We start from the raw sequence: 49,959 nt of genomic DNA on the forward strand, positions 1-49,959 counted from the left end.
CCTCGGGCGGGGTCGACGGGTTCTTCCCCGAGTTGCCGTTGATCAGGTACGGGACGCCCTCGACGTGCGAGGCGTGGAAGGTGCCGACGTGGCCGCCGACGAAGGCGACGCCCTTTCCGCTGTCGCGGCGGAAGTCGGCGAGCCAGGTCTCCAGCAGGGCCGCCTCCTTGCGGTCGCCGAGCCGGCTGCCCTCCTGCGGGGTGGGGTCGCGCGGCGGTACGTGCTCGACGACCACGACGGAGTCGACCGAGCGGTCCCGCGCGGCCTCGTCGAGTTCGCCGCGCAGGCGGGTGAGCTGCGGGAAGTCGCTCGCGCGGATGCCGAGGCGGGAGGTGTCCAGGGTGAGGAAGCGGGTGCCCTTGTGGTCGAAGACCTGCTGGGCGGGGCCGAACTCGGCGGTGAAGTTCGCGACCGAGCCGCCCATCACCTCGTGGTTGCCCGGCACGTAGTACCAGGGCAGGGCCTCGCCCAGTTCCTCGTTCAGGACGCGGTGGGCGAAGGCGAGGTCCTCGGGTGAGCCCTCGTCCACGAGGTCGCCGTTGACGATGAGGAAGTCGGGCCGGGCGGCCTTGATCTCGCGCAGGGTGCGCCGGGCCTGGCGGACGATGTCGCTGTCCGGTTCGCGGGCCACGAACTGCGCGTCGGACAGGACGGCGAAGCGCCAGTCCTTCCCGGCGACGTCCCGCCCGCTCGTGATGAGCGGGTCGGCGTACGGCGCGGTGTGCGGCAGTTCGACGTCCGGCGGGACCTGGGCGACGAGGTCGTCGAGGACGATCTCCCCGGTGTACTGGGCGCTCGCCTCGGTCTCGGCGAGGTAGAAGCGGGAGACGGTCACGGGGTGGGCGACCGACTGGGGCACGGGGAAGGTGACCTGTTTCCACCCGGTCCAGTCGATGTGGGGGCCGCGCAGGAGCTGGTCGGTGCCGGTGGCGTCCTTCAGGTGGAGGGTGGCCCAGGCGCCGTGTCCGTCGCCCTTGATCCACAGGGTGAAGGCCTGCGGCTGCCCGGGGACGGCGAGCGGCCGGGGCGGGGTGGCGTAGGCGGCGCGGGTCGCGGTCGACCGGGTGAAGTCGTAGGTCAGGCCGAGCGCGGTACCGGTGTGCCCCTCGGTGACGGGCTGGAGGGAGCCGGCGGCGCGGGCCTGGCTGAAGGTCCAGTCGGCGGCGTCCTCGAAGCCGGCGAGGGCGCGGTCGCTGAGCCCGACGGAGACGGCGAGGGCGGTGGAGTGCCCGGCGACGGTCGCGGTCACGGTCCCGGCGGCGCCGTCGCGGCGGGCGCCGACGGTGAAGCCCTCAGCGGTCGGCCTGACGGTGAACAGGTCGTGGTCGTACGTGAGACGGACGTCGTCCGGCTCGACCGGCGCGCTGTCTCCCCGGGCGTCGAGGCCGGTGAGGGCGAAGTCGGCGGTGGCGTCGCTGCCGGGCAGGGAGAGGCGCCGGGTGCCGGCCTGGAGGCGGTCGAGCGGGCCGAGGACGGTGAGCGCGGTACTGCCGGTGGCGTGGCCGCGCCGGGCGGTCACCTCGCTGCGGCCGGGTCTCGCCGGTGCGTGGAAGACACCGTCGCGCCCGACGCGGCCGGGGCCGCGCACGCTCCAGGCCGGCGCGCCGGCGGCGGGCCCGTACGTCTCGTCGTACCCCTCGGCGGTGAGCCTGCGGGTCAGCCCGGGGAAGACCCTGTCGGGGTGGCCGCCCGCGACGGGGTCGGCGGTGGCGGCGGTGCGGGCGTCCATGGCGGTGCCCACCCAGTAGCCGCTCAGTCTGCCGCTGCCGTCCGGGGCGGTGAGCACGAGGCCGTTGGGCACCTCGCGTTCGCTGCCGTCGGAGGGCTGGTTCTCGACCTGGAGGCGGTCGCTGCCGGGGGTGCGGGCGAGCAGCGTGGAGGAGCCGCCGCCGTCGAGGTTGACGGCGTTGTAGGCGCCCGACTTACGGAGCATCAGGCCGAGTTCGGTGAGCGTGACGCCGCCGCTGTCGGCCTGCCGCCCGTCGACGGTGACGAGGCGCATCTCGCGTCCGTCGCGCGAGAAGCCGACGGCGGTGCGCGGCGCGGTCGCGTCGTTGCCCTCGCCGGTGTGGTCGACGGGCTTGCCGTCGGTGACGAGGTACTCGTTGGCGCCGATGGCCTCCCGGGGCAGGTCGCCGCTGCCCGTGCGCGGGTGGTAGGCCCAGCTGACGGGCGCGCCGGCGGGCAGGGCGGTCAGGGCGTCGGCCCCGCTGCCCGCACCGACCAGCGCGGTCGCGTCCTCGGGCAGGCGGCCCTTGCCGGGGGCGTGGGCCGGGCCGGTGGTGCGGCCGTCCACGACGGTGACCTCGGCGGACCGGGCGGAGCTGTTGACGGTGAGGGCGCGGTCGGCCTCGCCCCACTGGGCGGTGTAGGCGCCGACGCCGTTCGCGGGCACGTTGGCGGCGTTGAGCGCGGCGAGCGGGCGACTGCCGCCCGGCAGGGTCAGGGTGCCCTCGAAGTAGAGGTCGAGGACGCGGCCCGCCTCACCGGGCCCGAACCCGACGGCCCGTGTGTGGCCCGGATCGGGGGAGTTGACGACCTGTCCGCCGTCGAGACCGGAACCCTGGGGCGCGCCCGTCTCGTTGATGTCGAAGAAGTCCCCGTTGACCGCGGCGACGGTACGGCGTCCCGGCCCCGCCTCGTGCCCCGCGGCCAGCTCGGAGACGGTGGCCCGCCGGGAGACGCCGCCTTTGGGGTGCAGGTACTCGGCTCGGACGCCCTTGCCGAGGTCGACGGACAGCTCGTCGACCCGCAGCCACTTGTCGCTCTCCAGCCGGTCGTACGAGGTGAGTTCGGCGCCCGGTGCGACCGGCCGCGAGGTGTGCGCCGTCTCCAGCCCGTCGCCCTGCGGGTACGACAGGACGGAGGGCGTCCCCCGGCTGTCGACGGCGCCACTGGCAGGGGGCGGCGCGACGGGACGGGCCTGTACGGCATCGGGACCGCCCACCGGTTCGGCGGCACCCCCGACCCCCGCGCCACCGGCGAGCAGGGCCGCCGACAGGGCCAGGGCGGTCAGCGGTCTGGACAGGGCAGGACGACGTGGCACGGGGGCTCCCCTTCACCTGACGGGACGACAGCTACCGCTCCAGAGTGGCCCGCCCGCCCCCACGGCACCAGAGACCACAACGGCGGGAGGGGAAACGGTGCGTGAAGGCCGGCCGGGGTGCGGGGCCGGTGCGGGAGCGGGAGGGGTCCGGGCTTATCGTGTCCGCCTGCCGACCCTCCAGAGGAGAACGAGCCACGTGACCGCAGAGCCGACCGGGACGAGCGCCCCAACCCCCGCCGCCTTCCTGGTGCTGCACGGCTGGCAGAACCACCGTCCGCCCGGCCACTGGCAGCACTGGCTGGCGGAGCGGCTGGGCGCGCGGGGGCACACGGTGGACTACCCGCAACTCCCCGACGCGGACCGTCCGGACCTCGGCAGCTGGCTCGACGCGCTGCGCACGCACCGCGCGGCGCTGCCGGCCGAGGGCGTGACGGTCGTCTGCCACAGCCTCGCCTGCGCCCTGTGGCTGACGGCGGCGGCGCGCGGCACGACGGGAAGCCCGGTGGACCGGGTCCTTCTGGTGTCCCCGCCCTCCCCGTCCTTCCTGGCCGGCGAGCCGGAGGTGGCCGCCTTCGTACCGCCCCCGGTGACCCGGGCCCGACTCGACCGCGCGGCCCGCTCCACCCGCCTGGTCACGGGCGCCGAGGACCCGTACTGCCCGGAGGGTGCGAAAGCGCTGTACGGCGACCCGCTGGGGGTGCCCACGGACGTCCTGCCGGGCGCTGGGCACATCAGCCAGGGCGAGGGCTACGGGGCGTGGGACGCGGTGCTGGAGTGGTGTGTGGGGGGTAGGGCGGCTCTCGTCCCGAGGTGAGAGGGCCGGTGACCGGCGCGGGACCACTCAAGTACCCCACCGGCACCGCCCGCGACCACAGCTCCTCCGCGCGCTCCGCGCACCGGTCGGACTTACCGCCGTCCGCCGCCCGGTGCCGGTGAGGAGGGAGGCGTAGGCGTGGCCGACAAGACGGGCCAGGGTGCGGGGTGACGAGGGCGTCGTGCCCGAAGCGGAACGGGGACGAAGGGGGGCGGGCCGGAGGAGCGGCGATGACGGACACCCCGCCCGGGAGGGCCCCGCTCACGCTCCGCGTGTCGACCGACCATGGGCGGACCTAGTCGCCCGTCAGGGCGGTCCGGGCCGGGGACCGGGGGCCCGGCACTCCTCCCCCGCTCACCACGGCGTGGCCGCCCTGCCGGTGCCCGAGGTGCCGGTGGGGCGGGCCGTACGGCGGGCGGACACGCGCACGGCCCCGGACCGGGAGGTCCGGGGCCGTCGGCAGGCCGGGGCCGGCCGGGGCCTGGTGGCGGTCAGCCGAGCTTCGCCGTCAGGGTGATCTGCGTGCCGGTGAGGGCCTGGCTGACGGGGCAGTTGGCCTTCGCGTCCTCGGCGGCGGCGGTGAAGGCGGCCTCGTCGATGCCGGGGACGGTGCCCTCGACGACGAGCTGGATGCCGGTGATACCGGTGCCCGGCTGGAAGGTCACCTCCGCGCTGGTGAGCAGGCGGGTGGGCGGGGTGCCCGCCTTGGCGAGGCCGTTGGAGAGGGCCATCGAGAAGCAGCTGGAGTGAGCGGCGGCGATCAGCTCCTCCGGGCTGGTCCTGCCGTTCGACTCCTCGGCGCGGGAGGCCCAGGTGACGGCCTGGTCGCCGATGCCGGAGGAGTCGAAGCTGACGGTGCCCTTGCCCTTGAGCAGGTCGCCTTCCCAGACGGTGTGCGCGGAACGGGTCGTTGCCACGGTGCGAGTCCTTTCGCGATGACGGGACCGGCCCCGGAGTGGGACGGGCCCGGGGCCTATCCGATCACATACGGGGACTCACGCGCTCTCGGCGTCGGCCTCCGGGAGCCGCGCGCCTTCCCGCGGGGGGCCCGGCCTCCTCTCCCGTACGGCGGAGGCCACGCGCAGCGCGACCGGGACCTGGGGCCCCTCGCCCTCGCGCAGCCAGCGCCGCAGCACTTGGTGGACCTGTTCGGCGCCGACGAGTTCGCCGCCCTTCGGTACCGGTTCCGACAGGACCACCGGGGACAGGAGGAAGGGCCGTGACTGGTCACCGCCGAGGCCGCCGTGCGAGCCGATCTGCTCCTCGAAGGCCAGTACCTCGCCCTCCGCCGGGTCGTACCAGGAGTTGACCATGATGTCGGCGCAGTGCGGGAAGGTGTCGGTGCGCGCGACGGCGGCGGCCGCGCCCGGTCCGAAGTCGGCGAGCGGGCCGAGGCTCGCCGGGTCCTCCGTACCGTCGAGCTCCCCCAGCCGCACCTGCGCCCCGTTCGCGCCGAGGACGACGCCGCCGTGCTCGGCGTCGCGGACGAGCAGGAAGCCCACGCCCGGGTGGTTGGCGAGGGTGGAGAGCAGGGCGGGGTGGCGGCGGTCGATCTCCTGGCGCGTCATGCGGTGCGGGACGTCGGGGAAGGACACGAGGCCCAGGTTGCCCGAGGCGAGGACGACCGGGTCGGAGCGGCGCGGGGAGGAGCGGTGGCCCTCGGCGCGTTCCTCGACGGGGCGGTGCAGCGCGGCCCGCACCGCCGAACGGGCCTCGGCTCCGCTGTGGGTGCGCCCCGCCTTGCGCGGCACCGGCAGTCCGCAGCCGGCCCGGACGAGTTCGGCGAGGGTCAGCCCGTAGCGGCCCCGGAAGGTCTCGCCGGGGCTCTGGCCGTGGTCGGAGAGGACCACGACGCGGTAGCGGCGCGGGGCGTGTTCGGCGACCTTGAGGATGAGGGCGAGGGACCGGTCGAGCCGGGCGAGCACCTTCTCCGCGTCCCGGCTGCGCGGACCGGAGTGGTGCGCGACCTCGTCGTACGCCACGAGGTCGGCGTAGACGGCGGTGCGGCCCGCGAGCATGTCGCCCATGACGGCCGCGACCACGACATCGCGTTCGACGACGGTGGCGAAGGCCCGGATGAAGGGGTAGAGGCCGCCGCGGCCCATCCGGGGCCGTTCCTTACGCAGTCGGGCGCGGGTGGACTGCGTCATCTCGCGCAGCACCTCGGCGGCGAAGGACAGCGCGGTGCGTACGGCGTTCGCGGGATCGCTGAAGTACGCGAAGTAACCGGCTCTGGACCGGTTGTGGCGGCCCCGGCGCACGGCGACGGACAGGACGAGGGCGAGCTGGTCGGCGCCGCCGCTGAACAGGTTGCCCCGGCTGGCCCCGTCCAGGCTGAGCAGCCCCGCGTCACCCGTGCGCTCGATGGCGCGGCGCTGGAGTTCGCCGGCGCTCGCGGGGCGGTTGGAGACCACGACCTCGCGGGTCTCCTTCTCGTACCAGCGGAACGCGGGCGCGTCAAAGTTGCTGCCGTGCAGGATGCCGAGCTGGCTCGCGCCGGTCTGGCTGGACCAGTCGGTGCGCCAGGGGGTGAGGCGGTGGCTGGGCATTCCGCCGAGCATCTGCGCGACGGCCGGCATGAGCCCCTTGCCGACCGCGTCGAGCAGTACGTCGTGGCCGACGCCGTCGAGCTGGAGGAAGACCGTGCCGGGGGTGGCCGGCCCGGAGTGCGGTTCGCGGCGGGCGCGGCGGTCGGCGAGGCGGTAGAGGCGTCTGCGGTAGGCCGCGTCGTCGCGTACGGCGAGCGCTCCCCCGGTCGCGGAGGCGACCGCGGACATGACGGCGGCGACGACCACCGCGGTCTCCGGGTTCACCTCGCCGCGGCCGTGCGGCACGAGCCGCAGCGCGAGCAGCAGCAGAGAGCCGTTGAGGAAGAAGACGAGGACCGCGAGGACGAAGGCCGGGACGAGCAGCAGGGCCCGCACCAGCAGGGGCCACACGAGCGCGCCGAGCAGACCGAAGGCCCCCGCCCCGAGGGCCGCCGTCATCGCGATGCGGGTGCCGCTGTCGCCGTCCGGGGACTGGAGCTGGAAGTCCGGGAGGATTCCGGCGAGCACCATCATCGTGAGCGTGCTCACGCCCCACACCGCGACCATCCGCCACAGAGCGCTGCCGGCCCTCCGCCATCGCTCCTCGTTCACAACCGCTGCTCACCTTTTCGCTCCACGGTCCGCGCACCGTGCCCTCGGACCGCCTCCACCCTCGCACACCGTTTCGCCACGCGAACGGAGCATCCCGGATTGTGACCCGGGCGGCCGCCGCGTCGTGACCTGCGGGGCCGGGAGGGGCGCCGGTCGCGGTCCGGCCTGGTTCAGCAGCCGTCGTAGCCGGCCGTCGGCATGGAGAGCCTGCGGTGGATGCGGGCCTTGTGCCCGGAGTCGTAGCGCGGCTCGGGCCGGTCGGCGAAGGCGAGGGTCACCGAGCGCCGGGCGCACCGCGCGCGGAACTCCTCGGCCGGGTGCACGGCCTCGGCGAGCGCGGCGGGACTCGCCACGACGAAGAGGTCCACCTCGCCCGCGTCGACATCGCTCCACAGCAGCGCGTGGAGCGGGTCGAGCCGGTGCCCGAGGATCTCCTGGGTGACACGGTGGCCGGCCTCGGCGGCCCAGTCCGCGCAGTGCGCGAACTGGCTGCGGATGTCGACGAGGTACGGCTCGGCGTCCAGCCGCTCCAGGGGGACGAGCGCCGCGAGGGCGGCCACCCGCAACCCCCGGGCCGCCGGGGCCGGACGGCTTCCCCTCGTCCTCCCCGCCTCGGTCGGGCCGGCCTCGGCGCCGCCGGCCCGGATGGAATGCGTCACGGCTCTCCCCGCTGTCGCAGCCGGGCCCCGCCCCCCGTCGCCCCGGCCTGTGGGCCGCCGACATTACTAGAGCCCGTACGCTCGGGGCACGGGCCCGGACCGCGGGCGACGGAGGGAAGGGGAAGGGGACCGGTGGAGATCACTTGGTGGGGACACGCCACCTGCACCGTCGAGGACTCGGGGACGCGTCTGCTGACCGATCCGGTGCTCGTGCGGCGCCTGGCCCACCTGCGACGCCGCAAGGGAGCGCTGCCGCCGGCGACGGCGCTGCGCGTGGACGGGGTCCTCGTGTCGCACCTGCACTCCGACCACCTGCACGTCCCCTCCCTCGCGCGCCTGGCTCCCGGCACCCCGCTGCTGCTGCCGAGAGGCGCGCGGCGCTCCGTGCCCGGTCTCGGCCGGCGGCTGCGGCACCTGGAGATCACCGAGGTCGCCGCGGGCGACGAGGTGCGGCTCGGGAAGCTGACGGTGCGGGCGGTCCCGGCCCGGCACGACGGCCGGCGGCTGCCGGTGGGCCCGCAGCGCTCCCCCGCCCTCGGCTACGTCGTCTCAGGGCAGGCGCGTACCTACTTCGCCGGGGACACCGGCCTGTTCGAGGACATGGCCAAGGAGGCCGGGCCGGTGGACGTCGCGCTGCTCCCGGTGGGCGGCTGGGGGCCGGGGCTCGGCCACGAGCACCTGAACGCGGAGCGGGCCGCGCGGGCGCTGAGCGAGATCGGCCCGCGCTGCGCGGTCCCGGTCCACTACGGCACGTACTGGCCCATCGGCATGGCGGGGGTGCGGCCGCACGAGTTCCACACGCCGGGCGAGGAGTTCGTGCGCCAGGCCGCCCGGATCGCCCCCGAGGTGTCGGTGCATCTGCTCGGGCACGGCGAGAGCGTGCGCCCCGAGGTCGCCCGGTGATCCCGCCGCTGCACCACGGACCGCTGCTGCTCGCGGCCGCCGCCGACAAGGTGCCGGGCGTCACGCAGCAGGCGGTGGGCTATCCGACGCTGTTCGTGCTCGTGATGCTGGGCGCGCTCGTCCCCGTGATACCCACCGGTGTCCTCGTCAGCTCCTCCGCCGTGGTCGCCTTCCACCAGAGCTTCCCGTTCCCGCTGCTCATGGTCTTCGCCTCGGCCGCGCTGGCCGCGTTCCTCGGCGATGTCGCGCTGTACTGGCTGGGGCGGCGCGGGATGCGCTCGGAGCACGGTTCGCGCTGGCTGAACGCGCTGCGCGACCGGGCGCCCGCCGACCGGCTGGAGCAGGCGCGCCACAAGCTGGACGACAACAACGTCATGGTGCTGGTGCTGTCGCGGCTCGTTCCCGGCGGGCGGATCCCGGTCATGCTGGCCTGTCTGCTCGCGCAGATGCCGATGCGCACGTTCGTCCGGGGCAACCTTCCGGCGTGTGTGGCCTGGGCGGTGACCTACCAGCTCATCGGCATCCTGGGCGGTTCGCTGTTCCCCGAGCCCTGGCAGGGCGTGGTGGCGGCGATCGCCCTGACTCTGCTGATCAGCGGCGGTCCCTCGCTGTGGCGCCGGCTGCGACGGCGCGGCTCGGAGACGGGCGAGGCGCGGGCCTGAGGGGGCGTCCGGGCCCACACGCCCCGGGCTACAGCGTGCGGGAGCCGCCCACGGGGAGGTCCCACAGGTCGGCGCGGTCGCGGCCGGCCTCGCGCCAGGCCGCCCGCGCGCGCAGCAGCGGTTCGAGCACGGGTTCCGAGGACAGCAGGAAGGTGCCCCAGTGCATGGGCGCCATCCGGCGCGCCCCGAGGTCCCCGACGGCGCGGACGGCCTCCTCCGGATCGCAGTGGACGTCGCGCAGCCACCAGCGCGGGTCGTACGCGCCGATCGGCATGAGCGCGAGGTCGATCCCGGGGTGTCTGCGGCCGATCTCCGCGAAGGCCGGACCGTACCCGGTGTCGCCCGCGAAGTAGACGCGTCCGCCGCCGGGCGCCGTCATGACCCAGCCTCCCCACAGGGTCCGGCAGGTGTCGCGGACCCCGCGTTTGGACCAGTGGTGAGCCGGTACGAAGTCGAAGCGGACGCCGCCGACCTCGGCCGCCTCCCACCAGTCGAGGTCGGTGACACAGGTGAACCCGCGCCGTCGGAACCAGCCTCCGAGCCCGGCGGGCACGAGGACGGGGGTCGAGCGGGGCAGGCGTTTGACGGTGGGCGCGTCGAGGTGGTCGTAGTGGTTGTGGCTGAGCACGACGGCGTCCACCCGGCCGAGGGCGCTCCACGGGACACCGACGGGGGTGACGCGGGCGGGTGTGCCGAGGATGCGGCGGGACCACACGGGGTCGGTGAGGACGGTGAGCCCGCCGATGCGCACGACCCAGCTCGCGTGGCCGACCCAGGACACGGCGACCGTGCCGGGGGCGGCCTCGGGCAGCGGCTGCGGGGCGAAGGGCAGCCGGGGGATGTCCGCGAGGCCCTCCGCCCGGGGGCGTACGGCGCCTTCGCGCAGCAGCCGGGCGTAGGCGCGCAGTCCGGGCAGCGGGGCGCCGAGCCGGTCGGCGAAGGTCTGCGGCCAGCGGCGGACCTCGCCGAGCGGACGGAGCGCCGTGGCCACGCCGGAGAGCGTGCGCAGCCCGGCCGGCGGGGCGGCGGGGGCGCCCGGCGGCGGCGCGGGTCGCGGGCCCCCGGCCGGGGTGCGGCCCTCGTCGGGGTCCCGCGTCGCTTCCGGCTGAGGGCCGGTCGGCGGCTGCGCGTTCATCGGTGCGGCTCCCTTCGGTGCGCCCGGCCGCCGCGCGCGTCGCTGTCGGCTTCGCGCGCCGCGGCCCCGGCCCTGGTGACGGCCCCTTCGCCCGGATCGGCGTCCTCGCCGGCCGCCAGAGCGTCGAAGACCGCTGCGAACATGCTCAAGGCTCGGTGGGCACCGGGCAATTCGAGAGGCTCCGACGCGGTGAGGGACGCGAGCCGGCTCTCACCCGTTGAGCGCAGCAGCGATGTGGTCGACACGCGGACGCGCAGGGCGGTCAGTGCGTCCCCGAACCGGTGTCCGCCGGGCACCGGCATGCCGAGCCGTTCGCCGAGGTGGACCTCCAGATCCCGGGCGTCGGCCACGCCCCGGGCGGCGAGCGCCGCGCGGGACGGTTCCAGATCGACGTACAGGCAGCGGCCGGCGCGCGGCGGCAGGGCCAGGGCCCCCGCGGCGCGGACGGCGCGGTGGGCGGCGCGGGCGAGCGCCCCGTGGGCCCGGTTCACGGCGCGCAGCCGGGCGGTGGCCTCCGGGGGCTCGGTGAGCGCGTGGGCCGCGGCTGCGGCGAGTGGGCCGGCGAGAGCGGCGCCCTGCGCGCTGAGCGCGTCCAGGGTGTGTTCGCGCAGTGCGGCGCCGGCGGCGGTGTCCGGGAAGCGGGCGAGGGCGGCGGGCCAGTCGGACGGCAGGAACGCGCCCGCCAGGTCGGTGAGGACGACGACGCCCTCCGGGTGGATCGCGGCCGGGCTCAGCAGGACGGGCGCGGCGCCGTCGTGGACGGTGTCGCGCCAGGTCTCGTCGCTCACAACGGTGAGCCCGGTGTCGGCGGCGGCCCGCACCACCTCGTCCAGCGCCTCGGCTCCGGGCAGCGTCCCGGTCGGGTCGTCGGCGACGGACACGAGCAGCAGCCGGGGGTCCCCGCCCTCCGCGCGGACGCGGCGGACCGTCTCCAGGAGCGCGGAGGGGTCGGGGACGCCGCCGGACTCGGCGGGCGTCGGCACGGGGTACGCGGTGCGGCCCAGGAGCCGGAGGCCGGGGGTCCACCAGGCGGCGCAGGGCCTCGGCACGAGGACGTCCCCGCCGGTCGCGGCGGCCAGGGCGAGCAGGAGGGCGGGGCCGCCGGGGGCGGCGACGGTCCGCGCGGGCGTGGTGGGCAGGCCGCGGCGCGCCCAGTAGCCGCAGGCGGCGGTGGCCAGAGCCGCGGCGGCACGGGGCGGGGCGGCGGCCAGGGCCGCGGTGAGTTCCGGGAGCGCGGGCAGGCCGGGATCGGGCGACGGCGCGCCGGGCCGGCCGTACGAAGGGTCCGCCATGCCGCCTCTGCTTCCGCGGGTCGAACGGTTCGGGTACCACCTTGCCGTATGGCCGCGGGCCCCGCCCCTCCAGTCTCGCGGCCTGCGGCCGGCCTGTGTCCTCAATCGCCGGACGGGCTGAGGGATTCTCCCGCGGCCGCGGGTGTCCTCAAACGCCGGACGGGCTGGAGAACGTGCCGGACGGGCTGAAAAGTGCCGGACAGGCGGGGAATCCCAGCCCGTCCGGCGCTTGAGGACGACGTGGCGGGCCGCACGGCGCCACCCCCGCCCCCCACCTCAGTGCCTGGCGCGAGCGACCCTCCGCTCGTCCCACACCGGTTCCGGCGTCTCCCGGACCCGGCCGTCCTGGCCGAAGACGAGGAAGCGGTCGAAGGAGCGGGCGAACCAGCGGTCGTGGGTGACGGCGAGCACGGTGCCCTCGAACGCCTCCAGCCCCTCCTGGAGGGCCTCCGCGCTCTCCAGGTCGAGGTTGTCGGTCGGCTCGTCGAGCAGGAGCGCCGTGCAGCCGGCCAGTTCCAGCAGGAGGATCTGGAAACGGGCCTGCTGGCCGCCGGACAGCCGTTCGAAGCGCTGCTCGGCCTGCTGGGTCAGCTCGTAGCGGCGCAGCAGGGACATCGCCGCGCCCTTGTCCTTCGCGTGTTCGCTCCACAGGATGTCGAGCAGGGTGCGGCCCCGCAGCTCGGGGTGGGCGTGGGTCTGCGCGAAGTGCCCCGGCACGACGCGCGCGCCGAGTTTCCACAGCCCTTCGTGGGCGACCTCGCCGCCCGCGAGCAGCCGCAGGAAGTGCGACTTCCCCGAGCCGTTCGAGCCGAGGACCGCGACCCGTTCGCCGTAGAAGACCTCCAGGTCGAAGGGTTTCATCAGGCCCGACAGCTCCAGGCCCTGGCAGGTCACGGCGCGCAGTCCGGTGCGGCCGCCGCGCAGCCGCATCCGGATGTCCTGCTCGCGCGGCGGCTCCGGCGGCGGTCCGGCCTCCTCGAACTTGCGCAACCGCGTCTGGGCGGCGCTGTAGCGCGAGGCCATGGCGGGGCTGTTCTCGGCCGCCTGGCGCAGGTTCAGCACGAGCGTCCTGAGCTGCGCGTGCTTCTCGTCCCAGCGCCGGCGCAGCTCCTCGAAGCGGGCGAAGCGTTCCTTGCGGGCCTCGTGGTAGGTGGAGAACCCGCCGCCGTGCACCCAGGCGTCGGCGCCCGCCGGGCCGGGTTCGACGCTCACGATGCGCTGGGCGGCGCTGGAGAGCAGTTCGCGGTCGTGGCTGACGAAGAGGACGGTCTTGCGCGTCTCGCGCAGTCGCTCCTCCAGCCAGCGCTTGCCGGGGACGTCGAGGTAGTTGTCGGGTTCGTCGAGCAGCAGGACCTGATCGGTGCCGCGCAGCAGCGCCTCCAGGACGAGCCGCTTCTGCTCGCCACCCGACAGGGTGCGCACCTCGCGCCACTGGGCCGTGTCGTAGGGGATGCCGAGCGCGGCGACGGTGCACACGTCCCACAGGGTCTCCGCCTCGTAGCCGCGCACCTCGGCCCAGTCGGAGAGCGCCTGCGCGTAGGCGAGCTGGGCGGACTCGTCGTCCACGGTCATGATCGCGTGCTCGGCGCGGTCGACGGCCCGAGCGGCCTCGCGGATGCGCGGGCCGGAGACCGAGACCAGCAGGTCGCGGACGGTGCTCTCGTCGCGTACGGAGCCGATGAACTGCGGCATGACACCGAGGCCGCCGCTGACGGTGACCGAGCCGCCGTGCGGTTTCAGCTCCCCGGACAGGAGTTTGAGCAGCGTGGTCTTTCCCGCGCCGTTGGGGCCCACGAGGGCGGCGGCCACTCCTTCGCCGACCCGGAACGAGACGTCCCCCAGCAGCGCCCGCCCGTCGGGCAGGTAGTACTCCACGTGTGCTGCTTCGAGATGTCCCATGGGGCGCATTGTCGTCGGCCGGACGAGTGGCGGGCAAACGCATTTCCGGCGCGCTCCCGCCGGTCAGCAGGGGTGATCGGGGCCGGGCGGGGTACGTGTGCGCCATGTCTCCCGACGTCGACCTCACTCCGTCCCCGGCCGCCAGGATCGCCGAGTCGCTGCGGGGCCCGCGCCCGGGGCCCGTGCTGCGGGACCGGCTGACCGCGCTCGACATGACCGTGTTCAAGGCCGCGGCGGCGCACCGCTGGCCGGGGGCCGAGCAGGTGCTGCCCCGGCTCAGCCGCGCCGCGAACCACGGGATGCTGTGGTGCGCGGTGGGCGCGGCGCTGGCCGCGACCGGTTCCCCGCGGGCCCGGCGGGCGGCCGTGCGCGGGCTCGCCTCGCTCGCGCTGGCCTCCGCGACGGTCAACACCGTGGGCAAGCGTTCGGTGCGCCGGGCCCGCCCGATACTCGACACGGTGCCGCTCGTGCGGCAGCTCAAGCGGCAGCCGGTCACCACCTCGTTCCCCTCGGGACACGCGGCCTCCGCCGCGGCCTTCGCCACCGGGGTGGCCCTGGAGTCGCGCGGCTGGGGCGCGGTCGTCGCGCCGCTCGCCGCGTCGGTGGCCGCCTCCCGGGTCTACACCGGGGTCCACTATCCGAGCGACGTCCTGGCGGGCGCGGCGCTGGGCGCGGGTGCGGCGCTCGCCGTACGGGGCCTCGTACCGACGCGCAGCCAGCTCCCCGCTCCGGGCCAGCCCATGGTCGGCGCGCCCGAACTGCCGCGCGGGGCCGGGCTGATCGTCGTCGTGAACACCGGGGCCGGCTCCCCCGACCGGGTCCGCTCCCTCAAGGACGCGCTCCCGGAGGCGGAGGTCGTCGAGTGCGAGGGCGAGGCGCTGCCCGGGGAGCTGGAGAAGGCGGCCTCCCGGGCGCGGGCGCTCGGTGTCAGCGGGGGTGACGGTTCCCTCTCCACCGCGGCCACGGTGGCGCTGCGGCACGGTCTGCCGCTCGCGGTCCTGCCGGGCGGGACGCTCAACCACTTCGCGTACGACCTCGGGATAGAGGATCCGCGCGACACCTACCGCGCCGTGGAGCGCGGCGAGGCCGTGTCGGTGGACGTGGGGCGCTTTCGCACCGACTGCCGGGGCGAGGGCGAGGGCATGACCGAGGGGATCTTCCTCAACACCTTCAGCCTCGGGGTGTACCCGGAGCTGGTGCGGGAGCGGGAGCGCTGGTCGGGGAAGGTCGGCGGGCGGCTCGCCGACGTCGTGGCCGCGCTGCACGTGCTGCGCCGCGACCATCCGCTGCACGCGGACATCGGCGGGCACCGCGAGCCGATGTGGCTGCTGTTCGCGGGCAACGGCATCTACAGCAGGCCCGGACTGACGGCGGGCCGGCGCATCGACATGGCCGACGGGCTGCTCGACGTGCGCACCGTCCACGGAGGACGCCTGCCGGGGGTGCGGCTGCTGGGCGCGGCGCTCGCGGGCCCGCTGTCCCGCTCCCCGTTCCACGCGGCCGAGCGTCTGAAGCGGCTGCGGGTCGAGGGCATCGAGCCGGGTACCCCGCTCGCCCACGACGGGGAGATCAGTGAGGCGGGCTCCACCGTCGAACTCGACGTGCTGCACGAGGCGCTGACGGTGTACCGGCCGCTCGTGATCTGACCGGCACCCGGGTGGAGGGTGCCGCGCGTGATCGGACCGGCACCTTCCACTCGTCTCATATATCAATACAGGCGTCTCAGCCCTCGACATCGCGGCGTACGGTGAGCGCACGAGCCCGACAGGCGGCCGTGCGGTCGCCGTGGGCCGTTTTCCGTGTGTCCGTCCAAGCGAGGGAGCCGCCGTCATGGCCCGTGACGCCGAAGCACCGCACCACGAGACCGCCGTCTACACCCACGGACACCACGAGTCGGTGCTCCGCTCCCACACCTGGCGCACGGCGCGCAACTCCGCCGCATACCTGCTCGACCACCTGAAACCGCACATGCGCGTGCTGGACATCGGCTGTGGACCGGGGACGATCACCGCCGACCTGGCGGCGCTCGTCCCCCAGGGCCATGTCACCGGCGTGGACGCCTCCGCCGAGGTCCTGGAGAAGGCGGCGGCCGAGGCGGCGGGGCGGGGGCTGGAGAACACCGACTTCGCGGTCGCCGACGTCCACGCCCTGGACTACCCGGACGACACCTTCTGCGTGGTCCACGCCCACCAAGTGCTCCAGCACGTCGGGGACCCGGTCCGCGCGCTGGCCGAGATGCGGCGGGTCACGAAGCCCGGCGGTCTGGTGGCGGTGCGCGACGCGGACTACGCCGCGATGGCCTGGTACCCGTCCTCCCCCGGTATGGACGACTGGCGGGACCTGTACGAGCGGGTGGCCCGCGCCAACGGCGGGGAGCCGGACGCGGGCCGGCGGCTGAAGTCCTGGGCGCTGGCGGCCGGCTTCACCGGCATCACCTCGACGTCGAGCACTTGGTGCTACGCCACCGACGAGGAGCGGGACTGGTGGAGCGGCCTGTGGGCCGACCGTACGCTGGCCTCCGCCTACGCCGAGCGCGCGACGGGTGGGGGCCAGGCGACGCGCGCGGAGCTGACCGCCGTCTCTCAGGCGTGGCGGGAGTGGGGCCGGCAGCCGGACGCGTGGTTCAGCGCGCTGCACGGTGAGATCCTCTGCCGGGTCTGAGCCGGTGCCGGCCGCGGGGCCGTCCGCCCGGGACCGGGACCGCACCGCCCGCGAGCCCCGCCCGGTGGCCGCCCCGGCCGTGCGTCAGCCCCCGGCGGTGCGGTCGCGCAGTACGTCCGCGCGGTCCTGGACGTGGTCGGCGAGGCCCTCGATGGTGCGGGTGAGCAGCCCGTGGGCCGCGTCCCCGGCGCGGTCGCGCATCTGGTCGAGGAGTTCGGCGTACTGCGGGTTGGCCCCCAGGTAGTCGCGCACCGGCTCCCGCAGGTGGTCGGCGACGACGCCACTGACGCCCTGGAAGGTGAGCGGGCGGCGCTGTCCCGCGACGGCCGTGCCGATGGCGAAGGCGAGTTTGGCCTTCTTCGTGCGGCCCAGCAGGTAGCCGACGCCGAGTGCGATGCCCAGTGCGAGCCGATTCATGGTGCTGTCCGATTCATGGTGTGCCGTCCTGTCCCGATTCCCGTACGGCCGGGCCACTCTCGCGTGGTGCCTGCCTGGCGGGACGTCCCCTCGGGGGCCCCGCAGGGGCCGTGTACCCCCGTGGGGGCCGCCCACGGCGGGCGGCCCCCACGATTTTTCCGGCTTCTTCCGGCGGGTGGCGGGCGAAGGACGGCGGCCCGCCCGGCTCAGTCGACGACGGCCTCACCGACGAGCAGCCGTACGGAGGCGGCCACCGAGTCCGCGTCGATCCCGGCGGCGGCGAGCGACTCCTCGGGGGTCGCGGAACCCGGCATCGTGCGCACCGCGAGGCGGACCAGGCGCGGCGCGGGCCGGCCGTCGTCGAAGGCGCTCGCGACGGCGTCGCCGATGCCGCCCTCCGGGTGGTGGTCCTCGACGCTGACCAGGCAGCCGGTCTCCTCGGCGGCGGTGCGCAGCGTCTCCTTGTCGACCGGCTTGACCGAGTAGAGGTCGATCACGCGCACCTCGATGCCCTCGGCGGCGAGCGTCTCGGCCGCGGCGAGCGCCTCGTGCACGGTCTGTCCGGCCGCGACGATCGTGAGCCGGTCCGCCGTGCCGGAGCGCAGCACCTTGGAGCCGCCGACGGGGAAGGTCTCCTCGGGGCCGTAGAGCACGGCGTTCTTGCCGCGCGAGGTGCGCAGGTAGGAGACGCCGGGCAGGTCCGCCATGGCGGCGGTGAGCCGCGCCGTCTGGTTGGCGTCGCACGGGTAGAGCACGGTCGAGCCGTGCACGGCCCGCAGCATCGCGAGGTCTTCGAGGCCCATCTGCGAGGGGCCGTCCTCCCCGATGGCCACGCCCGCGTGCGAGCCGGCCAGACACAGCCGGACGTCGCTGACGGCCGCCATCCGGATGAAGTCGTGGGCGCGGGTGAGGAAGGCGGCGAAGGTGGCCGCGTACGGGGTCCAGCCACGGGCCGACATCCCGGCCGCGGCGGCGATCAGCTGCTGTTCGGCGATGTACAACTCGAAGTAGCGCTCGGGGTGTTCCTTGGCGAAGAACTCGGCGCGCGTCGAGTCGCCGACCTCCCCGTCGAGCACCACGACGTCCTTGCGGGCCCCGCCGAGGGCGGCCAGCGCCTCTCCGAAGGCGTTACGGGTCGCGACCTCGTCACCGCCCTTGGGGTAGCGGGGCAGATCGGGCTTGCCGTTCTCGCGCTCGGGGGCCTGCTTCGTGTCCTCGGGGGACGCGACCTGGATGCGCAGATCGCGGACGCCGCCCAGCTCCTCGATGGCCTCCTCGGGGTCCGCGAGCGGCTTCCCGTGCAGGCCCTCACGGTCGGCGGCGGCCTCGACGCCCTTGCCCTTGAGGGTGCGCGCCAGGATCACCGTGGGCTTCCCGGCCGTGGACGCGGCCTCGTGGTACGCCGCGTCGATCTGCTCGATGTCGTGACCGTCGATCTCGACCGTGTGCCAGCCGAAGGCGTGGAAACGGCGGGCGTAGGCGTCGAGGTCGTGGCCGTGCCGGGTGGGCCCGCGCTGGCCCAGCCGGTTGACGTCCACGATCGCGGTGAGGTGGTCGAGGTGGGCGGCGCCCGCCGCCTCGGCGGCCTCCCACACCGAGCCCTCGGCGATCTCGCTGTCCCCGCACAGCACCCAGACCCGGTTGTCGACCCGGTCGAGGTCCTTGGCGGCCAGCGCCATGCCGACGCCGACCGGCAGTCCCTGGCCGAGGGAGCCGGTAGCCACGTCGACCCACGGGATGCGGGGGGTGGGGTGGCCGTCGAGCCTGCTGTCCTTCTTGCGGAAGGTGAGCAGTTCCTCGTCGCTGACCACCCCGGCGGCCTTGAACGCGGAGTACAGCACCGGGGAGGCGTGCCCCTTGGACAGGATGAAACGGTCGTTGGCGGGCAGGTCCGGCTGGTCGAAGTCGTAACGCAGATGGCGCGCGAACAGGACCGCCACGAGGTCGGCGGCGGACATCGAGGACGTCGCGTGCCCCGAACCGGCCGCGTCGGTCGCACGGATCGAGTCGACCCGCAACTGCTGGCCCAGTTCGGCCAGCTCGGTCAGGTCGTCCGGGTTCATGGTGACGCTCCGCATGGTCACTTCTTTCGTTCGATTGCGCGTTCGATTAGGTTCCACTCGGCGGCAGCGCCGGTACCTCGCACCGACGGGCCTGCCGCGCGGAAGGCCCGTCGAGGCGACCACCGGCACGAGACGGGGCGGGGACTGTTCGAGTCCCCGCCCCCTTGGTGCCCAAACATCCCGGAACCGTCCGCTCCTCCCAGTATGGGCAGCTACGGCCTGGGCGGCACGGCGGGCGCCTCCCGCGGCGGCGGCGGAACGGCCACCGGGCCGGGCGCCGTCTCGGGGCGGCGCCCTGGTCGCGGTCGGCGCCGTCCTTCTCCCTTTCGGGCCGCGACGGGAGGTGCGGCGGGTTTCCCCCGCGCCCCCGAGCGGACGCCGGCTTCAGTGCCCGCCTGCCGCCCCGCGCTGCGGGCGGCGTCTGGGACGGGTTCGGTGGCGGTCATGCCCTGCGGGTACCCGCAGGGCGGCGGGCGACGCCCGGCAGGCGTTGGCGCGAAACGATCACGGCCGGCGGCCGGGCCAACTAGGCTCGTGGGCATGGAGATTCTCGGCACCACGCTGCGCGTCTGCGTGGACAACCTGGAGGTCATGGTCCCGTTCTACGAACGCCTCGCGGGCCGGCCCGCGCAGCGTTTCGAGCGCGGGGGCGTGTCGGTCGCGGCGGTGGGATGTTTCCTGCTGATGAGCGGGCCCGAGGCGGAGCTGGAAGTGCTGCGCCGGGTCGCGGCGACGATCGCGGTGCGGGACGTGGAGGAGGCCGCCCAGGTCCTCACCGCCTCGGGCGCACGGGTCATCGCCGGCCCGGTCGGCACCCCGGCGGGCCGCAACCTGATCGCGATGCACCCGGACGGCACCGTGTTCGAGTACGCCGACCAGGGCGGGAGCGCCACCGGCTGACCGGGGAGGGGTCCGGGGCCGGGACGGGTGCCGCCGCCGCGACGCTCGTGCGCCGGCCCGAAATCCCGAGGCGCGGCAGGCGGCCCGTCTTCTACGGTGGGTCCCGACCCCGCACCGGCCCTCAGCCCAGAACGGCACCCCATGAGCGAGCGTTCCCCTCTCGGCCCCGGCACCCCGGCGACCGGCCCCGCCGACCAGGAGCAGCACACGTACCGCGTCATCGTCCGGGGCGTCTGGGACGGGCTGACCGAGGCCGCGCGCGCCGAACTGCTCGCCGGGGCGGAACAGGCGCGGGATCTGGCCGCGATGCGGTTCACGCCGGAGGGCTCACTCAGCTACGACCGGACGCTCAAGCCGTTCTCCTACCGGTTCGAGCTGCGTTCGGCGGCCGGGGACGGCGAGGAGATGGCGGCGGCGCTCGCCGAGGACCGGGTGGAGACGGAGCTGCGGCGACGCGGTTTCGGCTTCCGCGATCTGCGCTCCACCGTCACCGACCTCGACACCATGAAGATCAACCGGAAGCACGGCCGCTGACCTCCCCCGCACGGGCGGTCAAGCCCGCGGCTCTGTCTCTCCCTACGCCCCTTCCGCCCCCTCACGCCCCTCGCGTCACGCCCTGAGGTCCGTCATCTCCGCCGTGAGCGCGAACCGTTCGTGGTCGCGCCACGCGCCGTCGATGAACAGGAAGTCGGGAGAGAAGCCCTCGTGCCGGAAGCCGAGCCGGCGCGCGAGGGCGATCGAGGCCGTGTTTCCGGGCTGCGCGTTGATCTCCAGCCGGTGCAGTCCGAGCGCGGTGAAGGCGTGCCGCACGACGAGGCCGAGGCCCTCCGTCATGAGCCCGCGACCGGCGGAGTGCGCGAAGGCGCCGTAGCCGAGCGCCCCGCAGCGGAACGCTCCGTGCACGATGTTGTTGACGGCCACGTATCCGGCGAGGGCGTCGTCCTCGCGCGTGCACACGAGGAAACCGGCCCGGCCGGGCTCCTCGACGAGGCGTCCGGCCCAGGCCGCGAAAGCGGCCGCGTCCCGGGGCGGCTGGAGCCAGGGGTGGTGGAGGGACACGCTCTCGCGCGCCCGCGCGGTGAACTCGTCCGCGTCGTCCAGGGTGAGGGGGCGCACGGCGACGCGCCCGCCCACCGCGAGGTAGGTGGCAGGTTCAGGCATCGGCCCAGGGTAATGCGCCGTCACCGGCCGCCGCTCAGCGCCCGGACGTCGTGGGCAGCCGCAGCACCCCTTCCCTGACGCGCACCGTGTACGTGGTCCTGTTGCCGTAGTGCGCGTCGTCGCTGCCCGCCACCACGAGCCGCAGCCGGTGACCGGGGGCGAAGCGGTGCACGATGCCGGGCAGTCGCACCGTGAAAGGGCGGTCCACGTCCGGCACCCGGACCGGGGCGACGAGCCGGCGGACCGGCCGCGCGGTGCCGTCCGGGGCGACGTCGAGCACCTTGACGAACAGGACGAGCCGGCGCGCGAGGTCCGCCGCCTTCTGGGCGCGGGCCGCCCGGGGCGCTTCGACGCGGAAGGTGGCCCCGGGGCTGCCGACGACGTCGAGTGGCGCGGTCAACGGCGCGGTGCTCCAGCCGAGATGGCCGCCGGGCAGGTCGTACGGCGGCGGGTCGGGGACGTGTTCGGAGAGCTGGGCGAAGGGGTTCTCGGTGTGGCTCGTGGGGAGGGGACCGCCCCGGTAGGTCCGGGTGTCCGGGCGGACCGCGTCGGCGTCCGCGACCAGACTGCCGTTCCCCGTCCCGTCGGGGGCGCCCGACACGTACAGGACGCGGCTGGGGGCGGGCGGGGCCGGGGCCGTGGCGTAACCGGGCGCCCAGTCGCGGAAGTAGGCGAAGGCGGGCCCCGGCGCGGCGGACCGCGGGCCCCGGCCGCGCCGCAGGTAGTGGTCGAACCAGTCCAGGACGCGCCGCCCGGTCCAGCTCGCGCCGAGGTCGGTGCCCGTGAGGTCCAGTTCGCCGGGCAGCGGTGAGCGCAGCCCGCCGCTGTGCCCCCAGGACTGCCAGATCAACGCCGACGGCACCCCCTGGGCGCGCAGCCGCCGCCAGGTCGCCTCGGCCTCGTCCAGGGTGAACAGGCTGTCCTCCTGCCCCTGTACCAGCAGTGTCGGGGCGCGGACGGTGCCGAGGTACGAGGCCGGGGACACCTCGCGGGCGTAGCGCAGGGCCTCGGCGGTGGGCCCTGGCAGGTAGCGCCCGGAGTCGAGCAGCCCTTTGAGGGCGCAGGCACCCGCGGCCATGTGCACGCAGCCGCCCCCGCCGGTCCTGGACGGGTCGAGGCGGGGGTGCAGCAGCCCCTGGGCCTCGCCGATGGCGTAGAAGCCGCTCGTCCAGCGCCACTTGTGCACGCCGGCCCCGGCGCCCGCGAGATCGGGGAAGAGGGAGTGCGCGAGGTCGTGCCAGGTGATGAGCGGGACGAGGGCGTCGACGCGGTGGTCACGGGAGGCGGTCGCGAACTGCACGGCCCCGCCGTAACTGCCGCCGATCATGCCGACCCTGGGGTCGCCGGGGCCGTCGAGGGTCACGAAACCGACGCGGGTCCCGTCGTCGGCGGTGCGCAGGCCCGCGAGGAAGTCCACGAGAGCGGAGGCGGCCCGGCCGTCCACCGCGGGGTCGTCGAGCGTGACCGGGCAGCCGCTGCGGCCGAACCCGAGGCCCGAGTAGGCGAGTACCGCGTACCCCTGGGCGGACACGGAGCGCGCGAGGGCGTCGGTCGTGCCGTCCCGCTTGCTGCCGCCGAAGCCGTTGGTGGTGAGCACGGCGGGCACCGGAGCGGTGGCGGAGGCGCCCGCGGGCCGGTACAGGTCGGCGTCGACGACGCACGTGCGCCCGCCCGCCCGCACGGTCAGGCGCAGCGCCGTCACCTCGGCCCGGACCGCCGCCTCCACGGTTCCCGCGGGCAGCAGGACGGTGAGCAGGGCCAGCAGGATCAGGACGGGGAGCGGGGGACGGCGGGGGCGGCGCACACGTACTCCGGCGGGCGAGGGGACGGAAGGGACCGGGGAGGCGCGGTCCGCACTGGTGACGGCGTATCAGGAATACGCCGGTACGGGGGATATGCCCACCCGAATCGGGACGTACGCGTGTGGGAGGGGCGGAAGTTGTCGCGGTACGCGGAAGGGGCGCCGAGGTGGCCGCGGCCGTCCTGGGCGCCCGGGACCTGCCGCGCCGAGCGGGGCGGGCCCGGGGTTCACACGAGGGCCGGTTCCTCCAGAGTCAGCGTGCCGGCGTCCGCGTCGAGGGTGGCGCGTACGCCGAGCGGCAGGGTCTGCGCGCCCTCGTCGTGGCCGAAGCCGAAGTGTTCGAGGACCGGGACGCCGAGCGGGGCGAGCCGGTCGCGCAGGACGGCGCGCACCTCCGCGTAGGGACCGCAGTCCTGCCACGAGCCGAGGACCACGCCGCGCACCCCGTCCAGGACGCCGGAGCGCAGCAGTTGGGTGAGGACGCGGTCGAGACGGTAGGGCTCCTCCCCCACGTCCTCCAGGAGCAGCAGTCCGCCCGCGCCGCTCGTGCGGGCGTGCGGGGTGCCGATCTCGGCGGCGAGCAGGCTCGCGCAGCCGCCGAAGGTGATGCCCCGCGCGCTCCCGGGCACGAGGGCGCCGCCTCGCGCCGCTTCGAGGACCCGCACGGTCTGCGGGGCGAAGAGCGTCGCGCGCAGGTGGTCCTGGGTCCGCTGGTTCTTCAGGAAGTCGGCCCCGGCGGTCATCGGCCCGTGCAGCGTCGCGAGGCCCAGGCGCCGGGCGAGGTTCTCGTGCAGGGCGGTGATGTCGCTGTAGCCGAGGAAGACCTTGGGGCCGGCCGCGCGCAGCGCCTCCCAGTCGAGGAGGTCGGCCATCCGCTGGGCGCCGTACCCGCCGCGCGCGCAGAACACCGCGTCGACGGCCGGGTCGCACCAGGCCGACTGGAGGTCGGCGGCCCGGTCGGCGTCGCCGCCCGCGAGGTAGCCGAACTCGGGGTGGCGGTCCAGGACGTGGGGTGCGGCCACCGGGTCGAGGCCCCAGCCGCGCAGCAGGTCGAGGCCGGACTGGAGGCGGTCCTCGGGGACGGGCCCGCTCGGGGCGACGACCGCGACCCGGGCGCCGGGACGCAGTCGCGCGGGCCGGGTGAGCGGGGTGAGCGGGGTGAGGGGCCCGGTCACGGGCGCAGTTCCAGGTGCGGGACCTCGGCGGCGGGGAACCCGAAGGTCTGGGCGTACAGGGAGAGTTCGGCCTCCAGGACGCGGATCAGGGTGTCCACGCGGCGGAAGCCGTGGCTCTCGCCCTCGAAGGTGACGTAGGCGTGCGGGACGCCGCGTCCGGAGATCCGGTCGAGGAAGCGTTCGCACTGGCGCGGCGGGCAGATCGGGTCGTCGAGGCCCTGGAGGATCAGGAAGGGCGCGGTGATGTCCTCGGGGTGCTGGGCGGGTGAGCGCTCGGCGTACCGCTCGGGGACCTCGGCGAGCGGGCCGACGAGGCTCTCCAGGTACTGGGACTCGAAGTCGTGGGTCTCGCCCTCGGCCCAGCCCGCGAGGTCGAGGATGGGGTAGAGGATCGTGCCGCAGGCGTACAGGTCGGTCGCGGTCAGGGAGGCGGCCGTGGTCCAGCCACCGGCTGAGCCGCCGCGGATCGCGAGGCGGGCCCGGTCGGCGAGGCCCTCGTCGGCCAGCGCGCGGGCCACGGCGGCGCAGTCCTCGACGTCCACGACGCCCCACTGCTCGCGCAGCCGTTCGCGGTAGGCCCTGCCATGGCGCACGGAGCCGCCGTAGTTGACCTCGGCGACGCCGATGCCCCGGGAGGTGAAGTAGGCGATCTCCAGGTCGAGGACGAGCGGCGCGTGCCCGGTGGGCCCGCCGTGCGCCCACACCACGTAGGGCGGGGCGGTGCCCTCGGGGCCGGTGGCCTCGGGGTGGTGCGGCGGGTAGAGATGGGCGTGCACCTCTCGGCCGCCGGGCCCGGTGAAGGTGCGGGCCTCGGCGGGCGGGTAGTAGGCGGGGTCGACGGCGTCCTCGTGGCGGGCGGCGACGACGCGGGCGTGTCCGGTGCCGGTGTCGAGTTCGACGATCTCGTAGCCGCTGCGCGGGCTCGCGGCGATGCCGACGACGCGCGTCCCGTCGCTGCCGAGGGAGGGGGCCCACTCGGTCCAGTCGCCCGCCGTGTCGACGAGTCCGCCGGTCGCGGGATCGAGCACGCCGAGCGCGGTGGTGCCCTCGCCGTGGATGACGGCGACCAGTCCGCCCGCGAGCGGCGCGAACCAGCGCAGCCCGATCTTCCAGAGCGGTCCGCCGAACTCCTCATCGCGCGGGCACAGGTTGACGGCGGCGCCGCTCTCGGGATCGACCCGGTGCAGGTTCCACCAGTCGCCGCGTTCGGTGGCGGCGAGGAGGCTGCCGTCGGGCGCCCACTCGGCCTGGGCGACGGCCTCTCGGGGTCCGCCGATGAGGGTGCGGGCCGGGCCGAGGACACCGTCCGGGCCGATCTCGGCGATCTTGAGTTCGGTGCCGTCCCAGGGCATCCGGGGGTGGTCCCAGGCGAGCCACACGGCGCGGTCGCCGTCCGGGGAGAGCCGGGGCCCGGTGACGAAGCGGTGGCTGTCGTCGCTCAGTGCACGGATCGCGGTGCGGTCCTCGGCGGCGGAGCCGTCGAGCGGGACGGCGGCGAGGACGCGGCGTACGTCGCTGGGGCCCTCGCCGGTGAACTCCTCCAGGACGCACCACACCTCGTCGCCGGCCGGGACGAGGACGGGGTCGCACCAGCGCAGCCCCTCGCCGACGGTGGAGAGCGGGGTGAGCGGGCGGGGCGCGGCGTCGGGCGCGTCCGGCTCGACCGCGTACAGCCGCTGGTCGCCGTGGTGGGAGAAGACGAGGAGGGGGCCGTCCGGTCCGGGGCGCGCGGCCCAGGGGGCGCCGCCGTACTCGATGACGCGGTTGCGCACGTTCCACGGCAGGGGCAGCACCGTCTCCTCGGTGCCGTCGGCCCGCCGCCGTACGAGTGCGCGACGGCCGCCCTCCGCGGGGCGGGGCGCGGTCCACCACAGTTCCGCGCCGACGTAGGCGGCGTACTCGGGGCGGCCGTCGTGGCTCGCCGCGGTCCTGGCGTCGATCGGCGAGGGCCAGGTGCCGTACGGCAGCGGGGTGACTCCCATGGTGCTCTTCCTCTTCGTCGTCTCTCCCGTACGGCGCTGTCGTACGGTGGCGTGGCACGGGCTCGGGCGGGGGGGGGCCGGTCAGGCGGTGCGCAGGAAGCGGTCGAGGACCCGGACCCCGAAGTGCAGGGCGTCGACGGGGACGCGTTCGTCCACGCCGTGGAACAGCTTCTGGTAGTCGAAGCCCACGGGGAGCCGGAGCGGGGAGAAGCCGTACCCGGTGATGCCGAGCCGGGAGAACTGCTTGGCGTCGGTGCCGCCGGACATGCAGTAGGGAAGGGTGCGGCCCTCGGGGGCGAACTCCTCTACGGCCGCGCGCATCCGGGCGAAGGTCGGGGAGTCGACGGGTGCCTGGAGGGCCTTCTCGCGGTGGTGGAAGGCCCAGTCGACGTCCGGTCCGGTCAGTTCGTCGAGGGTCGCGCGGAACACGTCCTCGGCGCCCGGCAGGAAACGTCCGTCGATCAAGGCGCGGGCCTCGCCGGGGATGACGTTGACCTTGTAACCGGCGTTCAGCATCGTCGGGTTGCTGCTGTTGCGCACGGTGGGCTCGACGAGGGCGGCGGCCGGTCCGAGCTTGCCGAGCAGCTGGTCCACGTCGAGGTCGGGGGCGTCGACGTCGACGGCGACCCCGTACAGCTCGGCGAGTTCGGCGAGGGCGGCCCGCACCGTCGGGGTGAGCCGCACCGGCCACTCGTGCTCGCCGATGCGGGTGACGGCGGCGGCGAGGCGGCTGACGGCGTTGGCCCGGTTGACCTTCGAGCCGTGCCCGGCGCGGCCCCGCGCGGTCAGCTCCAGCCAGCCCGTGCCGCGCTCCCCCGCCGCGATCGGGTAGAGCTGGTTGCCCGCCCCGTCGTGGAAGGTGAAGGCCCCGGACTCGCCGACCCCCTCGGTGACGCCCTCGAAGAGGCCGGCGTGGTGCTCGGCGAGGAACTCGGAGCCGTCGGCGGCGCTCGCCTCCTCGTCGGCGGTGAAGGCGACCACGACGTCCCGGCGGGGCCGGGCCCCGGTGCGCTGCCAGGAGCGCAGGACCGCGAGGATCATCGCGTCCATGTTCTTCATGTCGATCGCGCCGCGGCCCCATACGACGCCCTCGCGCACCTCGCCGGAGAACGGGTCGACGCTCCACTCGGCGGGGTCGGCGGGCACCACGTCGAGGTGGCCGTGCACGAGCAGGCCCTCGGCCGAGGGGTCGGTGCCGGGGACGCGCAGGACGAGGTTGGCGCGGCCGGGGGTGCGCTCCAGCAGCACGGGATCGAAGCCGGCGTCGGCGAGGCGTTCGGCGCAGTACTCGGCGGCCGGGCGTTCCCGGCAGTCGCCGCCGCCCCGGTTGGTGGTGTCGATGCGGATCAGCTCGGAGGTGTACGTGACGACCTCGTCGAGGGCGCGGGCGTCGGCCCCCTCGGGGTGCTGTCGGGGCGCGGTGCGGTCAGCCATACTGCTCCTCCACGGCCGAGGAGGCGACCGTGCACACCGTCTTGAAGGTGCGGTACGCCTCGTACATCGTCGGGCTTTGGAAACGCACGCGGCGCTCCCCCGAGCGTGCGACGCCGGGGACGGCGCTGACGGTCTGCGGGAGATGGTCGGCGTCGAACTCGACCTCGATGGTGAACGGCCCCCCGCGCACCGGTTCGTACCGTCCGGCGAGCTCCACGGCCTCCTTGGCGGCCGCGCGGATGTCGGCGGCGGTACGGGAGGGGGTGCGGCAGATCGCGGCGTACCGGGAGACGTGGTCCTTGACGGCGACCTTCCGCGCCTCGGGCGCGTAGCCCTCGGCGTCCTCGCAGGTCCGGTCGTCGCCGGTGACGAGGACGACGGGGATGCCGTACTCGGCGACGAGGTGGGCGTTGAGCAGTCCCTCGCTCGCGCGCACCCCGTTGAGCCACACCCCGGTGAGCTGGTTGGCGAGGAAGGTGTGGGCGAGGACCCCCTCCATCCCGGCGCCCGCGTGGTAGCCGACGAAGGCGATGGCGTCGGCCTGCCGGGCGCCGGTGTACTGGGCGCCCTCGACCATGCTGAGGTCCTTGTGCTTGCCGGTGAGCATCTCGACGCGCTCGTCCATGCGCTCCAGCAGCAGGTTCCGCATGGTCGAGTGGGCCTCGTTGACGAGGACGGAGTCGGCGCCACCGTCGTAGAAGCCCTTGACGGCGGCGTCCACGTCGGAGGTGAACAGGGGCCTGCACCGTTCCCACAGGGGGGTGCCGGGCAGCACGTCACCCGGCCAGGTGACCCCCGTCGCGCCCTCCATGTCGGCACTGATCAGAATCCGCACACCGTTCTCCCTCCGTCGGTCACCGTTCCTCGGCCGTCCGAGTAGATCTTGCGGCACCCGCCCAGGTCAATGGTGGGGCCACGCGGTGCTCGGGGCGCGCGGAGGGCGGCTCCCCCCGGTGGGGAAGCCGCCCTCGCGGTGGCGCGCGCGGGACCGGGCGCTCAGGCGCCCGTCATCTCCCGCAGCGCCACGTTGAGTTCGAGGACGTTGACGCGAGGCTCGCCGAGGAAACCCAGGACGCGGCCGTCCGTGTGACGTTCGACGAGTTCCGCCACCCGGCCCACCGGCAGTCCGTTGCGTTCGGCGACGCGGTGCACCTGGAGCCGGGCGTAGGCGGGCGAGATGTCGGGGTCGAGCCCGGACCCGGAGGAGGTGACGGCGTCGGCGGGCACCCGGGCCGGGTCGACGCGGTAGTGGGGCGTCGAGTTGTCCCTGACCACGGCGTCCTTGGCCTCCTCGACCCACCGGATCAGTTCCGGGTTGTCGCCGGAGCGGTTGGTGGCCCCGGAGAGGAGCAGCCGGTAGCGGGTGTTGACGCTGTTGGTGCCGAGCCCGTTGGAGGGCCGGGGCTGGAACCACCTGAGATCGGGTCGCGGGGTCTTCTCCCCTTTTCCGGCCGGGAGTTCGTAGCGCTGGCCGATGAGCCGGGAGCCGACCACGTGGCCGTCCTCCTCGATCTGCGAGCCGTTCGCCCGGCCGGGGAAGAGCCCTTGGGCGATACCGGTGACGGCCAGGGGATAGACCACCCCGGTCAGCAGGGTCAGGACGAGAAGGGCGCGCAGAGCGGCCCACAGGAGGCGGCTCGTGGTTGCGAGGGACGTGTGCATGAGGTTCACCCGATGCCGGGGACGAGGGAGACGAGCAGGTCGATGAGTTTGATGCCGAGGAAGGGGGCGAGCAGACCGCCGAGGCCGTAGACCGCGAGGTTGCGGCGCAGCAGGGCGTCGGCTCCGGCGGCGCGGTGGCGCACGCCCCGCAGGGCGAGCGGGACCAGCGCGACGATGATCAGCGCGTTGAAGATCACGGCCGAGAGGATCGCCGACCGCGGCGAGTCCAGGCGCATGATGTTGAGCTTGTCGAGCCCGGGATACGCGACGGCGAACATCGCGGGGATGATCGCGAAGTACTTCGCGACGTCGTTGGCGAGGGAGAAGGTGGTCAGGGCGCCGCGCGTGACGAGCAGTTGCTTGCCGATCGCGACGATCTCGATGAGTTTGGTCGGGTCGGAGTCCAGGTCGACCATGTTCCCGGCCTCCTTGGCGGCCGAGGTGCCGGTGTTCATGGCCACGCCGACGTCGGCCTGGGCGAGGGCGGGGGCGTCGTTGGTCCCGTCACCGGTCATCGCGACGAGCTTCCCGCCGGACTGTTCCCGGATGATCAGGGCCATCTTGTCCTCGGGCGTGGCCTCCGCGAGGTAGTCGTCCACGCCGGCCTCCGCGGCGACCGCCTGTGCGGTGACCGGGTTGTCCCCGGTGATCATGACGGTCCTGATGCCCATGCGGCGCAGCTCCTCGAAGCGCTGGCGCATGCCGGGCTTGACCACGTCCTTGAGGTGGACGACGCCCAGGACCCGGGCCCCGGCCGCGTCCCGCACGGCGACGAGCAGCGGGGTGCCGCCCGCGCGGGCGATCTCCTCGCTGATCCCGGCCGCGTCGGGGGACGGGCGGCCCCCGTGGTCCCGGACCCAGGCGAGGACGGCGGCGGTGGCGCCCTTGCGGACCTGCCGCAAGCCGTCCGGGCCGCCGCCCGGGAGGTCGGCGCCCGACATGCGCGTGCGGGCCGAGAAGCCGGTCCACGCGGCGTCGGGCAGGTCCTCGCGCCGCCGCTCGGGCAGCCCGTGGCGCTCCCGGACGAGGACGAGGACGGAACGGCCCTCCGGGGTCTCGTCGGCGAGCGAGGAGAGCTGGGCGGCTTGTGCGAGTTCGCCCGCGTCGACGCCTTCGACGGGCAGGAGGGCGACGGCCTGCCGGTCGCCGAGGGTGATGGTGCCGGTCTTGTCGAGCAGCAGCGTCGAGACGTCGCCGGCCGCCTCGACCGCGCGCCCCGAGGTCGCCAGGACGTTGCGCCGTACGAGCCGGTCCATTCCGGCGATGCCGATCGCGGACAGCAGGGCCCCGATGGTCGTGGGGATCAGGCACACCAGGAGGGCGGTGAGCACGGCCGTCGGCTGTTCGGCACCGGCGTAGCGCGCGAAGGGCTGGAGGGTGACGACCGCCAGCAGGAAGACGACGGTCAGCGAGGCCAGCAGGACGTTGAGGGCGATCTCGTTGGGCGTCTTCTGCCGGGCCGCCCCCTCGACGAGGGCGATCATGCGGTCGGCGAAGGTCTCGCCGGGCCGGGTGGTGATCCTCACGACGATCCGGTCGGACAGGACGCGCGTACCGCCGGTGACGGCCGAGCGGTCGCCCCCGGACTCGCGCAGGACGGGGGCGGACTCACCGGTGACGGCCGACTCGTCCACCGACGCGACGCCCTCGATCACGTCGCCGTCGCCGGGCACGAGGTCGCCCGCCTCGCACACCACGAGGTCGCCGACGTTCAGCCGCTCGCCGGGCACCCGCTCCTCGGCGCGGCCCACGATCCGCCGCGCGACGGCCTCGCCGCGGGCCTGGCGCAGCGCCTGGGCCTGCGCTCTGCCCCGGCCCTCGGCGACGGCCTCCGCGAGGTTGGCGAAGACCGTGGTGAGCCACAGCCAGGCGGCGACGGCCCAGCCGAAGCCGTCCCCGGGGTGCAGGCAGGCGAGGACCGTGGTGAGGACCGAGCCGGCCTCGACCACGAACATGACGGGCGAGCGGACCATGACGCGCGGGTCGAGCTTGCGCAGCGCCTGGGGGAGGTAGCGCAGCAGTCGGGCCGGGCCGAGCGGCCCTCCGCCCGCCCCGCCGGGCTCCGGGGAATCGCCCCGGGCCCGGTCCGGGACGGGAGCCCGGGTGGGGGTCGTGGTGCTCATGAGGCGAGCCCTTCGGCGAGCGGTCCCAGCGCGAGGGCCGGGAAGTAGGTGAGTGCGGTGATGATGAGCAGCGTGCCGAGCAGCAGACCGGTGAACAGGGGTTTCCCGGTGCGCAGCGTCCCGGCCGTCTCCGGAACCGGCCGCTGCCCGGCGAGGGAGCCGGCGAGCGCGAGCACGAGCACCATCGGCAGGAAGCGGCCGAGGAGCATCGCGAGGCCGGTCGTCGTGTTGAACCACTGGGTGTCGGCGTTGAGCCCGGCGAAGGCGGAACCGTTGTTGTTGGCGCCCGAGGTGTAGGCGTAGAGGATCTCCGAGAATCCGTGCGCGCCCGGGTTCGCCATGGAGTGCGCGGGCGTCGGCAGGGCCAGCGCGAAGGCGGTGAACCCGAGGACGAGAGCGGGTGTGACGAGAAGGGAGAGCGCCGCGAGCTTGATCTCCCTGGCGCCGATCTTCTTGCCGAGGTATTCGGGGGTGCGGCCGACCATGAGCCCGGCGACGAACACCGCGATCACGGCGATCACCAGCATTCCGTAGAGCCCCGAGCCCACGCCGCCCGGGGCGATCTCGCCGAGCTGCATACCGAGCATCGTGATTCCGCCGCCGAGCCCGGTGAAGGAGGAGTGGAAGGAGTTCACCGCGCCGGTGGAGGTGAGCGTCGTGGCGACCGCGAAGATGGAGGAACCGCTCACCCCGAAGCGGTTCTCCTTCCCCTCCATGGCCCCGCCCGCGAGATCGAACGCCGGGCCGTGGTGGGAGAACTCGGCCCACATCATGAGGGCCGTGAAGCCGAGCCAGACGCAGGCCATGGTGGCGAGGATCGCGTAGCCCTGGCGCGGCGAGCCGACCATGCGGCCGAAAGCGCGGGGCAGGGCGAACGGGATGAGGAGGATCAGGAAGACCTCCAGCAGGTTGGAGAGCGGATTCGGGTTCTCGAAGGGGTGGGCGGAGTTCGCGTTGAAATACCCGCCGCCGTTGGTGCCGAGCTCCTTCACGGCCTCCTGCGAGGCGACGGCCCCGCCGTTCCACTGCTGGGCGCCCGTGGTGAACTGCCCCACCTCGTGGATGCCGGAGAAGTTCTGTATCACCCCGCAGGCGACGAGGAGCACGGCCGCGACGAGGGAGACCGGCAGCAGGACGCGTACGGTGCCACGCACCAGATCGGACCAGAAGTTGCCCAGTTCCCCGGTGCGGGAGCGGGCGAAGCCGCGCACCAGGGCGACGGCCACCGCCATGCCGACGGCGGCCGAGACGAAGTTCTGCACCGCGAGCCCGCCGGTCTGCACGAGGTGCCCCATCGCCTGTTCCCCGTAGTAGGACTGCCAGTTGGTGTTGGCGACGAAGGAGGCGGCGGTGTTGAACGCCTGGTCGGGGTCGATCGAGGCGAATCCGAGGGAGCCGGGGAGGACCCCCTGGAGCCGCTGGAGCAGGTAGAGGAGGAGAAGCGAGACGAGGGAGAAGGCGAGGACCGCGCGCAGATAGGCGGGCCAGCGCATCTCGGTGTCGGGGTCGACGCCGAAGGAACGGTAGATCCCTCTCTCGACACGCAGATGCGTGCGCGCCGAGTAGACGCGCGCCAGATAGTCGCCGAGCGGGCGATGAGCGAGCCCCAGCGCCACCACGAGGGCGAGCAACTGGAGCGCACCGGAAAGGGCTGGGCTCATGACGGCGTCCTCAGAACCTCTCCGGACGCACCAGTGCCAGGACGAGATATCCCAGCAGGGCCACGGCCACGACGAGACCCGCGGCGTTCTCGGCGCTCACAGTTTCGCCACCCCTTGGGCGACGAGGGCCACCAGCGCGAATACCGCGCACGTGGTGACCACGAAGGCCAGATCGGCCATCGCGCACTCCTGAATTCATCCGCCCGCACGGGGAGGTGCGGGCGGAACGGTTGTTCGGACAGAGTGAGCAAACCCCCTTTCCGCACCCGCCGGGACCCGCGTTGACGGGTCCGATACGGCACCGGCCCCGCTCTTGACGGCTCCCGTACGGCGGTCTTGACGGCTCCCGTACGGCGGTCTTGACGGCTCCCGTACGGCGCGGGGCGCGGACACGCGGCGGGGCCCCGGCGTCCTGACGCCGGGGCCCCGCGGGAGGAGGAGCGGTACCGCTCAGTCCTCGTGGCCGAGTTGCAGGTCGCGTTCGGTGCGGCCGCCGCCCGCGACCTGGAGGACGGTGGCGACCGGCGGGTAGCCGGCCGCGATGACGGTGTACTCGCCGGAGGAGAGGTCCACGAAGCGGAAGGTGCCGTCCGCCTCGGTCGTCAGGGTGTCGACGACGTTGCCTGCGGCGTCCAGCAGGGTGACGCGCGCGTCCTCCACGGGGCGTCCGCCGCGCGCCCGTACGGTCCCGCGCAGCACGGCCCCGCCGGCCAGTTCGATGTCCTGCCGGGTCTCGCGCGACGCCTGCACGGACAGCGGGAGCGCGGCCGGGCGGAAGGCCGTGGCGCTGGCCGCGAGGGTGTACTCCCCCGCCACCAGATCGCTGATGACGTACCGGCCGTCCCGTCCCGAACGGGTCGCGGAGACGACCTCGCCGCGTACGTCCGTCAGGGTCACGGAGGCCCCCGCGACCGGGGTGCCGTCGGCGGTCGTGACGGTACCGGCGAGGCTGCCGGCGCCGCCGAGGACGACGTCCAGTTCCACGGGGCGCTCCGCGACGGTGACCGTGACGGCCTGCGGCTGGTGGCCGCCGGCCGCGGCGATCAGCACGTAGGAGCCGGCGCCCGGCGTGGCCAGCGCGTACCGGCCGTCCTCGCCGCTCGCGCCCCGGCCGACCTGCTGCCCGGACACGTCGATGAGGGTGAGCGCGGCGCGCGGCACCGCGCTGCCGTCGGGGTGCTGCACGCTCCCGCAGACCGGGACGCCCGCGCCGAAGGGGGAGCGCGTCGCGGGCAGCCGCACGGTGTCGACGGCCTCCTCGGGCACCCGCTCCGGCTCGGGCTCGGCGGCGGGCGTCTGGTGTGCGGCACTGGACACGAGGGGGGTCTCCTTCAGGAAGCAGGCGATCAGCAGCCCGAGGGCGAGCACCGGCACGAGGTAGAGGAAGATCCTCGGCATCGCGTCGACGTACGCCTGGATGTAGCCGTCCCGTACGGCCTCGGGCAGCCGGTGGACGAGTTGCGGGGTGACCGACTCGGGGTCGGGCAGGGCCGCCGAGGCGGGCAGCCGGTCGGCGAGGGCGTCGGCGAGCCGGCCCGCGAACAGGGTGCCGAAGACGGCGGCGCCGACGCTGCCGCCGATCTGCCGGAAGTAGTTGTTGGCGCTGGTCGCGGTGCCGAGGTCGCGCGGGCGGACGGCGTTCTGCACGGCGAGCACCAGCACCGGCATGACCAGCCCGATCCCGGCGCCGAGCACCGCCATCCACACGCTGTACGTGAACCGCGAGGTGTCGATCTCCAGCCGGGAGAGCAGCCACATGCCGACCACCGACAGCGCGCCGCCCAGGATCGGGTAGATCCGGTAGTGGCCGGTGCGGCTGATGAGCTGCCCGGCGAGGATCGAGGCGAGGACGACGCCGCCCATCATGGGCAGCATCAGCAGCCCCGACTCGGTGGCGCTCGCCCCGTCGACCATCTGCAGGTAGCTCGGCAGGTAGCTCGACGCGCCGAACAGCGCGACACCGACGACGGCGCCGACCAGCCCGGTGATGTTGAAGGCCCGGTCACGGAACAGCCGCAGCGGGATCAGCGGCTCCTCGGCGAAGTGCTCGGCGAGCAGGAACAGGGCGGTGGAGACGAGCGCCCCCGCGGCCAGGCCGATGATGACCCCGGAGCCCCACGCGTACTCGGTGCCGCCCCAGCTCGTCAGCAGCACCACGCACGCGGAGGCCGCGGCGAGCAGCAGCGCGCCGGGCACGTCGAGCCTGGCCTTGCTGCGCGGCCTGGGCAGTTTGAGGACGACGGTGATGACGGCGAGGGTCAGCAGGCCGAAGGGCACGTTGAAGTAGAAGCACCAGCGCCAGGAGACGTGGTCGGTGAAGAAGCCGCCGAGCAGGGGCCCGGCGACCGAGGCCAGACCGAACCCGGCCCCGATCAGGCCCATGTAGCGGCCGCGCTCACGCGGCGGGACGATGTCGGCGATGATCGCCTGCACACCGATCATGAGGCCGCCCGCACCGACGCCCTGAACGGCGCGGAAGGCGATGAGCTGGTCCATCGAACGCGACCAGCCGGCCAGCGCGGAACCGATGACGAACACGATGATGGCGAACTGGAAGACGCCTTTGCGCCCGAAGAGGTCGCCGAGCTTGCCGTAGATCGGCAGGCCCACCGTGGAGGTCAGCAGATAGGCGGTGATCGCCCAGGACATGCGGTCCAGCCCGTGGAGTTCACCGACGATCTTCGGCAGGGCCGTCGCGACGATCATCTGCTCCAGCGCGGCGAGCAGCAGCGCGAGCATGAGGCCGATGAAGACGGTGCGGACCTGGGAGCGGGTCAGCTCCGGACGGGCGGCCGGCTCCGTCTCTCCGGGCGGCGCGGGCGGCCGTTCGGAGCCCGGGGCAACGAAATGGCCTTCGGCGGGCGGTGGTTCCAGCCCCGGCCCCCGTCCGTCCTGCTCGGCCAGCCGCGGCCAGTTCTCCGCCAGCGTCGTCCCGCTCACCCAGTGCTCCCCTCGTCACGCTTGCGCCGTCCCTTTTCTCGCATCGTGTGACAAGGGGGAGCAAGCGCGGAAAGTCACCGGAGTACTACGGTGCGTGCGCCGCGGTGGGCGTTACGGCCGGTGAGAGCCCTACGGCGTACAACGGCCGGATGCGGGAAACCACCCGAACCGGTGAGGAGGAGTCCGGGCTTTTTCGGGCGGCAGGTTGACCCCCGGAGTTGCCGGGCGACCCGCCGTTGCCAGAACAGCGGCCCGCCGGGGGCGAAGCGCCGGCGGGCCCGCCCCTCGACGAGGGCCGGGCCCGGTGGAACACGCCCGCCGCTCGGCGGTCAGGAGGCGGCGCTCTCCCCGTCCCCGGCGGACGGCGCGGCGGGCCTGCCCTCCGGCTCGGCGGAGGAGGCCGCGGACTTCTTCTCCGTCTCGGCGGCCAGGTTCGCGAGGAGCGCGTCGTAGATCCGGGCGAGCCCCTTGGGCGCGAAGGTCCTCTCGAAGAAGCCGCCGATCCCGCCGGCGCCGTTCCACACGCTCGTGACGACGACGCGGGACCGGCCCTCGCCCGCCGGGGTCACCGTCCAGGTCGTGACCATCGAGGAGTTGCGGTCCTTCTCGACCAGTTCGCCGTCGGTGGGCTCGGTGACGTCCAGGAGGCAGTCCCGAACACGCTTGCTGGTGGCCTGGAGCTTCCAGTGCACGAGGGTGCCCTCGCCGTCCCCGCCCTCCCGCACCTCGTACTCGCTGAAGTGCTCGGGCTGGAGCCTGGCCCGGGTGCCGCTGTAGTCGGCCAGGGCGTCGAAGACGTCCTCGGGACCGGCGGCGACGATCCGCTGCGTCGTGGCTTCGACCTGCGCCATTGCACTTCCTCCAGAGACCTAGGGGACTCACTTCCGCCCGCTTCACGGACGGCGGACCCCAGCCAACCACCGAGGCGCACCGGCACCAAAATCGGGTCCGCAGCGATCAAGGGAACAAATGTTCTATTGTTCGGGAGCAGCCGGTCCGCTACCCCGAGGAGGCCGCCATGCGCTGGGAGAACCTCGCAGACGACACGACCGCGAACGGCGCGCTCTTCGGCGCCGACGCGGTCGTCACCCGCACCTTCGACACCCCGGAGTTCCGGGGAATCACCTTTCACGAGGTCCGCGCCCGCTCGATCCTCAACCGCGTACCGGGCGCCTCGCGCATGCCGTTCGAATGGACGGTCAACCCCTACCGGGGCTGCTCGCACGCGTGCGTCTACTGCTTCGCCCGCAAGACGCACAGCTATCTCGACCTCGACACCGGGCTCGGTTTCGACAGCCAGATCGTCGTCAAGGTGAACGCGCCCGAACTGCTGCGCCGGCAGCTGGCCTCCTCGCGCTGGCAGGGCCAGCACGTCGCGATGGGCACCAATGTGGACTGCTACCAGCGGGCCGAGGGGCGGTACGCGCTCATGCCCGGGATCATCGAGGCGCTGAGCAAGCGCGCGAACCCCTTCAGCATCCTGACCAAGGGGACGCTGATCCTGCGCGATCTCGGCCTGCTGGAGCGGGCGGCGCGGATGACCGAGGTGGGGGTCTCCGTCTCGGTCGGCTTCGTCGACGAGGAGCTGTGGCGCACGGTCGAGCCGGGCACGCCCGCGCCCCGGCGCCGGCTCGACGTCGTACGGACCCTGAGCGAGCGCGGCATCGGCTGCGGCGTGCTGATGGCGCCCGTGATCCCCTTCCTCGGCGACCGCCCCGAGCAGTTGCGGGCCACCGTCCGCGCCGTCGCCGAGGCGGGCGCGACCTCGGTCACCCCGCTCGTCCTGCACCTGCGCCCGGGGGCCCGGGAGTGGTTCATGGCCTGGCTGGAGCGCGAACACCCCGCCCTCGTGCCGCGCTACGCGCGGATGTACGCGGACGGGGCCTACGCGCCGACGTGGTACCAGCGCCGGATCACCCGTCAGGTGCACGAGTTCGCGCGGGAGTACGGCATCGGCCCGGACCGCCCCGGGGCGGCGCGCAGGATCACCCCGAGCGCCCCCGCGCACGCGCCCGGGGGCGATCCGGCGGAGCCGACACAACTGACGCTCCTGTGAGCCGGGCGCGCGGGGCGTGAACCGCTCAGCTCTGCGACTCCGCCCGCCGCTGCGCGGGCGCCCTGCGCCGGGGCTCCGGGATACGGGCCAGGGCCGCCGCGGCGGCCGCGCCCAGTGCGGGGTGGCGCTGCGCGGACTGGAGCACCCGGCGGGCCCGCCGGTCGCCGAGGACGCCGAGCCCGGCGACGCAGGCGAGGGCGACGGTGCGGTAGGGGTCGTTGCGCCCGAGGCGGCGTTCGAGCGTCGCGATGAGCGCGGGCACGGACTCCGGGGCGCGCAGGGCGGTCAGCAGTCTGACGGCGTGCAGGGCGTAGGCGACGCGCAGTTCGTTGGTCACGAGCGAGGCGGCGGCGCGGGCCGTGCGGGGGTCCCCGAGCGCGGCGAGGGCGCGTGCCGCGGCCTCGCAGCGCTGCGGGTCACGGTGGTTGAGGAAGAGCACCAGGGTCTCGAAGGCCCGCGGGTCCTTCGCCGTTCCGAGCCGGTAGGCGGCCAGTTCGCGTGCCCACAGCGGACGGCCGGGGGCGGTGAGGAGTTCGACCAGCTCCTCGTGGCCGGCTTTCCGGGCGAGCCGTTCGCACTCCTCGGCCGCCTGCTCCCCGTCGATGACGGCCTCACGCCGTAAGCGGTCGGTGAGCGAGCGCAACTCTTTGTTCATGGAAGCCGAGGGTAGTACCTGCCGAAGGGCGGGGTCAGCGGACCGGAGGGCCCGAACGGGAGCCGTGCGGGGCGCGGTTCGGCGGACACGGGGGCTGGCGCGCTCATTACTTGCGAGTTAAGCTCAGACGAGCGGGTATCCCCCGCGCCTCTCTTCCGCCACGGCCTGGTGACGCAGCCGTGCGGGGAGGGCTTGCCGCCCCCGGCACGGTCTCCCGACCGCCGCCGCGGGCACATCGGTTCGGCGTGCGGCTCTCGTGCCGTGCGCGCGGTGCGTGGTGCTCCGTACGCGGTACGGCTGGGCTCAGGGACAGGGCCGGGCCGGTTCCTCTCCTCGTTTCCCCGTTCCCCCTTTCCGGGTGCGCTCTCCGGGGCGGTGTACGCCCCGGCGTGTGTCCCGTGACCGGCGCACACCGGTACGGCCCACCGCGCCGATGGCGCCCTCGCGGGGCCCGTGCGCGACGCGCGCCCCCTCCCCCGCGTTCCGAACCCGTGCCAGTCGTCACCTCTCTTCTCCTGGAGTCCGCGATGGACCGTCCTTCGCCCGTGTCCCCCTCCTCCCTCTCCTCCGCGTCCCCCCGTGCGTCCACGATCGGCACGGTGGCCGTCGTCGGGCTCGGCACCATGGGCACCGGAATCGCCGAACTGCTCGTGTGCGCCGGTCACGAGGTCATCGGTGTCGACATCGACCCGGCCGCCGTCGGCCGCGCCCGCAGGGCCGTCGAGGAGGCGACCGCACGGGCCGTGCGGCGCGGCCGGACGAGCGAGCGGGAACGCACCGCGGCCCTGTCCCGGCTGCGCACCTTCACCGAGATCGGCGCCGCCGCCGACGCCGATCTCGTCATCGAGGTGACCACGGAGTCGTACGCGGTCAAGCAGGAGGTCTTCCGCGCGCTGGACGCCGTCGTGCGGCCGGAGACCATCCTCGCGACGGGCACCAACGCGCTGTCGGTGACCCGGCTGGCCAGCGAGTCGGCGCACCCGGAGCGGGTCCTCGGTCTGCACTTCTTCCATCCGGCGCCCGCGATGGGGCTCGTGGAGGTCGTGTCCTCGGTGCTGACCTCGCCGGCTGCGGTCGGCGCGGCCACGGATCTGGCGACCGGCCTCGGCAAGGAACCGGTGGCGGTCGGCGACCGGCCCGGTTTCGTCGCGGACGGGCTGCTGTTCGGCTACCTGAACCAGGCGGCGGCGATGTACGAGTCGCGGTACGCCTCGCGGGAGGACATCGACGCGGCGATGCGGCTGGGCTGCGGTCTGCCGATGGGCCCGCTCGCCCTGCTGGACCTGATCGGCGTGGACACCGCGCACACCGTGCTGGAGGCGATGTACGCCTCCTCCCAGGACCGCCTGCACGCTCCGGCGCCGATTCTCGGCCAGCTCACCGAGGCGGGCCTGACGGGACGCAAGGCGGGGCGCGGCTTCTACAGCTACGCGGCGCCCGGCTCGGCGCGGACGGTTCCCGACGCGCTGACGCCCCCGCCCGGCCCGGGGCTCGGCACGGAGCCGCGGGTGCGTACGGTCGGGGTGGCCGGCTCGGGCACGATGGCCTCGGGGATCGCGGAGGTGTTCGCGCGGTCGGGTTTCGAGGTGGTGCTCGCGGCCAGGACCACCGGGAAGGCCGAGGCGGCCGTGGAGCGGATCGCCGCCTCGCTGGAGCGCGCGGTGCGGCGCGGGCGGATGACGGCCGGGGAACGGGAGGGCACGCTCGCGCGCCTGAGCCCGGCCGGCTCCTACGAGGGCTTCGCCGCGGTCGATCTGGCCGTCGAGGCGGTGGCCGAGGATCTGGAGGTCAAGCGCGAGCTGTTCGCGACCCTGGACAAGGTGTGCCGGCCGGGGGCGGTGCTCGCGACGACGACCTCGTCGCTGCCGGTGATCGCGCTGGCCCGGGTCACCCGGCGGCCGGAGTCGGTCGTGGGGATGCACTTCTTCAACCCGGCGCCCGCGATGAAGCTCGTGGAGGTGGTGCGCACGGTGCTCACCGCGGACGCGGCGCACGCCGCGGTCCGGTCGGTGTGCGGCGCGCTCGGCAAGCATCCGGTGGACTGCGGCGACCGCGCCGGGTTCATCGTGAACGCGCTGCTCTTCCCGTACCTGAACAACGCGGTCAAGATGGTGCAGGAGCACTACGCCTCGCCGGACGAGATCGACCTGGCGATGCGGCTGGGCGGGGGCTACCCGATGGGGCCCTTCGAACTCCTCGACACCGTGGGCCTGGACGTCTCCCTGGCGATCGAGCGGGTGTTGCACCGGGCCTTCCGCGACCCGGGGCTCGCGCCCGCCCCGCTGCTGGAACATCTGGTCGCGGCGGGCTGCCTGGGCCGCAAGAGCGGACGGGGCTTCCGTGAGCACGCGCGGCGCTGAGACGACCGGGGCACGCGGGGGCGGGTCCATGCAGTACGTTCGGGGCATGTCCGAGCCCGCCACGCCCCCGCGCACCCCCTCCGCCCGCTCCCGGTCGTCGAGCAGCCAGGCGGGGAGCGCCCCGGAATCCACGGCGGGCAGCCGTGCGGCGGCGCAGCGGCTCAAGATCCGCAGGGAGCTGGCGGCCGCGGCGATGGAGCTGTTCGCCACCAACGGGTACGAGGCGACGACGGTCGACGAGATCGCCGCGACCGCCGGGGTGGCGCGGCGGACCTTCTTCCGGCACTTCCGCTCCAAGGAAGAGGCCATCTTCCCCGACCACGACGACACCCTGGTGCGGGCCGAGGCGGTGCTGAACGCGGCCCCGCCGCACGAGCACCCGCTCGACACGGTGTGCCGGGGCATCAAAGAGGTCATGAAGATGTACGCCGCCTCGCCCGCGGTCTCGGTGGAGCGGTACCGCCTCACCCGCGAGGTGCCGACCCTGCGGGAGCGCGAGATCGCCTCGGTGGCCCGGTACGAACGGCTGTTCACGCGGTACCTGCTGGGGCACTTCGACGAGCACGACCAGAGCGGGAACGACGATCCGCTGCTCGCCGAGGTCGCCGCCTCGGCCGTGGTGACGGCCCACAACCACGTGCTGCGGCGCTGGTTGCGGGCGGGCGGCGAGGGTGACGTGATGGCGCAGCTCGACCGGGCCTTCGCGATCGTCCGCGCGACCTTCGGGGCCGGTTTCGGGGTCGGGACCGGCGAGCCGGCCGGCGGGGCCGTCCGCACCTCGGCCGAGACGCGGGGCGAAGTACTGGTGACGGTGGCGCGGACGGACGCGCCGCTGGACGAGGTGATGCGGACCATCCAGCAGGCGCTGGACGCGCGCCGCTGACGCGGGCGCGGCCCGCGGCGCACGTCCCGGGGAGGCCCCAGAGCCCCCCGGCGCACGGAGAGTGACCGACCACCGGAACGGGGTCGGTCACTCTCCGTTCTGGTTTCCGGTCCCGGCGGGTAGCCGTCGGCGGCGCGCCGGATGTGGCGACGCACCTTACGCCGCCACCGGTCACGAACGATCGATCATCGCTCATCTGAGCAGGTTCTTTGCCCAATTGAGATGTGCGTTTGACACCCGGTGCCTTGTCGCTTGGCACGCAGTGCCATACGTTGAAGTGGTCCGGGCGGCCGGTCCGGGGAACACCTCCCCACCGCCGGCTGTCCCCACGGGGCCCGAGCCCCGTGCGCCCGGACGCCTGCGTCACAGGCACTTCTTCGCGCACACCCGCGCTCTCGTGCACCCGCACCACGCACCACCACCGCCGAACCGACGGCACACCTCCACAGCACTACCAAAGCCTTCCTCCCGCGGGAGCCGGTCCGGCTCCCGCGGGCAGGAGACCCACCCGCCGGAGGCACCACCGTGAAGGACATCCTGGACGCGATCCAGTCGCCGGAGGCCACAGCCGACGACTTCGCCGCTCTGCCGCTCCCCGAGGCGTACCGCGCCGTGACCGTCCACAAGGACGAGACCGAGATGTTCGCGGGGCTCGACACCCGCGACAAGGACCCGCGCGACTCCCTGCACCTCGACGAGGTCCCGGTCCCCGAACTGGGCCCGGGGGAAGCCCTGGTGGCCGTCATGGCCTCTTCGGTGAACTACAACTCCGTGTGGACCTCGATCTTCGAGCCGCTGTCCACCTTCGGCTTCCTGGAGCGGTACGGCAGGGTCAGCGAGCTGACCAGGCGCCACGACCTGCCGTACCACGTGATCGGCTCCGACCTCGCGGGCGTCGTCCTGCGCACCGGCCCCGGGGTCAACGCCTGGCGTCCGGGCGACGAGGTGGTCGCCCACTGCCTCTCCGTCGAACTGGAGTCCGCGGACGGCCACAACGACACCATGCTCGACCCCGAGCAGCGCATCTGGGGCTTCGAGACCAACTTCGGCGGCCTGGCCGAGATCGCGCTCGTGAAGTCGAACCAGCTCATGCCCAAGCCCCAGCACCTGACCTGGGAGGAGGCCGCCTCGCCCGGACTGGTCAACTCCACCGCCTACCGCCAGCTCGTCTCGCGCAACGGGGCCGGCATGAAGCAGGGCGACAACGTCCTGATCTGGGGCGCCAGCGGCGGACTGGGCTCCTACGCCACGCAGTTCGCGCTCGCCGGGGGCGCCACCCCGATCTGTGTCGTCTCCAGCCCGCGGAAGGCCGAGATCTGCCGCCGCATGGGCGCCGAGGCGGTCATCGACCGCACCGCGGAGGGGTACCGCTTCTGGAAGGACGAGCGCACCCAGGACCCCCGGGAGTGGAAGCGCTTCGGCAAGCGCATCCGGGAGCTGACCGGGGGCGAGGACGTCGACATCGTCTTCGAGCACCCCGGGCGCGAGACCTTCGGCGCGAGCGTCTACGTCACCCGCAAGGGCGGCACCATCGTCACCTGCGCCTCCACCTCCGGCTTCACCCACGAGTACGACAACCGCTACCTGTGGATGTCGCTCAAGAGGATCGTCGGCTCGCACTTCGCCAACTACCGCGAGGCGTGGGAGGCCAACCGCCTCATCGCCAAGGGCAGGATCCACCCCACCCTCTCGAAGGTCTACCCGCTGGCACAGACCGGGCAGGCCGCGCACGACGTGCACCGCAACCGGCACCAGGGGAAGGTCGGCGTCCTCGCGCTCGCGCCCGAGGAGGGGCTCGGCGTCCGGGACCACGAACTGCGCTCCCGCCACCTCGACTCCATCAACCTCTTCCGGAACGTCTGAGGTGCCCGATGAGTGAACGCGCGAAGGACCGCCCGTGGCTCATGCGCACCTACGCGGGCCACTCGACGGCGGAGGCGTCCAACGAGCTGTACCGCCGCAACCTCGCCAAGGGGCAGACGGGGCTCTCGGTCGCCTTCGACCTGCCGACCCAGACCGGCTACGACCCCGACCACGTCCTGGCGCGCGGCGAGGTCGGGCGGGTGGGGGTGCCGGTGTCCCATCTCGGGGACATGCGGCGCTTGTTCGAGGGCATCCCGCTGGAGCGGATGAACACCTCGATGACCATCAACGCGACCGCGATGTGGCTGCTGGCGCTCTATCAGGTGGTGGCCGAGGAACAGGGCGCCGACCTCGCCGCCCTGACGGGCACGACGCAGAACGACATCGTGAAGGAGTACCTCTCGCGCGGGACGCACGTGTTCCCGCCGGGCCCCTCGATGCGGCTGACGACCGACATGATCGCCTACACGGTCGCGCACCTGCCGAAGTGGAACCCGATCAACATCTGCAGCTACCACCTCCAGGAGGCCGGGGCCACCCCGGTCCAGGAGATCGCCTACGCGATGAGCACGGCCCTCGCCGTCCTCGACGCGGTGCGCGACGCGGGACAGGTGCCGCCCGAGCGGTTCGGGGCGGTCGTGGGCCGGATCTCGTTCTTCGTGAACGCCGGGGTCCGGTTCGTCGAGGAGATGTGCAAGATGCGCGCCTTCACCCGCATCTGGGACCGCGTCACCCGGGAGCGCTACGGCGTCACCGACGAGCGGCAGCGCCGGTTCCGCTACGGGGTCCAGGTCAACTCGCTGGGCCTGACCGAGGCGCAGCCGGAGAACAACGTGCAGCGGATCGTGCTGGAGATGCTCGCGGTGACGCTCTCCAAGGACGCCCGCGCCCGCGCGGTGCAGCTTCCCGCGTGGAACGAGGCGCTGGGCCTGCCCCGGCCCTGGGACCAGCAGTGGTCGCTGCGCATCCAGCAGGTCCTGGCCCACGAGTCGGACCTGCTGGAGTACGGGGACCTGTTCGCCGGCTCGCACGTCGTGGAGGCCGAGACGGTGAAGCTCGCCGACGCGGCGGAGGCTGAGATGGCCCGGATCGAGGACGTGGGCGGGCTGCTCGCCGCGGTGGAGTCCGGCTATCTCAAGGCGCAGCTCGTGGCCTCGCACGCCGAACGGCGGTCCAGGATCGAGTCCGGCGAGGACAAGGTGGTCGGCGTCAACTGCCACACCGAGGCCGAGCCGAGCCCGCTCACCGCCGACCTGGACACGGCCGTGTTCAGCGTGGACCCCGGTATCGAGGACGAGGCGGTGCGGGCCCTGGGGCGCTGGCGCGCCTCACGCGAGGAGTCCACCGACCGGCAGGGCCTGGCCGATCCCTACCTGTACCCGGGCGTGCGCCAGGTGCTGGACGAGCTGAAGGAGGCGGCCCGCACGGACGCGAACCTGATGGACGCCACCCTGGAGTGCGTGCGCGCCGGGGTGACCACCGGCGAGTGGGCCGACGCCCTGCGCGAGGTCTTCGGCGAGTACCGCGCCCCGACGGGGGTGGGCGGCGCTCCCGTCGCGGTGAGCGTCGAGGAGGGCTCGGACCTGGCCGAGGTACGCCGCAGGGTCGCCCTGACCGCCGAGGAGCTGGGCCGGGGGCGGCTGAGGCTGCTGGTGGGCAAACCGGGGCTCGACGGCCACTCCAACGGCGCGGAGCAGATCGCGGTGCGCGCCAGGGACGCCGGCTTCGAAGTCGTCTACCAGGGCATCCGGCTGACCCCCGAGCAGATCGTCGACGCGGCCCTGGCCGAGGACGTGGACTGCGTGGGGCTGTCGATCCTGTCCGGCTCGCACGCCCAGCTCGTCCCCGACGTGCTGGAGCGGCTGCGCCGGGCGGGCGCCGCCGAACTGCCCGTCGTCGTCGGCGGCATCATCCCGGGCAAGGACGCCGCGCTGCTGCGGCGGGCCGGGGTGGCCGCCGTCTTCACCCCCAAGGACTTCGGTATCACGGAGATCATCGGCCGTATCGTCGACGAGATCCGCTCCGCGCACACGCTCGACCCCCTGGAGGTTCCCGCATGACCGACACCACCGCCGTGAGCGGCGCCACCCCGGGCGCCACGTCCCCCGTGAACCGGCTGCGCCCGCGCCGTTCCTGTCTCGCCGTCCCCGGCAGCAACCCGCGGTTCCTGGAGAAGGCCCAGGGCCTCCCGGCCGATCAGGTCTTCCTCGACCTGGAGGACGCGTGCGCGCCGCTCGCGAAGCCGGAGGCACGGCACACGATCGTCAAGTTCCTCAACGAGGGCGACTGGAGCGGGAAGACCCGGGTGGTACGGGTCAACGACTGGACGACCGAGTGGACCTACCGGGACGTCGTGACCGTCGTCGAGGGCGCGGGCCACAACCTGGACTGCCTGATGCTGCCCAAGGTGCAGGACGCGCGGCAGATCGTCGCCCTGGACATGCTGCTGACGCAGATCGAGAAGACGATGGGCCTGGAGGTCGGCCGGATCGGCATCGAGGCGCAGATCGAGAACGCCAGGGGCCTGGTCAACGTCGAGGAGATCGCGGCCGCCTCCGCGCGTACCGAGACCATCGTCTTCGGGCCCGCCGACTTCATGGCCTCGATCAACATGCGCACCCTCGTCGTCGGGGAGCAGCCGCCCGGTTACGGGGCGGACGCCTACCACTACATCCTCATGAAGATCCTGATGGCGGCGCGTACGCACGATCTGCAGGCGATCGACGGGCCCTACCTCCAGATCCGGGACGTGGACGCGTTCCGCGAGGTCGCCGGGCGCTCCGCGGCCCTGGGCTTCGACGGCAAGTGGGTGCTGCACCCGGGCCAGGTCGAGGCGGCCAACGAGGTGTACTCCCCCTCGCAGGAGGACTACGACCACGCGGAGATGATCCTCGACGCCTACGCGTACTGCACGTCGGAGGCCGGCGGGAAGAAGGGCTCGGCGATGCTGGGCGACGAGATGATCGACGAGGCGAGCCGCAAGATGGCCCTGGTCGTGGCGGGCAAGGGGCGGGCGGCCGGTCTGCGGCGCACGACCTCCTTCGAGATCCCGGAGGACTGAGCGATGCAGTTCGGCCGCACGTTCGAGGAGTTCGAGGTGGGCGCGGTCTACCGGCACTGGCCGGGCAAGACCGTCACGGAGTACGACGACCACCTGTTCTGCCTGCTGACGATGAACCACCACCCCTTGCACATGGACAGCAACTACGCGGAGTCGACGACCGACTTCGGCCGGAACGTGGTGGTGGGCAATTACGTGTACTCCCTGCTGCTGGGCATGTCGGTGCCGGACGTCTCGGGCAAGGCGATCGCCAACCTGGAGGTCGAGTCGCTGCGGCACGTGGCGCCGACCTTCCACGGCGACACGCTGTACGGCCAGACGGAGGTGCTCGGCAAGCGGCCCTCGCGGTCCAGGAGCGACCGGGGGGTCGTGCACGTCGAGACCAAGGGCCACAACCAGGACGGCACGCTGGTGTGCGTCTTCCGCCGCAAGGTCATGGTGCCGACCGCCGAGTACGTCGACCGGCGGGGCGGGGAGCAGCCCGGCCGCCCGAGCCTGAGGGAGGACCAGTCATGAGCCGGCTCGCGCACACGCACGGCCTGACGGAGGTGCAGGAGGAGATCCTGTCGACGGTGCGGGACTTCGTCGACAAGGAGATCCTGCCGGTCGCCACGGAGCTGGAGCACCGGGACGAGTACCCGCAGGCCATCGTCGACGGGCTGCGGGAGCTGGGCCTGTTCGGGCTGACGATCCCCGAGGAGTACGGCGGACTCGGGGAGTCGCTGCTCACCTACGCGCTGTGCGTGGAGGAGATCGCCCGGGGCTGGATGTCGGTGTCCGGCATCGTGAACACGCACTTCATCGTGGCGTACCTGCTCCAGCGGCACGGCACGCCGGAGCAGAGGGAGCACTTCCTGCCCCGGATGGCGCTGGGCGAGGTGCGCGGCGCGTTCTCCATGTCCGAGCCGGGCCTCGGTTCGGACGTGTCGGCCATCACGTCGAAGGGTGTGCGGGACGGCGAGGAGTACGTGCTCAACGGCCGCAAGATGTGGCTGACCAACGGGGGGACCTCCTCGCTCGTGGCGGTGCTGTGCCGCACCGACGAGGGGCTGCCCGAGGGCACCGCGCCGCACCGCTCGATGACGACCTTCCTGGTGGAGAAGGAGCCCGGGTTCGGCGAGGTCCGGCCCGGTCTGACCATCCCGGGGAAGATCGAGAAGATGGGCTACAAGGGCGTCGACACGACCGAGCTGCTCATGGACGACCTACGCATTCCGGCCAATTGTGTACTCGGCGGGAGCAGCGGCCGAGGGTTTTACCAAATGATGGACGGCGTGGAGGTGGGGCGGGTGAACGTGGCCGCCCGGGGCTGCGGAGTGGCCCGGCGCGCCTTTGAGCTGGGGATCGGCTACGCGCAGCAGCGCCACACCTTCGGCAAGCCCATCGCGCAGCACCAGGCGGTGCAGTTCAAGTTGGCCGAGATGGCGACCAAGGTCGAGGCCGCCCATGCGATGATGGTAAACGCAGCACGCAAAAAGGACTCCGGGGAGCGAAACGACCTGGAGGCGGGGATGGCCAAGTACCTCGCGTCCGAGTACTGCAAGGAAGTCGTCGAGGATGCGTTCCGTATCCATGGGGGGTACGGGTTCTCGAAGGAGTACGAGATCGAGCGTCTGTACCGCGAGGCGCCCATGCTGCTGATCGGTGAAGGTACCGCCGAGATCCAGAAAATGATCATCGGCCGGAGGTTGCTGGAGGAGTACCGGGTCCAGGGTTGACATATCGCGTATGGGGCGTTTTCTCCGAGAAGAAGATCACACTCCGTAGGTGTAGTTCGGCCTCCGACTCGCTTCCTGGCTTGCTCAGTTGCGGGCCGCAACCGATACCATCCCGGGAAAGCCGCCGTCCCCCGTTACCCGCGCGGCATTCATCCGCTACGAAGGTCATCCATGCCCGACAGCCAAAACTCCGCGCCTCGCGCCCGGGTCCGCCTGGCGCGCGGAGCATCGCCGTGGCTCCTGCCGACCGTCGCCACCGCAGCCGTCAGCCTCGTCCGCTCCCGCCGCTCCGGGCGCGCCGCGGCGCTGGCCGTGCCCACCACCGCGCTCGCGGCGGGCATGCTGTGGTTCTTCCGCGATCCCGAGCGTGAGATCACGCAGGGCCGGGTCGTCTCCCCGGCCGACGGTGTGGTGCAGAGCATCATGCCGTGGAAGGACGGACGTACCCGCGTCGCGATCTTCATGAGCCCGCTCAACGTCCACGTGAACCGCGCTCCGCTGGCGGGGACGGTGACGTCGGTGGAGCACATCCCCGGCGGCTACGTCCCGGCTTTCAACAAGGAGAGCGAGAACAACGAGCGGGTCGTGTGGCACTTCGACACCGAGCTGGGCGACATCGAGATGATCCAGATCGCCGGGGCCGTGGCGCGTCGCATCGTGCCCTACGTGCCGAGCGGTACGAAGGTGGAGCAGGGCGAGCGCATCGGCCTGATCCGCTTCGGCTCGCGTGTGGACCTCTACCTCCCCGAAGGCGTGGAGGCCGACGTCGAGGTCGGTCAGCCGACCGTGGCAGGGGTGACTCGCATTGACCGTGATTGATCCCGAGACACAGGCCGGCTGGGTGCCGGAGGCCGAGCCGCTGACGGCCGAGGGCGACGAGGCGGCGGAGCTGCCCCTCTCGATGCGGCTGTCGATAGCGGACACCCTCACACTCGGTAACGCCACGTGCGGGTTCATGGCGGTGTACTTCACCACCACCGGCATCCTGATCCCGCACCTCACCGGCAGCGACGAGTCGGGCATGGCCCGCCACTCGGCGGCCACCGCCGTGATCCTCATGCTGTGCGCGGCGGTCTTCGACCTGTTCGACGGTCTGGTCGCGCGCAAGCTGCGCAGCTCCCCGATGGGGGCCGAGCTGGACAACCTCTCGGACCTCATCAGCTTCGGCCTGGCGCCCGCCTACTTCGTGCTCGTCTACGGCCTGGTCGCCGACGACGCGCATCAGCGGGTCGCCGCGGTGGGGGCGATCGTGGTGCTGCTCGCGGTCGTGCTGCGGCTGGCCAGATTCTCCTGCGTGACGCTGCGCGACGGGGTGTTCCAGGGGATGCCGAGCCCGTTCGGGGCGCTGACGGTCGTCTCGGTCGTCCTGCTGGAGCTGCCGTTCGTGGCGACGGTGCTGGCCATCGTCGGCACCGCCTGGCTGATGGTGAGCCGGGTCGAGTACCCGAAGCCGCGTGGTCCGCTGGCGGTCGCGATGCTGAGCTGGATCGTCGCCGCGATGGGCCTGCTGGCCGCGTGGGCCTTCGACGCCCCCGGCGGTCAGCTGCTGCTCCAGACCGGCTGTGCGCTCCAGCTCGTGCTGGCCGCCGTGATCCCGCTGTTCGCCACGTTCCGCCGGGTGAACACCTTCCGGGGCAACCGCCGGGAGGCGCGCGCGGCGCAGCTTCCGTAGCGCTGCCGGGCAGATATACGGGTGTGGGCCCCCGCCCCCGGGGCCCCCGGCGGGGGGGCCCCCCCCGGCGGGGGGCCCCGGGGGGGCGCCCGCGCGGGGGGCCCGGGGGGGCCCCGCGGCCCCGGGGGGGGCCCGCCCCGCCCGCGCCCCGCCCCACCCCC

At 73.7% G+C, this 49,959-nt stretch carries 38 protein-coding genes and 1 pseudogene (1 of these 39 running past the window's edge); 17 read left to right on the top strand and 22 right to left on the bottom strand.

The genetic code is table 11. From position 1 onward, the window contains the following. Positions 1-3,046, bottom strand: partial view of a phosphodiester glycosidase family protein gene (locus tag ACFYMP_RS27560; protein ID WP_388862588.1) — the 5' portion only. Its footprint begins 392 nt before the window's first position; 3,046 of the gene's 3,438 nt are visible here — the first part of the coding sequence; the start codon lies at positions 3,044-3,046; its stop codon lies off the left edge, out of view. Positions 3,047-3,242: 196 nt separating this feature from the next. Here ACFYMP_RS27560 and ACFYMP_RS27565 point away from each other — a divergent pair, with 196 nt between their 5' ends. After that, positions 3,243-3,860 carry an RBBP9/YdeN family alpha/beta hydrolase gene (locus tag ACFYMP_RS27565; protein ID WP_388862590.1) on the top strand — a complete coding sequence of 206 codons (618 nt, stop codon included), beginning with the start codon at positions 3,243-3,245 and terminating at the stop codon, positions 3,858-3,860. A 491-nt stretch (positions 3,861-4,351) separates the two neighbouring features. On the opposite strand, the gene ACFYMP_RS27570 is transcribed toward ACFYMP_RS27565, so the two are convergent. The 3 genes from ACFYMP_RS27570 to ACFYMP_RS27580 form a co-directional block, all read right to left on the bottom strand. Continuing rightward, entirely contained in the window at positions 4,352-4,777 is a 426-nt protein-coding gene (locus tag ACFYMP_RS27570) for an OsmC family peroxiredoxin (RefSeq protein ID WP_388862591.1), read from the bottom strand. Between the two features lie 78 nt (positions 4,778-4,855). Further along, positions 4,856-7,000, bottom strand: a complete 2,145-nt coding sequence (locus ACFYMP_RS27575; RefSeq protein ID WP_388862593.1) for an alkaline phosphatase family protein — start codon at positions 6,998-7,000, stop codon at positions 4,856-4,858. Positions 7,001-7,170: 170 nt separating this feature from the next. Then, positions 7,171-7,566 (bottom strand): hypothetical protein, encoded by a 396-nt coding sequence (locus ACFYMP_RS27580; RefSeq protein WP_388862659.1) that lies wholly within the window; start codon positions 7,564-7,566, stop codon positions 7,171-7,173. 225 nt (positions 7,567-7,791) lie between these two features. On the opposite strand from ACFYMP_RS27580, the gene ACFYMP_RS27585 reads away from it, so the two are divergent. Together ACFYMP_RS27585 and ACFYMP_RS27590 are read left to right on the top strand one after the other, a co-directional pair. Then, positions 7,792-8,562, top strand: coding sequence for an MBL fold metallo-hydrolase (locus tag ACFYMP_RS27585; RefSeq protein WP_388862595.1), 771 nt, complete (start codon positions 7,792-7,794; stop codon positions 8,560-8,562). Next, positions 8,559-9,224, top strand: coding sequence for a DedA family protein (locus ACFYMP_RS27590; protein ID WP_388862597.1), 666 nt, complete (start codon positions 8,559-8,561; stop codon positions 9,222-9,224). The genes ACFYMP_RS27585 and ACFYMP_RS27590 overlap by 4 nt, the downstream gene beginning before the upstream one ends. A 28-nt stretch (positions 9,225-9,252) precedes the next feature. Here ACFYMP_RS27590 and ACFYMP_RS27595 read toward each other — a convergent pair whose 3' ends face one another. The 3 genes from ACFYMP_RS27595 to ACFYMP_RS27605 all read right to left on the bottom strand — a co-directional run bounded on the left by ACFYMP_RS27595 (position 9,253) and on the right by ACFYMP_RS27605 (position 13,550). Next, entirely contained in the window at positions 9,253-10,359 is a 1,107-nt protein-coding gene (locus ACFYMP_RS27595) for an MBL fold metallo-hydrolase (protein ID WP_388862599.1), read from the bottom strand. Next, positions 10,356-11,651: an aminotransferase class I/II-fold pyridoxal phosphate-dependent enzyme gene (locus tag ACFYMP_RS27600; RefSeq protein WP_388862601.1), complete on the bottom strand. Its 1,296-nt coding sequence runs from the start codon at positions 11,649-11,651 to the stop codon at positions 10,356-10,358. Before ACFYMP_RS27600 ends, ACFYMP_RS27595 begins: the two co-directional genes overlap by 4 nt. Positions 11,652-11,927: 276 nt before the next feature. Continuing rightward, a complete protein-coding gene (locus ACFYMP_RS27605) occupies positions 11,928-13,550 on the bottom strand; it encodes an ABC-F family ATP-binding cassette domain-containing protein (RefSeq protein WP_388862603.1) in 1,623 nt (540 codons plus the stop codon). 104 nt (positions 13,551-13,654) lie between these two features. Here ACFYMP_RS27605 and ACFYMP_RS27610 point away from each other — a divergent pair, with 104 nt between their 5' ends. Both ACFYMP_RS27610 and ACFYMP_RS27615 read left to right on the top strand, forming a co-directional pair. After that, positions 13,655-15,196 (top strand): bifunctional phosphatase PAP2/diacylglycerol kinase family protein, encoded by a 1,542-nt coding sequence (locus ACFYMP_RS27610; protein WP_388862604.1) that lies wholly within the window; start codon positions 13,655-13,657, stop codon positions 15,194-15,196. A 184-nt stretch (positions 15,197-15,380) separates the two neighbouring features. Then, positions 15,381-16,211 (top strand): class I SAM-dependent methyltransferase, encoded by an 831-nt coding sequence (locus ACFYMP_RS27615; RefSeq protein ID WP_388862606.1) that lies wholly within the window; start codon positions 15,381-15,383, stop codon positions 16,209-16,211. A gap of 84 nt (positions 16,212-16,295) precedes the next feature. Here ACFYMP_RS27615 and ACFYMP_RS27620 read toward each other — a convergent pair whose 3' ends face one another. Continuing rightward, complete coding sequence (locus ACFYMP_RS27620) at positions 16,296-16,628, bottom strand: hypothetical protein (protein ID WP_388862608.1); 333 nt, start codon at positions 16,626-16,628, stop codon at positions 16,296-16,298. 206 nt (positions 16,629-16,834) lie between these two features. Then, positions 16,835-18,706 carry a transketolase gene (locus tag ACFYMP_RS27625; RefSeq protein WP_388862610.1) on the bottom strand — a complete coding sequence of 624 codons (1,872 nt, stop codon included), beginning with the start codon at positions 18,704-18,706 and terminating at the stop codon, positions 16,835-16,837. 525 nt (positions 18,707-19,231) lie between these two features. Between ACFYMP_RS27625 and ACFYMP_RS27630 the strand changes: the two genes are divergently transcribed. After that, positions 19,232-19,591, top strand: a complete 360-nt coding sequence (locus tag ACFYMP_RS27630; protein ID WP_388862612.1) for a VOC family protein — start codon at positions 19,232-19,234, stop codon at positions 19,589-19,591. A 141-nt stretch (positions 19,592-19,732) separates the two neighbouring features. Beyond that, positions 19,733-20,125, top strand: coding sequence for a DUF6204 family protein (locus ACFYMP_RS27635; RefSeq protein ID WP_388862614.1), 393 nt, complete (start codon positions 19,733-19,735; stop codon positions 20,123-20,125). Positions 20,126-20,200: 75 nt separating this feature from the next. On the opposite strand, the gene ACFYMP_RS27640 is transcribed toward ACFYMP_RS27635, so the two are convergent. The 12 genes and pseudogenes from ACFYMP_RS27640 to ACFYMP_RS27695 form a co-directional block, all read right to left on the bottom strand. Next, complete coding sequence (locus ACFYMP_RS27640) at positions 20,201-20,752, bottom strand: GNAT family N-acetyltransferase (protein WP_388862616.1); 552 nt, start codon at positions 20,750-20,752, stop codon at positions 20,201-20,203. 34 nt (positions 20,753-20,786) lie between these two features. Further along, positions 20,787-22,556, bottom strand: coding sequence for a CocE/NonD family hydrolase (locus ACFYMP_RS27645; protein WP_388862618.1), 1,770 nt, complete (start codon positions 22,554-22,556; stop codon positions 20,787-20,789). A 224-nt stretch (positions 22,557-22,780) separates the two neighbouring features. After that, positions 22,781-23,728: an LD-carboxypeptidase gene (locus ACFYMP_RS27650; RefSeq protein WP_388862620.1), complete on the bottom strand. Its 948-nt coding sequence runs from the start codon at positions 23,726-23,728 to the stop codon at positions 22,781-22,783. After that, the gene (locus ACFYMP_RS27655; RefSeq protein ID WP_388862622.1) at positions 23,725-25,710 is read right to left on the bottom strand and encodes a prolyl oligopeptidase family serine peptidase; all 1,986 of its coding nucleotides are present in this window, start codon (positions 25,708-25,710) and stop codon (positions 23,725-23,727) included. Before ACFYMP_RS27655 ends, ACFYMP_RS27650 begins: the two co-directional genes overlap by 4 nt. Before the next feature lie 81 nt (positions 25,711-25,791). Further along, positions 25,792-27,144, bottom strand: a complete 1,353-nt coding sequence (locus ACFYMP_RS27660; RefSeq protein ID WP_388862624.1) for a M20/M25/M40 family metallo-hydrolase — start codon at positions 27,142-27,144, stop codon at positions 25,792-25,794. Continuing rightward, positions 27,137-27,979, bottom strand: a complete 843-nt coding sequence (locus ACFYMP_RS27665) for a M55 family metallopeptidase (protein WP_388862626.1) — start codon at positions 27,977-27,979, stop codon at positions 27,137-27,139. The genes ACFYMP_RS27660 and ACFYMP_RS27665 overlap by 8 nt, the downstream gene beginning before the upstream one ends. A gap of 161 nt (positions 27,980-28,140) precedes the next feature. After that, positions 28,141-28,806 carry a potassium-transporting ATPase subunit C gene (locus ACFYMP_RS27670; protein ID WP_388862628.1) on the bottom strand — a complete coding sequence of 222 codons (666 nt, stop codon included), beginning with the start codon at positions 28,804-28,806 and terminating at the stop codon, positions 28,141-28,143. A gap of 5 nt (positions 28,807-28,811) precedes the next feature. Then, positions 28,812-30,929, bottom strand: coding sequence for a potassium-transporting ATPase subunit KdpB (gene kdpB / locus ACFYMP_RS27675; protein WP_388862630.1), 2,118 nt, complete (start codon positions 30,927-30,929; stop codon positions 28,812-28,814). Next, positions 30,926-32,590, bottom strand: coding sequence for a potassium-transporting ATPase subunit KdpA (kdpA, locus tag ACFYMP_RS27680; protein ID WP_388862632.1), 1,665 nt, complete (start codon positions 32,588-32,590; stop codon positions 30,926-30,928). Before kdpA ends, kdpB begins: the two co-directional genes overlap by 4 nt. Positions 32,591-32,600: 10 nt before the next feature. Beyond that, complete coding sequence (gene kdpF, locus ACFYMP_RS27685; RefSeq protein WP_388862634.1) at positions 32,601-32,690, bottom strand: K(+)-transporting ATPase subunit F; 90 nt, start codon at positions 32,688-32,690, stop codon at positions 32,601-32,603. 350 nt (positions 32,691-33,040) lie between these two features. Then, the gene (locus ACFYMP_RS27690; protein WP_388862636.1) at positions 33,041-35,530 is read right to left on the bottom strand and encodes an MFS transporter; all 2,490 of its coding nucleotides are present in this window, start codon (positions 35,528-35,530) and stop codon (positions 33,041-33,043) included. A 410-nt stretch (positions 35,531-35,940) separates the two neighbouring features. Continuing rightward, positions 35,941-36,381, bottom strand: a pseudogene (locus ACFYMP_RS27695) (SRPBCC family protein); the annotation flags it as partial. A gap of 167 nt (positions 36,382-36,548) precedes the next feature. Between ACFYMP_RS27695 and ACFYMP_RS27700 the strand changes: the two are divergent. Continuing rightward, on the top strand, positions 36,549-37,586 hold the full coding sequence (locus tag ACFYMP_RS27700; RefSeq protein ID WP_388862638.1) for an Rv2578c family radical SAM protein: 1,038 nt from the start codon (positions 36,549-36,551) through the stop codon (positions 37,584-37,586). 25 nt (positions 37,587-37,611) lie between these two features. Here ACFYMP_RS27700 and ACFYMP_RS27705 read toward each other — a convergent pair whose 3' ends face one another. Next, positions 37,612-38,241 (bottom strand): HEAT repeat domain-containing protein, encoded by a 630-nt coding sequence (locus tag ACFYMP_RS27705; RefSeq protein ID WP_388862639.1) that lies wholly within the window; start codon positions 38,239-38,241, stop codon positions 37,612-37,614. Between the two features lie 527 nt (positions 38,242-38,768). Between ACFYMP_RS27705 and ACFYMP_RS27710 the strand changes: the two genes are divergently transcribed. The 9 genes from ACFYMP_RS27710 to pssA all read left to right on the top strand — a co-directional run bounded on the left by ACFYMP_RS27710 (position 38,769) and on the right by pssA (position 49,798). Further along, complete coding sequence (locus ACFYMP_RS27710; RefSeq protein WP_388862641.1) at positions 38,769-40,601, top strand: 3-hydroxyacyl-CoA dehydrogenase family protein; 1,833 nt, start codon at positions 38,769-38,771, stop codon at positions 40,599-40,601. 46 nt (positions 40,602-40,647) lie between these two features. Beyond that, on the top strand, positions 40,648-41,484 hold the full coding sequence (locus ACFYMP_RS27715; protein ID WP_388862643.1) for a TetR family transcriptional regulator: 837 nt from the start codon (positions 40,648-40,650) through the stop codon (positions 41,482-41,484). A 525-nt stretch (positions 41,485-42,009) separates the two neighbouring features. Beyond that, entirely contained in the window at positions 42,010-43,347 is a 1,338-nt protein-coding gene (gene ccrA, locus ACFYMP_RS27720; protein ID WP_388862645.1) for a crotonyl-CoA carboxylase/reductase, read from the top strand. A gap of 8 nt (positions 43,348-43,355) precedes the next feature. Beyond that, entirely contained in the window at positions 43,356-45,407 is a 2,052-nt protein-coding gene (locus tag ACFYMP_RS27725) for a protein meaA (protein ID WP_388862647.1), read from the top strand. Further along, positions 45,404-46,408, top strand: coding sequence for an HpcH/HpaI aldolase/citrate lyase family protein (locus ACFYMP_RS27730; protein WP_388862649.1), 1,005 nt, complete (start codon positions 45,404-45,406; stop codon positions 46,406-46,408). Before ACFYMP_RS27725 ends, ACFYMP_RS27730 begins: the two co-directional genes overlap by 4 nt. Positions 46,409-46,411: 3 nt before the next feature. Then, positions 46,412-46,924 (top strand): MaoC family dehydratase, encoded by a 513-nt coding sequence (locus tag ACFYMP_RS27735; protein WP_388862651.1) that lies wholly within the window; start codon positions 46,412-46,414, stop codon positions 46,922-46,924. After that, positions 46,921-48,126 carry an acyl-CoA dehydrogenase family protein gene (locus ACFYMP_RS27740; RefSeq protein ID WP_388862653.1) on the top strand — a complete coding sequence of 402 codons (1,206 nt, stop codon included), beginning with the start codon at positions 46,921-46,923 and terminating at the stop codon, positions 48,124-48,126. Before ACFYMP_RS27735 ends, ACFYMP_RS27740 begins: the two co-directional genes overlap by 4 nt. A 171-nt stretch (positions 48,127-48,297) precedes the next feature. Beyond that, positions 48,298-48,945: a phosphatidylserine decarboxylase gene (locus tag ACFYMP_RS27745; protein WP_388862655.1), complete on the top strand. Its 648-nt coding sequence runs from the start codon at positions 48,298-48,300 to the stop codon at positions 48,943-48,945. Continuing rightward, entirely contained in the window at positions 48,932-49,798 is an 867-nt protein-coding gene (gene pssA / locus ACFYMP_RS27750; protein WP_388862657.1) for a CDP-diacylglycerol--serine O-phosphatidyltransferase, read from the top strand. Before ACFYMP_RS27745 ends, pssA begins: the two co-directional genes overlap by 14 nt. The last annotated feature ends 161 nt before the right edge of the window (positions 49,799-49,959 follow it).

The sequence above is a fragment of the Streptomyces sp. NPDC007088 genome (genome assembly GCF_042869355.1).
GTDB lineage: Bacteria > Actinomycetota > Actinomycetes > Streptomycetales > Streptomycetaceae > Streptomyces.

Bases quoted from the DNA above. Each gene is read 5' to 3' on its own strand.
- ACFYMP_RS27595 (WP_388862599.1), bottom strand. From the start codon at position 10,359: ATGAACGCGCAGCCGCCGACCGGCCCTCAGCCGGAAGCGACGCGGGAC.
- ACFYMP_RS27600 (WP_388862601.1), bottom strand. From the start codon at position 11,651: ATGGCGGACCCTTCGTACGGCCGGCCCGGCGCGCCGTCGCCCGATCCC.
- ACFYMP_RS27605 (WP_388862603.1), bottom strand. From the start codon at position 13,550: ATGGGACATCTCGAAGCAGCACACGTGGAGTACTACCTGCCCGACGGG.
- ACFYMP_RS27610 (WP_388862604.1), top strand. From the start codon at position 13,655: ATGTCTCCCGACGTCGACCTCACTCCGTCCCCGGCCGCCAGGATCGCC.
- ACFYMP_RS27615 (WP_388862606.1), top strand. From the start codon at position 15,381: ATGGCCCGTGACGCCGAAGCACCGCACCACGAGACCGCCGTCTACACC.
- ACFYMP_RS27620 (WP_388862608.1), bottom strand. From the start codon at position 16,628: ATGAATCGGCTCGCACTGGGCATCGCACTCGGCGTCGGCTACCTGCTG.
- ACFYMP_RS27625 (WP_388862610.1), bottom strand. From the start codon at position 18,706: ATGCGGAGCGTCACCATGAACCCGGACGACCTGACCGAGCTGGCCGAA.
- ACFYMP_RS27630 (WP_388862612.1), top strand. From the start codon at position 19,232: ATGGAGATTCTCGGCACCACGCTGCGCGTCTGCGTGGACAACCTGGAG.
- ACFYMP_RS27635 (WP_388862614.1), top strand. From the start codon at position 19,733: ATGAGCGAGCGTTCCCCTCTCGGCCCCGGCACCCCGGCGACCGGCCCC.
- ACFYMP_RS27640 (WP_388862616.1), bottom strand. From the start codon at position 20,752: ATGCCTGAACCTGCCACCTACCTCGCGGTGGGCGGGCGCGTCGCCGTG.
- ACFYMP_RS27655 (WP_388862622.1), bottom strand. From the start codon at position 25,710: ATGGGAGTCACCCCGCTGCCGTACGGCACCTGGCCCTCGCCGATCGAC.
- ACFYMP_RS27660 (WP_388862624.1), bottom strand. From the start codon at position 27,144: ATGGCTGACCGCACCGCGCCCCGACAGCACCCCGAGGGGGCCGACGCC.
- ACFYMP_RS27670 (WP_388862628.1), bottom strand. From the start codon at position 28,806: ATGCACACGTCCCTCGCAACCACGAGCCGCCTCCTGTGGGCCGCTCTG.
- kdpB (WP_388862630.1), bottom strand. From the start codon at position 30,929: ATGAGCACCACGACCCCCACCCGGGCTCCCGTCCCGGACCGGGCCCGG.
- kdpA (WP_388862632.1), bottom strand. From the start codon at position 32,590: ATGAGCCCAGCCCTTTCCGGTGCGCTCCAGTTGCTCGCCCTCGTGGTG.
- ACFYMP_RS27700 (WP_388862638.1), top strand. From the start codon at position 36,549: ATGCGCTGGGAGAACCTCGCAGACGACACGACCGCGAACGGCGCGCTC.
- ACFYMP_RS27705 (WP_388862639.1), bottom strand. From the start codon at position 38,241: ATGAACAAAGAGTTGCGCTCGCTCACCGACCGCTTACGGCGTGAGGCC.
- ACFYMP_RS27710 (WP_388862641.1), top strand. From the start codon at position 38,769: ATGGACCGTCCTTCGCCCGTGTCCCCCTCCTCCCTCTCCTCCGCGTCC.
- ACFYMP_RS27715 (WP_388862643.1), top strand. From the start codon at position 40,648: ATGTCCGAGCCCGCCACGCCCCCGCGCACCCCCTCCGCCCGCTCCCGG.
- ACFYMP_RS27725 (WP_388862647.1), top strand. From the start codon at position 43,356: ATGAGTGAACGCGCGAAGGACCGCCCGTGGCTCATGCGCACCTACGCG.
- ACFYMP_RS27730 (WP_388862649.1), top strand. From the start codon at position 45,404: ATGACCGACACCACCGCCGTGAGCGGCGCCACCCCGGGCGCCACGTCC.
- ACFYMP_RS27735 (WP_388862651.1), top strand. From the start codon at position 46,412: ATGCAGTTCGGCCGCACGTTCGAGGAGTTCGAGGTGGGCGCGGTCTAC.
- ACFYMP_RS27740 (WP_388862653.1), top strand. From the start codon at position 46,921: ATGAGCCGGCTCGCGCACACGCACGGCCTGACGGAGGTGCAGGAGGAG.
- ACFYMP_RS27745 (WP_388862655.1), top strand. From the start codon at position 48,298: ATGCCCGACAGCCAAAACTCCGCGCCTCGCGCCCGGGTCCGCCTGGCG.